The following is a 54,936-nucleotide window of genomic DNA, read 5'->3' as shown; positions in this document are numbered from 1 at the left end:
AAGTCCATCCTTGCCCGCCACCCGGCCACATTCCAGGCGCTTGAGGCGTGCGCGGCGCGCGGCGTGCAGCTGCACTTCCTCTGCGGCAACCACGACGCCGACCTGGCCCGGCCCTCGGTTGCCGCCTGCCTGTCAGCGCTGCTGTCACCCCTTGAGCCCACGCGGGTCAGGGTGCACCCGTGGATCCTGCACGTGCCCCACGTGCTCGTGGCCGAGCACGGGCACCAGCACTACGCGCTGCACCGGACACCGGAGGTGCTCCGCGTGGCGGTCAGCGACACCGATGAGCTGCACCTGCCACCTCTTGCCGCCTGGCATGCCCATCCGTCACGGTCGCGCCTGCGCCGTGCCGGAGCCGTTGCCCGAGCCTGCGTGGGATCCGAGCGGGCGGAACGCCGCATCCGGCAGCCCGCGTACGACGAGCTGTTGCAGACCGAGTCGCTGCGGCTCGCGCTCGACGGGGACACCGTCCGGGATCTGGCCCGCCTGTCCCGGTTCCGGACGGTGTCGGCGATCCCGGCCACCGCGATTCGCATGGTGCGCCGCGGCACCGGGCGTGCGGTCAGCGGTGAGGAGGCTCCCGCTGCAGCGGGCTCCATCACACGTACCCTTGCGGCGCACGGCTTCGGGGTGGCCTGGTACGTTTCGGGCCACACCCACCGGGCAATCGAGTCGACGGTCACGGCGTCCACCACCCGGTACGTCAACACCGGCACGTGGAGTTCGGACGTCCGCGGCCCCGGACCTGACCAGTCGGACCGTCGGGCGTTCCCGCACGCGGTGATCGATGTGGACCCCGACGGCGCCACCAGCGGCGGGCTGCGGTACTGGCGCCCGGACGGAGGCTGAGCCGTGCCGATACCAGCACCCATGGGAGGACCGAGGTGGTCTCGCTATGCTTGGGGCGAAAGCCCGACCTGCTGTTTGAATGTTCGCCTCCGGGAAGAATTCTAAGGGGTTATCGGATGCACTCGGCGCTCCTTCGTCTGACACCCCGCCGGTGGGTAGCCGCAGTCGTCGCCGCACTTCTGGCGGTCTCCACCGCGGGATGCACCAGTGAGCCCGAACCGCCCGAGGAGGTTGAGATTGCGGCTGTCGGCGACATGAACGGCGTCGGGACCTACGCAACTGACAGCCCGTCGGGGCGGAACGGTGCGGCGATCACCGACCTCGTGGAGAACGACGAGATCGACGCGTTCCTCGGGCTCGGGGATTTCCAGTACGACACCGCGTACTGCGAGGACTACGTGAAGTATTGGCAGACCCTGTGGGGTGGCACGAAGTCCAAGCTGTACTGGGTGTCCGCCCCCAACCACGACTGGGAACCGGGCCGCAATGAGGACCTCGACAACTTCATGAACGACCAATGCCCCGGGAGTATGGGGAAGTCCGCGATCAACCAGGAGAGGGGGTGGATCTTCAACGGGGAACCGTATTCGAAGGACTTCGGGAACTGGCATATCGCGTTCCTGTCGTCCGCGCCCTGGCGGTACGACATCCCGGAAGCCGAAAAGCTGACGGAGTGGCTGGACGAGGACCTCGCTGCTGCCAAAGAGGCGGGTAAACACCTGGCCGTGGTTCACCACGAACCGTACTTCACCTCGAACACCGAGGCACACGAGCGGGCGTATGAGCACAAGCCGTGGATTGACGTGATGTGGAAGCACCGGGTCCGTCTGACCCTCTCAGGGTCACAACACAACTATGAACGGTCGTGTCCGGTGAACAACGCCGACCAGTGCGTGCCGGACGGGATGACCGCATTCCAGGTATCCACTGGGGGAATCGGCCTGCGCCCCTTCACGAGCAACCCGTGGTACATCTCGAAGCGGTTCAGCGACACCCACGGGTTCCTCCGGCTGACCCTGCGGGAAAACGGGTCCTTCGACTGGAGATTCGTTCCAACCTCCGGGTTCGGCACGGACGTGGGCTGGCGCTCCGCACCGCAGTAGGAGCCCCGCCGCAGCCGATGGCCTGCACCGGCTAGCGCCGCTGCCTGGACCCTCGGCGTTCCCGTGAGGTCGCGGTGCGGCGTGCCTGTCCTCTGAGCTGCAACGCCGCACCGCCTTCCGGCGAGGTCAGCGCATGTTGACGAACTGAAGGTCCGCTTCGTCGAAGTTCTTCAGCAGTGCCATGGTGGCCTGCAGGTCGTCACGGGACTTGGAACTGACCCGCAGCTCGTCGCCCTGGATCTGGGATTTGACGCCCTTGGGTGCCTCGTCGCGGATCAGCTTGTTGATCTTCTTGGCGATGTCCTGGGCGATGCCCTCCTTGATGGAGGTCTCCAGCCGGAATTCCTTCCCGGAGGGGTAGGGCTCTCCGGTGTCCAGGGACTTGAGGGAGATTCCGCGCTTGATCATCTTTGACTGCAGGACGTCGAGGACGGCGAGCACGCGCTCCTCCGAGTTCGCCTTCATGAGGATCTTCTCACCGCTGAAGTCGACCTCCGCACCTACGCCCTTGAAGTCGTACCGCTGCGCAATCTCCTTCTGGGCCTGGTTCAGGGCGTTGGCCACCTCCTGCTTGTCCACTTTGCTTACGACGTCGAACGTGGATTCGCTAGCCACTGTGCCTCCTTAGAAGTTGGATTCTTTTCCTGCTTCCAGCCTACTGGCTTGCGGGCGGCGGCGCCCTGCCGGCGTCGTGCCGCTCCGCCTGCCCATCGAAGACGCAGATCCGACGCCTTGAGCACGGTATTACCCGTTTCTTCCGCATTGTCGATGCCGATTCGATTCTGGGGCCGATGTTCTGTAAAGTTGTCTTGCCCGCGCTTGCTGCGGGTTGTCTTCATCTGGAGACGTTCGGCAGATTACCCGAGCGGCCAAAGGGGGCTGACTGTAAATCAGCTGGCACAGCCTACGGGGGTTCGAATCCCTCATCTGCCACAGCAAGGAAAGGCCCGCTCCACCCGGCAAGCACGGGATGGAGCGGGCCTTTCGCATGTCCGGTCCGATTAGCTGCGGCGACGGCGCGGGGGCTTCCTCCGCCCCGGCCCGGTCGGCAGACCCGCCGTTCCGCGCCGGTCGTTTCGCGCCGAGGGATCAGCACATGGGAAGATAGGCGGCAACGGGAGCACGTCGTCATGCAGGACGCGGAGCATCACCCTGCAAGACGACGAAAGGATTCCCCGTGAGGGACGACCTTCTGGACCCCCCTGCTGTACCGGCAAGAACACCGGCACCATTTTCCCCAACTGCTACATCAGGGCCCCGCGGCCGCCGCCGGGCCACCGGCGGACGCCACTTCGCCGCCCCGCCGACGAGCCGCCGGACACCGGGCATCCGGCAGGGATTCCGCCCCGAGGTGCAGGGTCTGCGCGCTCTCGCAGTCCTCATGGTGGTCACGTACCACATCTGGTTTGACCGGGTGTCCGGCGGCGTGGACATCTTCCTGCTGATCTCGGCGTTCCTGATGACCCTCACCTTCGTCCGGAAGGCCGAGGCAGGCACCCCGTTCGGCCTGATTCGGCACTGGCTTCACCTGTTCAAGCGCCTGCTCCCCGCCGTCGCCGTCGTTCTTCTGGGAACCCTCGGCGCCGCGCTCGTGCTGCTTCCGCGGGCCCAATGGACCCTCGTACTTGAACATTCCTGGGCGTCGTTGTTCTACTTCCAGAACTGGCTGCTGGCTGCCGAGTCCGTTGACTACTACGCGGATACCAGCGTCGCCAGCCCGCTCCAGCATTTCTGGTCCCTTTCCATCCAGGGCCAGGTCTTCGTGCTGTGGCCGCTGCTCTTCCTCGGCGCAAGTCTGGCAGCGAAGGCTTTTCGCCTGCGGTTCAGGACCGTGACCGCGGTGCTGTTCGGCGTCGTCTTCGCGGTGTCGCTCGCTTTCTCCATCTACGAAACCAACACCAACCAGGCCTACGCGTACTTTGATACGCGGGCGCGGCTGTGGGAGTTCGCCCTGGGCACCCTGCTGGCGCTGGCGTTGCCCTACCTGAGGCTCCCCAGGGTCCTCGCTGTCGCCGCGGGCTGGCTGGGACTGGCCGGGATGCTCAGCGCCGGGTACGTGCTGGACGTCGAAGGGGAGTTCCCGGGGTTCGTCGCGCTGTGGCCGCTGCTGTCGGCGGCGCTGGTCATTTCGGCCGGCCAGACCGGCAGCCGGCTGGGCGCCGACCGGCTGCTCTCCTGGGGGCCGCTGGTGAAGATGGGCGATCTTTCCTACGCGCTCTACCTGTGGCACTGGCCCATCCTGGTCATTTACCTGGTGTACCGGGGGCGCGACGCCGTCGGGCCGGTCGGAGGCACCGGAATCATCGTGCTTTCCCTGATGCTCGCCTACGTCACGACGCGCCTCGTGGAACGCCCTCTGCGGAACCTTCCCAAGGTGGAGGCGAGCCGGGTGCGGACCCTGGTGGTGATCGCGGCCTGCCTTGGCCTCGTCGCGGTGCCGGTGGGCGCCGTGCAGCAGGTAATGCGCGTGCAGGCGGCGAACCTGATCGCCGAGGCCGACACCCAGAACCCAGGCGCGTACTCCCTGATGGCCGGGTTCGTCGACCGTTCAACGGGGGACACTCCGCCCATTCCCGACCTGGGCAGCCTGAAGGGGGAGTGGGGGGCGCTCGCCGGTGAGTGCGAAGGAGAACATGCTCCCGACGGCGACGCGACAGTGATCCGGGTGTGCGCCTTCAAGCCCGCCGAGGGCACACCAAGCAAGGAAATCCTCGTGATCGGGGACTCCCACGTCGAGCAGTGGGTGGAGCCCCTTGAGCTCCTGGCGGAACGCCACAACTACCAGTTGACCACCCTGCTTCTCGGCGGATGCAATTACGGCACGGCCAGCGAGACCCGGTCCGCCGGGTGCAACAACTTCAACGAGGCCGCCACGGCCTACGCCCTGAAGATGAGGCCGGACGCCGTGCTCACCATGGCGACACGGTCGGACAAGAAAACCAGCGCGGAGCGCGCCGTCGCGGGCCTGCCGGAGGTGGCTGCCGTCCTGGGGGAGGCCGGTATCCGTGTCGTCGGACTCCGCGACAACCCCCGGTTCACCTTCAACATGATCCGGTGCGTCGAGGAGCACGGCGCGGAATCCGACAAATGCACCTTCCCGCTCAGCGAGAAACTCGCGGCAACGCCGCCCGTGCCGCCCGCGGAGGCCTCCAACGGAGCGCTTCGGTTTGTCGATATGACCGACCTGATCTGCCCAGACGGCACCTGCAGTCCGGTGGTCGGCAACGTCTACGTCTATCTTGACGACAACCACCTGACGACTACCTACACCAAGACGACGCTGCCGGAGTTCGAGAAGCGCTTCCACGACGCTCTGCGCTGACGCGCAGGCCAAGTTTTCCCGCAGTTTTCACCCACCGACGCCCTACAGCCCGGCAGAGGGTGGGATGCTTATTCGAGTGCCTGTTGGAGGCACATTGTCTTTCAGGAATTGAGCATGAACATCAAGTCCGGGTTCCTGGCGCTGCTCGCCGCGGGCCTCCTCGTCACCGCAGTCGAGCCTGCCGCCGCGCCGGCCTCCGCCGCACCTGCTGCCGCATCAGCCGACGTCACCACGCTTCAGGAGGCAGCCCGGTCCCTTCCCGTGGCAGCAGAAGACAATCTCGGCTTCGACCGCGACCGCTACTTCGGCCACTGGGTCGACGCGGACGGCGATTGCCAGGACACCCGCGCCGAGGTGCTGGTCCAGGAGAGCAAGGGTTCGCCCAACTACACCTCGGCCCGGCGCTGCACGGTCGCGAACAGCCGGTGGGTGACCGGTTTCGACAACCGGACCCATAAGTCGGCCACCACCGTCCAGATCGACCATACGGTTCCGGCCCACGAGGCCTGGGGGTCGGGGGCACGCTCATGGACTCAGGACCGCCGGGTCGCCTTCTACAACGACCTGGGCTATCCGGGCTCGCTCAACGCCCAGCCGGGGACCCTGACCAAGGCCAAGCAAACGTCGGGCCCCGAGGGATGGGTTCCTCCGTCGAACCGCTGCGCCTACATCGCGCAGTGGATCACCGTGAAGACGCGCTGGGGCCTGACAGTCGACAGCACCGAGAAGGCCGCACTCGTCCGGTACGCCGACGCGTGCCCGCCGTCCAGGCTCAGTATCACCAAGATCTGACCGCAGGCGCTGCGCCGGCGGGTGTCCCGGCCCTCCCATTCGGGGGTGGCAAAGAGTATTCTGAGCGCCAAGGTCGCTGAAGCGGGAGGGCTGGCATGCGGGCTTCCAGGGAGAGCGGGCTCAATGGAGCTGCCCGCCGCACCGTCGTCGTCTTTATTGTTCTGCTGATGTGCCTGATCGGGGTGAGCCCGGCCCGCGCGGCCCCGGTTTCGGACCCGAACAACTACTGGGTGCTCGTCAACAAGACCCGGCCGCTGAACCCCCTGCGGTACGTCCCTCCGGACCGGGTCAACTGGGCCGGCACGGGCCACTGGATGCGGCGGGATGTCGCCTCGTCAGTCACCCAGCTCGTCAGCGGTGCCCGCTCTGCGGGTCACTCGCTCGGCGTCGTCAGCGCCTACCGCTCGTACGATGAGCAGGCGGCCCTGTACAACCACTACGTGCGGATCTACGGCCAGGCCGAGGCCGACCGGATTTCCGCCAAACCGGGCTACAGCGAACACCAGACCGGCCTCGCCGTCGACGTCGGCAACGCCGCGGGGCAGTGCGAGCTCGCCGGCTGCTTCGGAGACACCCCCGGCGGCCGCTGGGTGGCGGCCAACGCCCACCGGTACGGCTTCATCGTCCGGTACCCGAAGGGCTACACGCACATCACGGGCTACACCTATGAACCCTGGCACCTGCGCTATGTCGGCGTGCCGTTGGCGACCGACATGAAGAACCGCGGCATCCCGACGATGGAGCAGTACTTTTCGGTGCCGGCTAACCCCTCCATCCGCAGCGCCGCGGACGTTGCTGCCGCCGATTCCGCCGGGACGCTCTGGAACTATCCAGGAAACCTGCGGGGAGGATTCGCCCCCCGCACCAGGATCGGCTCCGGCTGGACCGGGCTGAAGTCCGGCTTCGTCGCCGACTGGAACTCCGACGGGGTCAATGACCTGGTGGGTCAGTGGAAGACGGGAAGGCTGACGGTCTACCTTGGCCGCGCCTCCGGCGGATTCCTCAGCCCCATGACGGTCGGAAACGCGGGATGGCAGTCGATGACCATCACCGTAGGCAAATGGCACAACGGGCATCGGTATCCAGGGGTGGTCGGATACGACTCGGCCGGTACGTTGTTCTACTACCCGAATCCCGCTGGCGGCGCCCTCGGAGCGCGTCAGGCGATCGGGAGCGGCTGGCAGGGCTTGAAACTGACGATGGCCGACTTCGACAATGACCGGCGGGAGGACATGCTGGCCACACGGGCGTCCGGAGCGCTGATCCTGTACCGCTCCGACGGTGCGGGCCGGTTCGCCTCCGAGCCGCGCCGCCAGGTTGCCTCGGGGTGGAACGCCATCGTCCAGTCGCACGCCGCCGCCGGCTTCGACGGCGCCGGAACCCGCGGGCTGATCGCCAAGGCGACCGACGGACGGTTGCTCTACCACGGACTCGGAACCAATAAGTTCCTGGGCAGCAGGCAGGTCGGGTCCGGGTGGGGTCCCCTCAGCGTCTTCCGCTGATGCTGTCCCGCGCCCGGGGACGCCGGGCCCGTCGCGGGCGCGCGGGATTCTCCGGGTGGGTACGCGATTCTACGGGAGGGTGCCCCGCAAATCCAGAAGAATGAGCCAAATGCGCCGCCGATGCCGCTGGTCTAGATTCAAGGAGACAGCGTCCATCAGCGAACGGAGCACCACGATGAAAAACAAGCTTGTTTTCGCCTCGGGCATGGCCGCCGGGTATGTTCTGGGCACGCGGGCCGGCCGGGAGAGCTACGAGAAGATCCGGACCAAGGCCAACCAGCTGTGGAACAACCCCAAGATCCAGAGCACCGTCTCGAGTGCCACCGACACGGTCAAGGACAAGGCCCCCGCCGTCCAGGGGAAGCTTACGAGCGTCCTGAAGAAGCGGGGCAACGGCTCGGACTCCAAGGACACACCCTACTCAGGCACCCCCGTCGCCGTCGTACCGCCGCCCGTGACCGATGAGGGCCTCTCCGGGACCGGGCTCGACGACCCCAACTCGCGTCCGCCGCTGAGCTGATCCGGGCACCCGGCAATACGGGTCCGGCGGGCACAGTGTGTGCCGGCCGGGCCCGTTTCAGTGTCCTTTGGAGCGCAGAATCTCCAGGTGCTCCCGCCGGGCGGCCGCATTCAGGGGGCCGATCAGTGCGAGGTACAGGCCCAGCGCTATGAAGAACGCCATCCAGAAGTCAACGAAGACCATCAGGACGGCGCCAAGCACGACGGCCGCGGCGAACCCGAGAGCAGCCCATTTTGTCAGGCGCTTCGCCATCGGCGGCAGCGAGTCATAGGCCTTCATCGGCGGTTCCTTCCTTCCCGACCATTCTAGTTTTCGGGTCCCCGGCCGTCGCGCTTTTCCGGGGGAACCCTCGGCAGGGCAACCCCTCGCCGGTGTCACCGCACAGGTCTACCCTGTTGGCATGGCACAGGCTTCGGGGTGGCACGGGATTCCGCCGGCCGCCGACCGGTACGGGCCGCCGCTGCAGTTGGAGCGGCCCGCCGTGGCGGTGACCGAGTCGGTGAAGGCCCCTGCCCTGTGGGCCCGGCTCACCTATGCCGACGGCACCGTCCGCACCGTTAAGGGCTTCGCCATGGCCTGGACCACCGACGCCGTGCGGGTCCAGTGGATCGAGCATTCTCGGGCGCGCGAAGCCTGGCTTCCGGCCGATCAGTGCACCCGCAGGGAACTGCCGGCCCCCGGGAGGTACGCCGCCTGATCACCAGGGACCGGCGCCTGACCGGGGCTGGCTCTCCCGCGTCAGCTCCGTCGTCAGCAGCTGGTCCTTGGCGGGCCCGGTGACGTCCCACTGGTACCTCAGCCGGTCCTGCGCCAGTGCGGTGTATTCCACCCGGTAGGTGTCGGGGGAGCACCAGTGCTCATCCCGCCAGGAGCCTGCGGTGAGGCCGAGGCGGTGGAAGGGCCTGCCGTCCTCGAACAGGACCTCCCACGGCGCCCCCTGCCCGCCGGGAACAAGAAGGTACTGCCGGTTTGCGGGGCCGGTGAAGAGCGGAACCGACCGGCCGGCGCAGAGACGGGCGCCGGGCAAGTGCACCGTCCCCTCCTCGCGCCAGGACAGCCCCGGGCCGTCGTCGGTCACCGGCTGGACGGTGAGGGTTCCTGTGAACGTGCCCTCCGTGGAATCGGCGCGGTTGAGCAGGCTGCGGCGGACTCGCCAGGTGCCGAGCAGGTAGGAGCGAAGATCGGGAACCGGGACATTCATGGCACTCAAGCCTAGTCCGGCGGAGGTTGGCGAGAAGCACCGGCAGCCGCCAGAAGGGCCGCCGTACGCTCCTGGACCTCCGTGCGTCCCCTACCGGTGAGGCGGACCTCGGCCGTGTCCCGGGGGGAGATGAGGCGCTCCTGCGCCGTGAGGAGGCCCTGCTTCTCAAGTCCTGCCGCCACGGCGGCCAGCTCGCCAGGGGGAAGGCCGACGGCGGCGCCCAGGCTGGACGGGGAAGCGCAGTGAACCCGCGTCAGGGCGGTGAGGAGGGTGAGGTGCCGGTCGCGCTGGGGAACCGGCGGGTCAACCGCGCGTGCATCGGAGCCCAGCACCACGGACCGAACGATGAGGAACAGGGCGCAGGCGACCAGCGGCAGGACCGCGGTGAAACCGGCGGACAACGCATCGGATATCCCGGGGGGCGCCCCGCGGAAGTGCTGCAGGTACGCCGCGCCAAGGAGCACCGACGCCACGATGGCCGCGGTTTCGATGACCGGAAAGTGCCGCGGGCGGATGGTGCGGTGCCGGCGCAGCAGGAACGGCAGGGCCACCCCGAGGATGGCAATTGCCACGAGGAGAACGGCGAGCGCGGTTCCTGTGAGCTGTGAGGCCCGCACGCCGAGGAAGGACGCCGCGAAGTAGCAGGCAATTCCCGCCGCCACCACTAGGAGGAGCAAGCCCTCGGGCGCAGTCGACGTACCGTGGAGACGCGCGGCCGCCGATGCGCCCGCTTCGAGCGTCCTGCGCGCCTGCACCGCATTTGGAGCGGCAGCATTTGCCGGAGAGTCGCTCATGATTGCCTAGGGCTGGAGTTGTATACCTGCCACGCTATGCCTGCGGCGGGCCCGGCGCAAACACGGGCATCCTCCATCGTGTCCGGCGGCAGCGGAGGTGTTCTGCCTGCGGCGACCCCCGCGGCGAGCCCGGCGGGAGGCTTCATCGACAGCGAACACGGGCGACACCGCCCGGTGGACTCGTTACGGTTGAACCATGGCAACCATCGACATCACCGAGGCAAGCTTCCCCGAGACCATCGAGAAGAACGACATCGTGTTCGTCGACTTCTGGGCCGACTGGTGTGCCCCGTGCACCCGGTTCGCCCCCGTCTACGACGCCGCCTCCCAGCAGCACGACGACGTCGTCTTCGCCAAGGTCGACACCGAGGCCGAGCAGTCCCTCGCCGCCGCCGCGGGGATCACGTCGATCCCGACGCTGATGGCGTTCCGCGAGCAGGTCCTCGTGTTTTCCCAGCCCGGCGCGCTGAACTCCTCGCAGTTCTCCGAGCTCGTCGACGCCGTCAAGGGCCTGGACATGAAGGCCGTCCACGAGCAGGTCGCCCAGCAGCAGGCCGCCGCCCAGGCGGATCCCGCCGACGGACAGTAAGGCAGGAACAGGCTCCACCCAAGACTCTGGTTCATGCCCCCACCTCCACTCGGAGGTGGGGGCATTGACGTTCCCCGGACGTACAGCTGCTCCGGAGGGCAGTGAATCAGAGCTGTGAATCAGGGCTGTGAGCCGGCGCCGACGGGGTCAGCGCCGGCGGTGGTCCTCGGGCCGAAGGCGCGGTCCGAAAGCCTGCTTGCGGAAGCCGCTGGCGTAGAGCATGCGCACCACCCGTTGACGGTTCCCCGCCCACGGGGCGAGCAGCTTGAGCATCCCGGCATCGTCGGTCCGCCGCCCGGTGAGGGCGGCCCCGACGAACGAGGCAAGGTGGTAGTCCCCGACCGAAATGGAGTCCGGGTCCCCGTGCGTGCGCTGCATGACCTCGGCCGAGGTCCAGACGCTGATCCCGGAAACCGAGGAGAGACCCCGGCTCACCAGCGGGCCGGCGGGCACCGCGGCGAGGCGCTCGAGCCCCGAGGCGACGAGCGACGCCCTGAGCAGCGTGGCCGAACGGCGGGGGTCGACGCCGGCTCGGTGCCACTCCCAGGAGGGGACCTTCCGCCACTGTTCGGCGGTGGGTGGCAGGCGCAGTTCGGGGGGAGCGGATCCGCCGGCGTCCGGGGCGGGATCCCCGTACCGTTCGAGCAGGTACCGCCACGAGCGCCTTGCCTCGAAGGTGGTAACCCGCTGCTCCAGCACGGCCCGGGCCGTGGCGTCGAGGACGCGCCCGGTGGAGGGCAGGCGGAGCCCGGGACTGAGGTAGCGGCCCTTCCTGGCGAGCTCGGGCAGCGTGGCCCGGAAGTCGGGGCTGTCGAACCCGCTCCAGTCGTCCTCGCTGCCGAGCATGCGCGGAAGCCCGTGGAGGGCTGCTTCGGCGCCGGGGCCCCAGGCTGTGGCTTCGATCCGGGACGAACGAAGAGTGCCGCGCTGCCGGAGGCGCAGGGTGGTGGCGCCGTCGGCGGTGCGGAAGGCGAGCCAGTGGGCGCTGCCGACGGTGCGGAAGGCCGGGTCGTACGCGCCGCACTGAAGCGGGCCGATCGTGCCGGCGAGGTGGTAGGGGCCGCCGGGCTCCCAGACCGTCGTGACGCCGGGGGAACCGACGACAACGGGGGAACTGCTCATTCCACCATGGTGCCACGGACCCGGGCGCCCCCGGCGTGCCCGCCGCGCGACACTCCGCCGGATGGCAGGACCGGTGTGCTCCATGACGTCGGGGCAGCCCCAAGACGTCCAGCGCACCCAAAAGCGACAAACGCGCGCGATTAATCCGGTGCGTCTGTCGCGAAGTGGTCCGTTCGTCGGAAAGGGGACCTGCGGGCACAAGTTTGGGTCCCTGTGTTTCAGGCCGCACTCCGGCCGGAGCGCCACCCGGTAGCTTTAGGACTATGAAGTATGCGAACTCGGTTGTTGACCTGATCGGCAACACCCCCCTGGTCAAGCTCAATAAGGTCACCGACGGCATCGCGGCGACGGTGCTGGCGAAGGTCGAGTACCTGAACCCCGGCGGGTCGGTCAAGGACCGCATCGCGGCGAAGATGCTCGACGCCGCGGAGGCCGAGGGCAAGCTGCGGCCCGGCGGCACCATCATTGAGCCGACCTCGGGCAACACCGGCGTCGGGCTGGCCCTGGTGGCCCAGCAGCGCGGCTACAAGTGCGTCTTCGTGGTGCCGGACAAGGTCGGCGAGGACAAGCGCAACGTCCTCGCCGCCTACGGCGCGGAGGTCGTGGTCACCCCCACGGCCGTGGAACCCGACAGCCCCGAGTCGTACTACGGGGTCTCCGACCGGCTCACCCGCGAGATCCCCGGTGCGTACAAGCCCGACCAGTTCTCCAACCCCAACGGACCGCTCAGCCACTACGAGACCACCGGGCCCGAGATCTGGAACGACACCGACGGGCGCATCACCCACTTCGTCACGGGCGTCGGCACCGGCGGCACCATCACCGGCACCGGACGCTACCTCAAGGAGGTCTCCGCGGACCGCGCCGGCGGGCCGGTCCGGGTCATCGGCGCCGACCCCGAGGGTTCGGTCTACTCCGGCGGCACCGGACGCCCCTATTTCGTCGAGGGCGTCGGCGAGGACATCTGGCCCGCCTCCTACGACCCCTCCGTGCCCGATGAGATCATCGCCGTCTCCGACGCCGAGAGCTTCGCCATGACCCGGCGGCTGGCCCGCGAAGAGGGCCTGCTGGTCGGCGGATCCTGCGGCATGGCGGTGGTCGCGGCGCTGCGTGCGGCCAAAGACCTGACCGCCGACGACGTCGTAGTCGTCCTGCTGCCCGACGGCGGGCGCGGCTACCTCGGAAAGATCTTCAGCGACGGCTGGATGGAGACGCACGGCTTCCTCGACGCCGGCGACGACGCGCCCGTGGCCGAGGTGCTCCACGCGAAGGCCGGCACCCTGCCCGACCTCGTCCACACCCGACCGGGCGACACCCTCCGCGACGTCATCGCCCTGATGACCCGGTACGGGCTCTCCAGCGTGCCGGTGCTCTCGCACGAGCCGCCCGTGGTGCTGGGCGAGGTGCTCGGATCGGTCGACGAGCGCTCGCTGACGGGGAAGATCTTCACCGGCCAGGCCAAACTCTCCGACAGCGTTTCGGCCCACATGGGCCCGAAACTGCCGTTGATCGGCTCACTGGAGTCCGTTGGCACGGCGCGGGAGCGCCTCGAGCACAGTGACACAGTCCTGGTCACCCTCGCCGGGGCGCCGGTGGGAATTTTGACCCGCCATGACCTGCTGACCTATATGAGCAGCTAACCCCTCGACCACCAGGAGCAGCGTGACGCACTCAAGCAATTCAGGCTTCAACACCCGCGCGATCCATGCGGGCCAGGTTCCCGACCCGACCACCGGGGCCGTGATCCCGCCCATCTACCAGACGACGACGTTCGCCCAGGACGGCATCGGCAAGCTGCGCAACGGCTATGAGTACGGCCGCGGCACGAACCCGACGCGCGACGCCCTGCAGTCCCAGCTGGCGGCGCTCGAGGGCGGAACGCATGCGTTCAGCTTCTCCTCGGGCCTGGCCGCTGAGGATTCGCTCATCCGGGCGGCGCTGCGGCCCGGAGACCACATCGTGCTCGGGAACGACGCCTACGGCGGTACCTACCGCCTGATCGACCGGGTGCTCTCCCAGTGGGGCATCACCAACAGCGCCGTCGATATGGCCGACCTCGACGCCGTGCGCGCCGCCGTCGCCGGCGGGCAGACCCGCATGGTGTGGGTTGAGACCCCCTCGAACCCGATGATGAAGATCACCGACATCGCCGCCGTCGCGGAAATCGCCCACGCGGCCGGTGCGCTGCTGGTCGTCGACAACACCTTCGCCTCCCCCTACCTGCAGCAGCCCCTGGGCTTCGGGGCCGACGTCGTCGTGCACTCGACCACCAAGTACATCGGCGGGCACTCCGACGCCAGCGGCGGGGCCGTCATCGTGAAGGATGCCGAGCTGGCCGAGAAGGTGGGCTTCATCCAGTTCGCCGTGGGTGCGGTGTCAGCGCCGATGGAGGCCTGGCTGACCACTCGGGGCCTGAAGACCCTGGGCGTGCGCATGGACCGGCACAGCTCGAACGCCGCGTCGATCGCCCGGTGGCTCACCGAGCAGGAGGGCGTGGAGCGGGTTTACTACCCGGGGCTGCCGGAGCACCCGGGCCACGACCTCGCCGCGGCGCAGATGAAGAGCTTCGGCGGCATGATCTCGGTGACCTTCACCGGTGGGGAGCCCGCAGCGCGGGCGGTTGCCGAATCGACGAAGGTCTTCACCCTCGCGGAGTCACTGGGCGGCATCGAGTCGCTCATGAACTACCCCTCGGCCATGACGCACGCCTCCGTGAAAGGCACCGATCTGGCGGTGCCGGAGAACCTCATCCGGCTCTCCGTGGGCATCGAGGACCTTGAGGACCTCATCGGCGACCTCGAGCAGGCCCTGGCCGCCCTCCGCGGCTAGCAGCCCCGTCAGCGGAAGGAAGGGCTGTCCGGTCAGGTACCGGGCAGCCCCCGCTTTTTCCTGGCCTTGGGGTCGGTCACCTGGAAATAGGCGCTGCTCTGCGGCAGCCACATCAGCACGACCGCGAGCAGCATCACGACGGCGATGACCGACAGGCCAGGCGTGCCGCGCACCAGCACCGGAAGCCCGGCGATGATTCCCACGGTGCTCAGCAGTTCACGGGCGCTGCGCCGGCCCCGGCGCAGGCGCAGCAGGAGCACGAGCTGCAGGACGGCCAGCGCGCCCAGCACGGCTGCGAGCCCGGTGAGCGCGGTGCTGTCCGAGCCGGGCAGAGCGGCCGAACCGGCGAACGAACCCGCCGCCACGAGGAGCAGCACCGCGGCCACCAGCCACAGCAGCGAGGCCGCCCGGAGCGTCCGCGGGTGGCGCGGGCGCGCCGGGTCCTGCCTTCCCGCGGCGGGGGCGCGCCTCATGCCCCGCGCGGGGTGACGACGCCGGCGCGCGCCTCCGTGTCGTAGGCGTAGACCTTCCGCCCGCCGATCCACACGCCCAGGGCCCGCTGCATCACATCGAGCGGGTCACCGCTCCAGAGCACGACGTCGGCGTCTTTCCCCACCGCGAGCGAGCCGAGCCGGTCGGCCAGTCCGAGCACCTTGGCCGGGTTGAGGGTGATCGAGCGCAGGGCCGTGGTGCGGTCGAGGCCTTCCTTCATGGCCAGGGTGGCCTGGTGCACCAGAAAGTTGATGGGAATGACGGGGTGGTCGGTGATGATCGAGATCTCGACGCCCGCCGCCGCGAGTTTGCCCGGGTTCGCCAACGACCGGCCCCGCAGCTCGACCTTGGACTTGGTGGTGAACAGGGGCCCGATCAGCACCGGCGTGCCGCGCTCGGCCAGCACGTCCGCCAGCAGGTGGGCCTCGGTGCCGTGGTCGAGCACCAGGTCGTAGCCGAACTCGTCGGCGAGCCTGAGGGCGGTGGCGATGTCGTCGGCCCGGTGGGCGTGCTGCCGCCAGGGGATCTCGCGGCGCAGGACCATGGCGAGGGCCTCGAGGTGCGGGTCGCGGGCGTTTTCGTCGTCCTTGCCCAGGTAGTTCTGGGCGTCCTTGAACGCCTTGCGGATGATCAGGGCGGTGCCGAGGCGGGTCGAGGGCGTCTTGTCCTTCCCGCCGTACACCCGCTTGGGGTTCTCGCCCAGGGCCGACTTCAGGCCGCTGGGGGAGCGGAGCAGCATCTCCTCGATGTACCGGCCGTGGGTGTGGATGGCGACGGCGAGCCCGCCGATCGGGTTGCCGGAGCCGGGGTTGACGTTCACGGTGGTGATTCCGCCGGCCAGGGCGTCGTCGAAGCCGGGATCGTACGGGTTGATGGCGTCGAGAACCCGCACCCCGGCCATCACCGGGTCGGTCATCTCGTTGGTGTCGTCGCCGGCCGAGCCCTCGCCCTCCTCGTGGGTGCCCAGGTGGACGTGGGCGTCGACGAAGCCCGGAAGCAGCCATTTACCGGCTGCGTCCAGGGTTTCCATCCCGGACGGTGCCTCGACGCCGGCGCCGAGGGCGGTGATCCTTCCGTCCTCGAGGACGACCGTCCCGTCGAAGGGCTCGCCGTCGATCGGGACGACATGGGCGTTAAGGATGGCCAGGGCCGGCGCGGGCGCTGCGCCGGAGGTTCGAGGGGTGGTCATGGGGGACCTTTCGCGCTCGTCGGTGGTTCACCCAACATACCCGGAGGGTGCCCCGCCCGTGGCGGACCTGCGGCGCGCGGACGCATAGGATGACCGCATGAGCCAAGGGAGAGTCCTCGCCGTCTGCCTCGTCCACGGGCTGCTGCCGACCCGCGACACCGTCGGCGTGAGCGCCATCGACAAGCGTGCCGTCGCCGGGCCGGTGAAGGTGCACCCGCTGGGGCTGACCGGTGACCTTCAGGCCGACCGCAAAAACCACGGCGGTCCCACCAAGGCCGTGTATGCCTACGCCCAGGAGGACGCCGACTACTGGTGCGGTGAGCTTGGCCGCGCGATTGAGCCGGGACTGTTCGGGGAGAACCTGAGGCTCGCGGGAATCGACGCCAGCAACGCGGTGATCGGTGAACGGTGGAGCATCAACGGCGTGGAGTTGGAGGTGACGATGCCGCGGATCCCCTGCGGCAACTTCGCCCGGCGCCTGGGCGAGTCCGGCTGGATCCGGCGCTTCACCGCCGCGAACCGCCCGGGAGCCTACCTTCGGGTGATGAAGGGCGGTTCGCTGCAGGCCGGGGAGGCGGTCGCCGTCACCTCGCGCCCGGCCCACGGAGTGACCATCGCCCAGGTGTTCGGCGGGCTCGACGCCGCCGCCGGTGAGCGCCTGCTGGAGGCCGGGGCGCAGGAGCTCACGCTCGCCCCGCAGGTCCGCAGGGCGGCGGTGCAGGCCCTCGCCGGTGCCTAACGTGCCCAACGTCACCCGACCATCCGGGCCCGAAGGGCAGGGGGCGGGGCCCGCATGCGGTAGGTTAGAAACATCCCCCACACCGGTATTCCCTTAATTTCCGCCCTTTTCAGGCGGATAGGTTGTGTTGGGGCTCGTCGAGATTTCCGCGAGCAGATTCATCAGGGAGCGCCGGCTAGAAGAAAACGTCACACATTTCAGCTCTTGGAGCAGGAAGCCCAGTTGTGACGGGAAGTCCTGCCGCGGGATTGAAACAGTGCCGGATTTCGTTGTAAGCACGGCACCAGTTGGCTCCCGCCTTCCGGGCCGTCCGGCATCTACCTGAAGGTCTTTCCTCCATGCCTGAAAATCTGTCCCCCGAAATCTCCGAGAACGTTGACGCCCCGGCTGCCGATGACGCCGGAGAGCTGCTGTTCACCGATCTCAACCTCGACCCCCGCGTCCTCGCTGCGCTGACCGACGTCGGCTACGAGAAGCCCTCACCCATCCAGGCCGCCACCATTCCGGCGCTCCTCGAGGGCCGCGACGTCGTCGGCCTGGCCCAGACCGGCACCGGAAAGACCGCAGCATTCGCGGTTCCCGCGCTGTCGAAGATGGCCGAACTGGCCGACATCAACGGTGTCAGCAAGAACACCCAGGTCCTGGTCCTCGCCCCGACCCGCGAGCTCGCGCTCCAGGTCGCCGAGGCGTTCACCTCCTATGCCCGCCACATGGACGGCTTCACCGTGCTGCCCGTCTACGGCGGATCCCCTTACGGACCCCAGCTTGCGGGCCTCCGCCGCGGCGCCCAGGTTGTCGTCGGCACCCCCGGCCGCGTCATCGACCACATCTCCAAGGGTTCCCTCGACCTGTCGGCCCTTGAGTACGTCGTGCTCGACGAGGCCGACGAGATGCTCCGCATGGGCTTCGCCGAGGACGTCGAGCAGATCCTCTCCTCGACCCCTGCCGAGAAGCAGGTGGCGCTGTTCTCCGCCACCATGCCCCCGGCCATCCGCCGGATCGCCAAGAAGTACCTGAACGATCCGGCCGAGATCGCGGTCAAGGGCAAGACGACCACCGGCACCAACACGCGTCAGCGCTACCTGCAGGTCATGGGCCCGCACAAGCTCGACGCGATGACCCGCATCCTCGAGGTTGAGGACTACGACGGCATCATTGCCTTCGTCCGTACCAAGATGGCGACCGAAGACCTGGCGGACAAGTTGCGTTCACGGGGCTTCTCGGCCGCGGCCATCAACGGAGACATTCCCCAGCAGCAGCGCGAGCGCACCGTCGAGGCCCTGCGTGAGGGCAAGATCGACATCCTCGTGGCGACAGACGTCGCCGCCCGCGGGCTCGACGTCGAGCGCATCTCGCTCGTGGTCAACTACGACATCCCGCACGACACCGAGTCCTACGTCCACCGCATCGGCCGCACCGGCCGGGCCGGGCGCTCGGGTGACGCCATCCTGTTCATGACCCCGCGCGAGAAGTACCTGCTGCGCTCCATCGAGAAGGCGACCCGCCAGCCGGTCGAGCAGATGCAGCTTCCCTCCTCGGCGACCATCAACGAGCTGCGCCTGAACAAGTTCGCCGAGAAGATCACCAAGACCCTCGCCAGCGAGGACGTCTCGGCGTTCCGTGACCTCATTGCGAGCTACGAGCAGGAGCACAACGTTCCGGCCGCCGAGATCGCCGCTGCGCTGGCCGTCATGGCCCAGAGCGGTAACCCCCTGCTGGTCAAGGACATCCCGGTGGCTCCCGCCGGGCAGCGCGAGCGCTCGGAGGGCCGCAAGGACGCCTTCGGCTCCCGCGGGCCGACGCGCACCCTCACCGAAGGCAATGCCACCTACCGGATCGCCGTCGGACGCCGCCAGCGCGTCATGCCCGGCTCCATCGTGGGGGCCATCGCCAATGAGGGCGGGCTCTCCTCCTCGCAGATCGGCGGCATCGACATCCGCGCCGACCACACCCTCGTTGAGCTCCCCGCGGATCTCTCCAAGGATCAGTGGCGCGCCCTGTCGAAGACCCGCATCGGCGGTGAGCTGATCCACCTCGAGCTCGACAAGGGCCGCAAGCCCAACCGCGAGCGTCCGGCCGGCGAGTTCAAGAAGCCCTTCAAGAAGGAATTCAGCAAGGACTCGAAGGACTTCAAGAAGCGCGATGGCGACACCCGGTTCTCCAGCGACAGCGCGCGCAAGCCGCGGTCGGGCAAGGCTGCCGGAGCCGGTCTCGGCCGCTCCAATGCGCAGTCCGACCAGTGGTGAAAATCACCTAGGCTAACCCCTTCGGATCCCCGCCACGGCGGGGATCCGAAGCGAAATCAGGGGTCCGCACGCCAAGGCGGTTGTTGATTTCGCACAGCGGCTCGGAACTGGTAAAGTTTCTTGTCGTTGCCCCCCTAGCTCAGTGGTAGAGCGCGTTCTTGGTAAGAACGAGGTCACCGGATCGATTCCGGTGGGGGGCTCGTAAATGAGGGGCCCGTGACGATCATCCGATCGGTGCGGGCAGACTCATTTAGGGCGGTGTAGCTCAGCTGGTTAGAGCGCACGACTCATAATCGTGAGGTCGTGGGATCGAGTCCCACCACCGCTACAAAAAGCAATCCCCGAGGCCCAAAGGCCTCGGGGATTTTTGTTTGGGGCCGGTTCGCAGCCCCGGTCCGGCTGCTGGGGCACGGGCCGCGGACCGTCGGGAGCGCCGGGGCCCGACCACGCAGCGTGGCCCGCCGCGTCCTGAACCCTCACGCGAGCCCCGCGCAACATAAGGAGCCATCTCTTTGCCTCAAGATCGCGAAGACGTACATTTATCCCTGTAAACCGCCAGCAGCGAACCGCTGTGCGGATCTGGCGATTTCATGCGATGGCCTGAACGTTGACCCCACCCGGTCGGAGCAGGCCCTCCTCAGAGACCTGCCGCGCGTAGTGTTGCCACCCAACCGCACCCGGCCAGGTGCTACTCCATCCGATGTCCGAACATCGCGGACCTGTACCGGGGTTCCCTGACAAGCCGGACGGTCTGCACCGGAAATACGAACCGCCGGGCGGCTCTTCGTCGACGATTCGATCGTCCGAGGGCATTTTCAGTCCTTTAGGTCAGGCTGCCGGCAGTGGAGACCATGCAGTCCGATCCGGACACACTGAGAGATCATTGAACGGAGTCAGCTATGCAGATTGCTCCGAGGTATGTCGAACGTCCCGTACACATGGTAGTGGCGCTACTCCTTGTGGTGAGCACTGCACTCGGCGCCCCAGTGTCTCCGGCCGTGGCCGGTACCCCTGACCCCCTCACCTGTGCGGGTTATCCCGAGAAGCGTCACTTCGTCGATGCCCAGTCCTGGTGGCTGCCCACCGAGGGGGCGACGCCCTCAGGCACAAACCATGGCCATATCCATGTGGGAGCCTGTGTTCCCGAACGCGAAACCGTGACCGGACCCTTCACGCTCGATATCCGGATGATTCTTCATGATCCCGGCCTCCAGAAGGTCAATACCGGCAAAACCTCGACGCCCTACGTGTCGGTTGTCATGAAGAGTTCGTCTGCCGAGAAGACGCAGTCCAAGCTCTACCAAACCGGTTGGACGTGCCCCACTCCAGGTACGTGCACCCGTTGGGGCAAAGTGAGGGTTGATCCGTCCGTATTCTCGACCGATGGTCTCAAAGAAGCGCGGCTGCGTTTCTTTTCTGATGTCGCAGACCCTGCTGCGGGCGGCACGACAGCCACAGCCCGCATGACCGCCTCCCTCAACTTTCAGTACACTGTCGATCTGTCGCCGACCCGCACCGTGAGGGATGTCTCCCGGGATCCCTATCTGCGCGGTAAGGGATGGTACTCAGCGCCCGGGAGCGATCTGGCGGAGGGCGGCTACTGTGAAGCCGCTCTCATGACTGTTCCGGTTCCAAATGCACCCGTCAGCGGCACGTGGTCTCCCGCCGTCAAGATGGTTTGGCACGGCGATGCGGAGGACCCGCCCGTTACGGCCCACGAAGTCCGCATCGACCCGGATCTCCATGCCAACGTTCCCGGTCTGATCCTCCGGCGAGCGGGCGGGGAGTATGACGGGCGAATCAGCATCGACACCACCCGGCTGACCAATGGCACGCACAGGCTGTTCCTGCGCGCCGACTGCAATGACCGGCACGGCCGCAACTCGACCACCTCGGGCATCCTGATCGTGCCTTTTGAAGTTAACAACGGCAAGTAGGAAATCCCCCCGCGACGCACGAGAAGGCTTTCCTGGCCGGGAGGGGCCGCAGCCGGAGCTGCTGCCCCGGCTCGGGCCCCTCCCGTCGAGGCGTGCGCCTGCGCCTGCGCCGGCGGCGTTACACCGGGCCCGCCGCAGGCGGCGCCGGTGCCCGGCTGGTGTTCAGCCGTCGGGCCTGGAGCACCGTGTCCCGGACCACCGCAGCGTGGCCTGCAGCGTCGTCGACCGCACGCGGCCGCGCCTCGGAGGCGCTGATGTCCCAGCCGCCGTCGAGCAGAGGGGTGAGGTCCTCCGCGGTGTAGAACAGCTCGGGCAGCGGCGGCCGCCGCGCCGCCGTCTGCAGGTCCGAGGGGTGGTGCCCGACAATGAGCAGCGTGCCGCCCGGAGCCACCGCGTCGGCGAGGCGGCCGAACAGCACCGAGCGCGCCGGTTCCGGCAGTTGCATGAACTGTGCCGAGACCAGGTCGAAGCCGCCCGGTGCCGGCGGTGCCTCAAGAAGGTCGGCGTGCACCCAGTCGACCCGGGCGGCCACCGCGGTGTCCTCGAGCCGGGCCTGCTCACGGGCCCGGCCGAGGGCGACCTCGGAGATATCGACGCCGGTCACCCGCCACCCGCTGCGGGCCAGCCACAGGGCGTCGGCGCCCTCGCCGCAGCCGACATCGAGTGCGCGCCCGGGAAGCAGCGCGGAGGCCGTTGTGACGAGGTGGGGATTCGGGTTCCCGCTCCAGATCCTGCGCTGCTCCGTGTATCTGCGGTCCCAGAATTCCTGGTCCATTTCGATGTGAAGATTCATGAGTGTGCGCCGCTCTTTTGACCGATGGACTCATTCTGCCCCGCAGTGGAGGCTCCGTCACGGCCAGACTCCCCGCCGGCTGCGCGGCGGGCGGCCACGGCGGCCGCCGCGTCCTCGGCGATGAGGTCCCCGTTGATCGCCGCACCGGCCCCCAGCCCGGCGGCGGACGAGGCCATCACCTGGGCCACCGGGTCCGCCACATTGCCGGCCGCCCACACCCCGGGAACGGAGGTGCGGCCCTGCGGGTCGACCTCGGCCGAGTAGCCGATGCCCATGGGGTGTTCGGAGATTCTTACGCCGAGGGACTCAAGCAGGGCCGACCGCGCGGCGAAGCGCGGCGCCACCACAAGGGCGTCAAGCGGAAAGCCTGAACCGTCCTCGAGTTGCACCCCCGACAGTGCTCCGGCGGGGCCCTGCACCGAAGCGACCCGGCCGTCGACGACCCGGACCGACAACGCGGCCAAAAGCTCCCACTCATCGTCGGTGAGCTCCGGTCCGGTGTGCAGGAACAGCGTGACGTCGTCGCTGAGCTGCCGGAACATCTGGACCTGGTGCATCGCCATCGGCCCGGTCGCCAGGACGCCGATGGCCTGACCGCGGGCCTCGTACCCGTGGCAGTAGGGGCAGTGGATGACGCCGGAACCCCAGTGCGCGGCGAGCCCCTCGACGTCGGGCAGTTCATCGGAGAGCCCTGTCGTCACGAGCAGGCGCCGGCCGGAGAGGCACCCGCCGTCCTGCAGGGTGACGGTGAACCCGGCCGGATCCTTCTCGACGCGCACCGCCTCCGCATCGATCAAGACCGATCCGTAGGACGCCGCCTCGGCGCGGCCTGACGCCACGAGCTCGAGCGGCGGCACGCCGTCCCGGGACAGGAAGTTGTGGACCCCGGCCGCGGGGGCGTTCCGCGGTGACCCGGAGTCGATCACGGCCGTGGTGCGCAGCGAGCGGCCGAGGGCCACCGCCGCGCTGAGCCCGGCGGCGCCGCCGCCGATGATCACGACGTCATAGCGCGAAGAGTCCTGCATGATGCTTCTCCTTTTCCTGGGCGCCTACGGTCGGCGCCCTCGTATCCACTGTCCCGCCGGGTGGAAGTGCTGGCAACCTTCCTTGCCGATATGGCAAGATGCGGAGATGGAAAGCGATCTTTCATCAGTTTTTGACGCCATGGGCCCCCGGCTGCGCGCGCTGCGCCAGCAGCGGGGGCTGACCCTCGGCGAGGTGTCCGAAGCCACCGGCGTTTCCGCGAGCACCCTGTCCCGCCTCGAGGGCGGCCAACGGCGCCCCAACCTCGAACTGCTGCTGCCTCTGGCCCGCCTGTTCCAGGTCCCGCTCGACGATCTCGTCGGTGCGCCGACCACCGGGGATCCGCGGATCCACCTGCGGCCCATCCGCCACAGCGGCATGACGGCCCTTCCCCTGACCCGCAGGCCCGGCGGGCTGCAGGCATACAAGATGGTGCTCGCCGCCGATGCGCGGAAGGGCGAACCCGAGCTCCGCGTGCACGAAGGATATGAGTGGCTGTACATCCTCAATGGGCGCCTGCGCCTCATGCTCGGCGATAAGGACTTCGTCCTCGGGCCCGGCGAAGCCGCCGAATTCGACACCCATACCCCTCACTGGTTTGCCTCCGCCGATGAATACCCGGTGGAGTTCCTTAGCCTGTTCGGCCATCAGGGGGAGAAAATGCACGTCCGGGCCCGGCCCAAGGCCTAGCAGCCGGCAGGGCTGCCCGGCCGCCGCAGGGGAAGGGGACGCCGCGCGGCGGAGGCGCCCGACGTGCGGGCACACCGCGTTACGCCGAAGAGTGGCTACGGCGGATCTCCGCGCGTTTCTCCGCGTAGACGGTGGTCTCCACCACGACGAGCAGTGCGCACAGTCCAAAGACAACGCCCAGCGCGGCCAGCGGCGCAAACCCGGAAGCGGCCGGGATCAGGGCCAGCAGGACGGCGGCGGTGCTGAGCCGCCATGTTTTCCAGTATCCGCCGACCCTGCGCCAGAACGCCGCGTGGGCGAGGAGGTACAGGGCCGTCCCGCCCAGCAGTGCGCTGGCCCCCAGCCAGCCGTAGCCCGATGGTTCCTCGACATGGGCGAGGGCATCCTCAACGCCGAGCGCCGACAGGACGACCCCGGCGATCAGCGGGAGGTGGAGGTAGGTGTAGGCATCGACCGCGAGAGCCGCCCGCGCCCGGCCGCGGAGCCGCGCCAGCACGTGCTCGGCCGCGATCGCCATGACGTCGAAGTACAGCCACCACAGGCAGATGGACAGTCCGACGCCGAAGACCGCGCCCAGGATCATCAGGGTGCTCACCGGGCGTTCCGAAGCGCCGACGCCGATGGCGATGATCGACTCGCCCAGGGCGAGGATCACGACGAGCCCGTACCGCTCGGCCCAGTGCGCGGCGGAATGGACCCGCCAGTTCCCGCCGGCGGAGGTGAGGTAGGTGAGGGTGATATCCGCGGCGAGGCCGGCCAGCCAGAACCAGGTCTGGGACGGCCCGCCGACGAGGGCTCCGGTGATGATGAGGGCGGAGCCGGTGAACATGGCGCTTGAGGTCTTGATCACCTGGCGCCGGAGCGGCACGTCGTCCCCGGCGGCGATAAGGTACAGCCCGATGTGAACCAGCCGCACGACGAAGTAGCCCAGCGCGAACACGAGGGGTCCGTTGAGGCCGCCCTCCATGTCGTGGAAGGCCTCGGGGATGGCCAGGGCCGCGATGAACATCGCCATCATGGCGACCGACATCCCGAGGCGCACGATGCCCTCGTCGACATGGGTCTGGTTGGCGAGCCAGGAATAACAGACCCAGGACCACCAGAGGATGCCGAGGATGATCATGCCCTGAAGCACGCCGAAGCCGGTGTGTTCGTGGGCCATGAAGGCGGTGACCTGGGTGAAGGCGAAAACGAAGACAAGGTCGAAGAAGAGTTCGAAAGTCGTCACCCGATGGGACTCGTCCGAAACCCGGACCTGACGCATGGACCGGAAAGCGGGAAACATACGGAAAGCATAGATTGCAGGCCGGGCGGAGTCGCCGATCCGCACCCTCTGTTACTCGCCTGCACCATCGACGATCAGGGTACTAATAGGATGGGCGAAGGCAATGACCGCTAAGCAGCCGCCCCGTCAGGTGTGCGGGGGGATGGACTTACATGACCGAACGTGACTCCGCGTGGAGTGCCGACAGCACGAACGACACCTTCCCCACGAGGGCCAGCCGGCGCCGCCAGTCCCTGCTCGAGGGGGAGCCGGAGGCCCGGTGGGAGACGCTGTCCGCCGGTGAGGAGCCCGATGGCACCCCAGTGGCGTACGGACCCGATGCGGAGCCGGACCACGCCCCCTCGATCGCCGCCCGGCTGACCGGGACGGTCCCCTACGGCACGGTTCCCTACGAGCCGGAGCCCTTCGGCCCAGAGCTCTCCGACGCCCGACCGTTCGAGTCCGGCTTCTCTGACACCCGACCGTTCGAGCCCGAGCCCGGACCCTTCGAGCCCGAGCCCGGACCCTTCGAGCCCGAGCCCGGACCCTTCGAGCCCGAGTCCGCCGGTGCCGGACCGATCGAGTCCCAGCCCACCGACACCGATCTGCCCGGCGCCGAACCGGGGGAGTCCCGGCCGCTTGAGCACGGCCGGCCGCCGCGCGGAGCGTTCGGGGCCGAGCCCGTGTCGGAGCTTCCCCCGCAGCCGGCCGACCCTCCGGCCACCCGCCAGCGCGCCTCCGCGGCGCGGACGGGCCGCCGCTCCTTCCTCACCCCCGACACGGCAGTGGTGCCCGCCGAGACCGGGCTGCGGGGAGCCCTGACCCGTATCGGCGTGCGGATTCCGCCGTCCGCCGCGGAACTGACGGTGCGCGCGCACACCCGCGCGGTAAGCCAGCACTGGCCGGGTCCGCGGACGATCGCCGTCGTAAACGGCAAGGGCGGGGCCAACAAGACCCCGACCACCGTGATGCTCGCGGCGGTGTTCGCCCGCAACGGGGGCGGGCCCGTCCTGGCCTGGGACAACAACGAAACCCGCGGCACCCTCGGGTGGCGGACCGAGCAGGGACCGCATGAGGCCACTGTGCTCGACCTGCTCCCGCAGACCGGTGCCCTGCTCGCCCCGTCCGCCCAGTCGGCGCTGCTCGCCCGCTACGTCCACCACCAGACCGAAGACAAGTACGACGTGCTGCGCTCCAAACCCGACGTGCTGGCCTCCGAGCAGAAGGTCACCTCGCGGGACTTCGACGCCCTGCACGAGGTCGCCTCAAAGTACTTCCGGCTCAATGTTGTGGATTCGGGCAACGACGAGACGGCCGAACGGTGGCTGCGCATGCTCCACCACACCCATCAGCTGGTCATCGCCACCACCACCCTCGAGGAGCACGCCGAGGCCGGTGCCCTCCTGCTTGAGGCCCTGCGGGCACGCGGAGGCGACTACGAGCAGCTCTCCCGCAACGCCGTGGTCATCGTCAGCCAGTCCGACAAGAACGGCACCGCGGCCCAGGCCCAGGCGATCGCCGCCGGCTTCACCGAACTGGCCCGCAGCGCCGTCACCATCCCCTTCGACCCCGCTCTGCTGAAGGGCAGGATCCGCTACGGCTCCCTGCGTCCTGCCACCCAGCGGGCCTGGCTCGCCGCGGCGGCGGCGGTGGCCGAGGGCCTCTGAGTCACCGGTCCACCGCCGACGCCCGGGAGGATGCGGGGCGTCGACGCGGCCGGTCGGGCTCCCGGATCGCACGGGTCCGGGGCGGCGCCGCGGGCCCGCCGGTGACCTAAGCTGAATTGGTGATTCCCGGCGGACGCTACCTGTGCAGCGGGGTGGCCTGGCACGGCGAGGTGCCGGCCCTGGTCCTTGCCGACCCGGACGGCGTCCGGACGGACCTGCCGCTGCGGCCCGGCTCCCGGCTCGGGTACCGCACGCTCGGCCCCGCCGGCGCCCGCTACTGCATGGGCTCCTACCGGGTCCGCGACGCCGAGACCCGCACGCACGTGCCCTGCCCGCGGCAGGCCGAGGCCGAGCGGGGCTACCAGTGCGGTCCCTGCTTCGCCCAGGACGACCTGCGCTTCATGCACGACTTCCACCGCTCGGGCATCGCTCCGGACGGTCTGAAACGCTACCTCGGCGAGCCGCACTGGCTGTATGTGGCGACCTTCGCCGACGGCGCCACGAAGGTCGGCACCGCCTCGGCCAAGCGCAAGCGCGGGCGGCTGGTGGAGCAGGGCGCCGTCACCGCCTCCTACGTGGCCCTCGCGGACAACGGGCGGGTGGTGCGCGTCCTCGAGGACGAGGTGACGCGCAGCGTGGGCCTGCCGCAAGCGGTGCGCTCGGCGGCGAAGGCCGAGGCACTCCGCCGGCCGCTGCCCCCGGAGCGGCTCGCCGGAATCAACACCGGCTTCGCCGAGTCGGCCCGGCTGCTGCTGCGGGAGGGGATGGAGCTCGAGGGCTTCACCGTCGTCACCGAGGAGTTCGACCCGCCGCCGTCCTGGCAGGAGGTGCTGACGGCCGGCGGGGTCCAGCCCTACCCGGGGGACCTCGAGAGCGGGGACCACGGGTTCGTCGTCGGCCCGCTGCTGGGCTCCTGCGCCCTCGTCAGCCTCGACGGTGCCCCGCTGCGCTTCCTCGCGGACCTGTCCCGCCTCAAGGGACGGCGGATCGCACCGGGGGACTACACGACCGCCGTGCCGGCCGTCCAGGAGTCCCTCTTCTAGGGCCACGGTAGGATAAAGGGATGCTCAACACACCCTGGGACACGGGATCGGTCCTCTACCGCAGGCTCCTGATCTCCGCGCTGATCCTCACCGGCGCCGGCATCGCGCTCGCCGTAGCAGGGGCCGCAGCCGACGCCGAGGCCGCGGTGTTCGCCGCGATGCCGGTGATCGGCGCCGGCCTGCTGTGCCACATCGCCGGAATGGTGGTGCGGACCCGCGACGCCCGGCGGCGCCGGAGCCCCGCAGCGCCCCGCTGAGCTCCGGCCGGCCACCGAGCCTGCCGCTCGATTACGCTTGATCCAGCCCGCCGCCCGCGAACTCCCGGAGGACCCCATGACCATCAACCCCGACCTGCAGGGACGCAGCTACCCCGCCGGTGAGGTGTACACCGTCGGGCGCGAAGCGATCCGCGACTTCGCCCGTGCGGTCAAGGCCACCCATCCCTCCCACTACGACGTCGAAGCGGCCCGGGCCCTCGGGTACGCCGACCTGGTGGCGCCTCCGACGTTCGCCATCATCGTGGCGCAGCGCGCGGACGCCCAGCTCATCACCGATCCGGGCGCCGGAATCGACTTCTCCCGGGTGGTCCACGCCGACCAGCGCTTCACCCACCACCGGCCCATCGTGGCCGGGGATGAACTGGTCGCTGCCCTCCACGTCGACCAGGTGCGGGCCATGGGCGGCGGGGCGATGATCACCACGCGCGCCGAAATCTCAACCGTGGACGGTGTGCGGACCGCCACGACAACGTCATCCCTGCTCGTCCGGGGAGAGGAGCAGCAGTGAGCATCCCAGCAGCCGAACTGACCGTCGGGCAGGAGATCGGGTCCGTGACGATTCCGGTGACCCGCCAGGACCTGGTGCGCTACGCCGGGGCCTCCGGGGACTTCAATCCCATCCACTGGAATTCCGACTTCGCGCAGGGCGTCGGCCTGCCCGGGGTGATCGCCCACGGCATGTTCACCATGGGCGCCGCCGTGCAGCTGGTCACCGACTGGACCGGCGATCCGGGCTCCGTCATCGACTACCAGACGCGCTTCACCAAGCCCGTCGTGGTCGCCGACACCACGGCGCAGCCCGGGGTCCCGGGAGCCGTCCTCGAGGTCCGGGGAACCATCGGGGCGCTGAACCCCGAGGAGGCAACGGCGCGGATCGACCTCACGGTGACCTTCGAGGGCCAGAAGGTCCTGGTGAAGGCCCAGGCCGTGGTGCGCCTGTCATGAGCCAGCAGCCGACGGGCACGCCGCTGGCGGACCTCACCACTGCAGGGGTCGGCGGGCCCGCCCGCACGCTCATCGAGGCACGCTCCGAACAGGAGATCATCGACGCCGTCCGCACCGCCGACGACGCGGGCGAGCCGCTGCTCATCCTGGCCGGCGGCTCAAACCTCGTCATCGCCGACGAAGGCTTCGAGGGCACGGTGGTCCGCATCGCCTCCGACGGCTTCACAGTAAACGACGACGACGCCACCTGCGGCGGGGTCATGGTTCGGGCGCAGGCCGGGCAGGACTGGGACGAACTGGTCGAGTACACGGTGAAGCACGCCCTCTCCGGCCTCGAGGCGCTCTCGGGCATCCCCGGCTCCACCGGGGCGACGCCGGTCCAGAACGTCGGCGCGTACGGCTCGGACGTGTCCCAGACGATCGCCACGGTGCGCACCTGGGACCGGCAGGCGTCGGCGGTGAAGAGCTTCACCAACTTTGAACTCCACTTCGGGTACCGGGACTCGCTGCTGAAGCAGACAACCGTCAACGGCTCGCCGCGCTATGTGGTCCTCGCCGTCGAGTTCCAGCTCGCCCTCGGCCGCATGAGCGCACCGGTGAAGTACGCCGAACTGGCCCGCGCCCTGGGCGTGGAGGCCGGCAAGCGGGCCTACGCCAACGACGTGCGCCGCGAGGTGCTCCGGCTGCGCGCGGCCAAGGGGATGGTCCTCGATGCGCAGGACCGGGACACCTTCAGCACCGGGTCCTTCTTCACCAATCCGATCATCGACGCCGCGGCCACGGCGGGCCTGCCGGAGGACGCGCCCCGGTACCCGGTCTCGGACCCGGACAAGGTGAAGCTCAGCGCCGCCTGGCTGATCGAGCGTGCCGGTTTCGCCAAGGGCTTCGGGCTGGCCGACGACGCCGGTTTCGCCGCGGCGGGCGGGCGGGCCTCCCTGTCGACGAAGCACACCCTGGCGCTGACCAACCGGGGCGGCGCCGCCGCCCGGGACCTGCTGGCCGTGGCCGGACTGGTGGCGGACGGGGTTGAGGCGAAGTTCGGCATCCGGCTGCAGCCCGAACCTCTGCTGATCGGGTGCGCGCTCCCGGCGCCCAGCACGCCCTAAGGGCCGCTACCCCGGTACGCCCAGGGCGCGGCTGCGCCGGCACTCTGCAAGCCCGGCACTCGGTAAGCCCGGCACTCGGTAAGCCCGGCACTCGGTAAGCCCGGCACTCGGTAAGCCCGGCACTCGGTAAGCCCGGCACTCGGTAAGCCCGGCACTCGGTAAGCCCGGCGCGCCGCTGAGAACCGCGCCTACGTGACCGAGGTCCGCCGCGCATGCTCGGCGGCGGCACGCGTCAGCAGGACGTCGCCCCACTGGGCCTTCCGGTCCACCAGCTGGCGGGTGCACAGCCACTGCGCCAGGCGGGAGGCGAGGCTGATCTGGGCCAGCCGGTCGTGGAAGTCCGCTGCCAGCCCGCGCACGCCCAAGAATCCCGGCAGGGCGTGGAGGAGCTCCGCGGCGCCCATCAGGCGCACGTACGCGGCGTCGGGGGAGAACTGGCGTTCAAGCTCAAGCAGCGCTGCCGCCTCAGGCGGCAGCGAACGCGCCCCCTCGCCCTCGAGGTAGGACCTCAGCCCGGCCTCCACGCGCCCGTACCGGATCACCGTTTCCGGATGCCGGCCGCGGGCGCTCGCTGCGAAGAAACCGGTCAGGATGCGGTCGACGTCGGTGTGTTCCATGCCGGTATTCTGCCTCCGCCCTCTGACAGTTCCACGCGCGGGTGCCGGCTACAGGTTCCCGGTACTGATGAGCAGCATCCGGCGCAACGGCTCGGCCGCCCCCCACAGCAGCTGGTCGCCCACCGTGAACGCGCTGATGTACTTCGGGCCCATCTCGAGCTTGCGGATGCGTCCCACGGGAATCTCCAGCGATCCCGTCGCGGCCACGGGGGTCAGTTCGGCCACGGAGGCCTCCTTGGTGTTGGGCACCACCTTCACCCACTCGTTGTCGGCCGCGATCAGGCGCTCGATCTCGGCCACCGGCAGGTCCTCGGTCAGCTTCAGGGTCAGCGCCTGCGAGTGCGAGCGCATGGCGCCGATCCGGATGCACAGCCCGTCGAAGGGGATCCGCCCGCCGTCGCCGGTGCCGAGGATCTTGTTGGTCTCCGCGCCGGCCTTCCATTCCTCCCGGGACTGTCCATTGCCGAGGTCGGCGTCAATCCACGGGATCACCGAGCCGGCCAGCGGCACCCCGAACTGCGAGGCGTCAAGCTCCGGGTTCCGCTGCTGGGCCAGCACGGCCCGGTCAATCTCGAGGATGGCCGAGGCCGGGTCGTCGAGGTGATTCAGTACGCTTGAGTGAAGGGCGCCGAACTGGCTGAGCAGTTCGCGCATGTGCCGGGCCCCGCCGCCCGAGGCGGCCTGATAGGTCATCGAGGTACCCCACTCCACCAGGCCGTTGCGGAACAGCCCGCCAAGGCCCATGAGCATGCACGAGACGGTGCAGTTGCCGCCGATGAAGTCCTTCACGCCGCGGGCCAGCCCGGCGTCGATGACCCCGCGGTTGACCGGGTCAAGCACGATGATCGACTCGGGCTCCATCCGCAGCGTGGAGGCGGCGTCGATCCACAGCCCGTCCCAGCCGGCGTCGCGCAGCTTGGGGTGCACCTCGGAGGTGTAGGCGCCGCCCTGGGCGGTGACGATGATCGGCAGCTTCGCCAGCGTTTCGACGTCATAGGCGTTCTCGAGCTTCCCGGCGCCCTCGGCGAAGGACGGCGCGGGTCCGCCGGCGTTGGAGGTGGAGAAGAACACGGGGTTGAACAGGCGGAAGTCGCCTTCGTCCTGGAGTCGCTGCATGAGGACGGAGCCGACCATGCCGCGCCAGCCGACGAAGCCGACGGAGGGCAGGGGGGAGGTGCTTGCTGCGGAGGTCATCCTCCAAGCTTAGGCGAGCCCGCCGCGGGGGACGGTGCTGATTACGTCACCCGCCGCCGGTCAGGCCTTAGGCTGTCGGGGAGCTGCGCGCCCACAGGCTCAACCGGTACCGGGTGCCGGCAGTGCTGTCCAGCCAGCCCCCGGCGGGGCTGACGCCCTTCAGCTCCCACTCCGGGCCAAGCACCGGCGCGTAGGTATCACCGTCGGTGTCGGTCTCGATGACGGTGACCACCGCGGCGTTGGCCTCGGCGACCGCTTCGGCGTACAGTTTCCCGCCGCCGATGATCCAGATCTGTTCCGCACCCGGTGCGTGCCGCGCCTCGGCGAGCGCGTCCGGAAGGGAACCGACGACGACGGCGCCCTCAAGCGGGCCGGAGGAGCTGACGACGATATTGGTGCGGTCCGGCAGCGGGCGGTACTTCCCGGGGAAGGACTCCCAGGTTCGCCGGCCCATGATGACCGGGTGGCCGGCTGTGATCCTGCGGAAGTGGGCCAGGTCCTCGGGGACATGCCAGGGCATGCCGCCGTCCTTGCCGATCACCCCGTCCTCGGTCTGCGCCCAGATCAGGCCGATCACCGGCTCGCCGTCAACGGCGCCGGCCACTGTGACATCTTCGAAGCTCATACGGCGATCGGCGCCTTGATCGTGGGGTGGTGCCGGTAGTCGAGCACCTCGAAGTCCCCGAGGGTGTAATCGGAGATGCTCTCCGGGGTGCGGGTGATCCTCAGCCGCGGGTAGGGGTGGGGTTCGCGGGAGAGCTGTTCGGTGACCTGCTCGACGTGGTTGTCGTAGATGTGCACGTCCCCGCCGGTCCAGATGAACTCCCCGGGCTCCAGCCCGGCCTGCTGGGCCACCATGAGGGTCAGCAGGGCGTAGGAGGCGATGTTGAACGGAACCCCGAGGAACGTGTCGGCCGACCGCTGGTACAGCTGGCAGGACAGGCGGCCCGGGCCCTCGGGGGAGGGCTCGACGTAGAACTGGAAGAACGCATGGCACGGGGGAAGGGCCATATTGGAGATCTCCGAGACGTTCCAGGCCGACACGATGTGCCGCCGTGAGTCGGGATTCGTCTTCAGGCCCTCGATGACGTTGGCGATCTGGTCGATGTGTCCGCCGTCCGGGGTGGGCCAGGAGCGCCACTGCACCCCGTAGACCGGCCCGAGTTCGCCGTCGGCGTCGGCCCACTCGTCCCAGATGGACACGCCCTGTTCCTGGAGCCAGCGGACGTTCGACTCCCCGCGCAGGAACCAAAGCAGTTCCAGGGCGACGGATTTGAAGTGCACCCGCTTGGTGGTGATCAGCGGGAAGGATTCGCGCAGGTCGAAGCGAAGCTGGCGCCCGAAGACGCTGCGGGTTCCGGTGCCGGTCCGGTCGGACTTGGCCGTGCCGTTGGCCATCACATCGCGCAGCAGGTCTTCATACGGGGTGTTCAGGGGTGTGCTCACCGTGCCAGTCTAGCGAGGACCGGCCGGGGCGCCCGCCGGCGCCCCGGCGTGTCAGTCGTCGTAGGCGCGGTACTGCTCCACGGAGACGATGCGCCCGTGGTTGACGGAACTGACCTGGCAGATGACCGCCTCACCCGGTGACAGGTACGGGTCGGCGACCGGCAGCAGTGCGGCCAGATGCGCCGCCATGTGCCCGCGCAGCACCCCGAAGACCAGGGGCAGGACCGGCCGGTGCGTGCAGATCGCCACCGGGTGGCGCTTGTCGAAGACCTTCTCCACGGCAACCCGGGCGCGCCCCGGTTTCCGGGCCGCGTCGTGCTCGGTGATGGCGTCGACGAGCTTCAGCTTTGCGTCGGCCTTCGCGACGTAGGGCGAGACCGTCTGGACGCACCGGACCCACGGGCTGCTGATGACCCGCTCGGGCCGCCAGGCCTGCAGCAGCCGGCTCACGGCCACCGCCTGGCGCCGGCCGGTGGCCGCGAGCGGACGTTCGCCCTCGGCCCGGCTCCAGGAGGAGCGTGGCTTGGCCTTGGCATGGCGGACGATGATCAGCGGCCAGGTCCCGAGGTCCCGGCGTTCGTGGGCCTCCTCAAGGGCATTCAACGGCTCCACATCGGAGGGGTTGGTCAGCAGGAGGCGTGCCTTGTCCGGGGTGCACCACAGGTACTCGTCAACCTCTTTGCCGTCCGGGACGGGCTTGAGGCGGTCCGCCTTCGCGGCCCAGTAGTGGACCACCTTGCGTCCGGAGGACACCTCGTAGTCGATGGACGGCAGCGGGATGCCGAGGTGGACCCTGAGGCCCACCTCCTCGTGCGTCTCGCGGACGGCGCACTCCGGGGTCGTCTCCCCGTCGTCGAGCTTGCCCTTGGGCCAGGACCAGTCGTCGTAGCGCGGACGGTGGATCAGCAGCACTTCGAGGTGCCCCTTTTCGGTCCGCCAGCACAGGGTGCCCGCGGCGGTGACAGCCACCTCGGTGGCCGACGGCGCGGCGCCGGCCGGACTTTGGACGTTGGCGGACATCAGCGGCGGATGGCTGCGCGCTGCCGGGCACGGGAGGCGAGCAGCCAGGACTGGATGTCGCCGAGGTCCTCGCCGTTCTCGTCCTTGGCGTGCCTGGTCCAGGCGCCGGTCTCGTCGAGATGCCAGCTGGAGGTGCGCGGGTCCATGTACCGGTCCATGAGCGTCATGAGGTACTCGATGTCGTCCGGGGCGCTCAGCTGCACCAGGGTCTCCACCCTGCGGTCGAGGTTGCGGTGCATCATGTCGGCGGAACCGATGAAGACCGCGGGGTCCCCGCCGTTGGCGAACGCGAACACGCGGGAGTGTTCGAGGAACCGGCCCAAGACCGAGCGCACGGTGACGTTCTCGCTGAGCCCGGGCACCCCGGGCCGCACCGAGCAGATGCCGCGGACGATGACGTCGACCTTCACCCCGGCCTGGGAGGCCCGGTAGAGGGCGTCGATGATGGCCTCGTCGACCATGGAGTTGACCTTGATGACCACGCGGGCGGCCCTGCCCGCGTTCTTGTTGGCGATTTCCCGTTCGATCCGGTCGATCAGGCCCGAGCGCACCGAGCGCGGCGCCACGAGCAGCCGCTTGAAGGTGGACCTGGGGGCGTAGCCGGAGAGCTGGTTGAACAGCCGGGACAGGTCCTCGCCCACCTGGTCGTTCGAGGTCAGCAGGCCAAGGTCCTCGTAGTAGCGGGCCGTGCGGGGGTGGTAGTTTCCGGTGCCGATGTGGCAGTAACGGCGCAGCCCGTCGATCTCCTGGCGCACGACCAGCGAGAGCTTGCAGTGGGTCTTCAGGCCCACGATGCCGTAGACCACGTGCACGCCGGCCTTCTCAAGCTTGCGCGCCCAGGAGATGTTGGCCTGCTCGTCGAAGCGGGCCTTGATCTCCACGAGGGCGAGCACCTGCTTGCCGGCCTCGGCCGCGTCGATCAGGGCGTCGACGATCGGGGAGTCGCCGGAGGTGCGGTACAGGGTCTGCTTGATGGCCTGCACCTTCGGATCGGCCGCGGCCTGCTCGAGGAAGGCCTGGACGGAGGTCGAGAAGGAGTCGTACGGGTGGTGCAGCAGGATGTCCCGGCGCCGCATGGCGGCGAACACGTTGGCGGCCTTCGAGGTCTCGCTCTCGTTGAGGTGCCTGCTGGTGTGCGGGACGTGCTTGGGATAGTGGAGCTCTCCGCGGTCGATCTGCCCAATGACGCTGAGTCCGCGGAGGTCAAGGGGCGCCGGGAGGGTGAAGACCTCGTCCTCCTCGATGCCCAGCTCGCGGGCGAGAAGCGCCCGGATGCTCGGGTTGATGTCGGTGGCCACCTCGAGGCGCACGGGCGGGCCGAACCGGCGGCGCAGCAGCTCCTTCTCGAGTGCCTGCAGCAGGTTCTCGGCGTCGTCCTCCTCCACCTCGAGGTCCTCATTGCGGGTGACCCGGAAGGTGTGGTGTTCGAGCACCTCCATGCCGGGGAAGAGCTGGTCGAGGTGGACGGCGATGACGTCCTCGAGCGCGATGAAGCGGGCAGTGCGCCCGGCGACGCTGCCGGCGCGGTGCCCGTCCACGGAGATCAGGCGGGGCAGCTGGTCGGGCACCTTGACGCGGGCGAAGAGCTCTTTCTCGCTGATCGGGTTGCGCACCACGACGGCGAGGTTCAGCGACAGCCCGGAGATGTAGGGGAAGGGGTGCGCCGGGTCCACCGCGAGCGGGGTGAGAATGGGGAAGACCTTCTCGGTGAACAGCTTGTTCAGCTCGTTCCGGGCCGGTTCGTCAAGTTCGTCCCAGGTGGTGAGGTGGATGTGCTCCTTGGCCAGGGCGGGGCGGATCTGCTCGGCGAAGACCGCGGCGTGGCGCTGCTGGAGGCGGTATCCGTCCTCCATGATCTTCTCGAGCTGCTCGATGGGGCTGAGCCCGGCCGCGGAGGGGATGGCGAGCCCGGTGGCGATGCGGCGCTTCAGGCCGGCGACGCGCACCATGAAGAACTCGTCGAGGTTGGACGCGAAGATCGAGAGGAACGCGACCCGCTCCAGCAGGTAGAGGTCCGGATCCTCGGCGAGCTCGAGCACCCGCGCGTTGAAGTCGAGCCAGCTGATCTCCCGGTCAAGGAACCGGTCCGGGCGGATGTCGCCGGTCGGCAGCAGGCTCGGGGCGAATTCGGGAATCTCGATCCGGTCCTGGGTGGCCCGGGCGGGTGAGGTCTCCGAGGAACCGTAACGGGATGGGACTCGGGCGGCTGTCTCAGATGCCATGGTGTCTCCTGCGGCGTTCAATGGTGTCTCGGGGCGCGCGTAGAAGCGGGCACTGTGCTGGAATCCAACCTTACAAGCTGGGCGTGTCTTCTCCACCTGCATACATGACATCGACGTCCCAGCGCGTGAAGCCCAGCCGACGGTAGAGTGCCACCGCTGCGGTGTTGTCCGCGTCGACGTAGAGCATGATGGCCTGCAGGCCGCGCCGGTGCAGGTACTCGATGCCGGCCACGGTGAGGGCCTTGCCCAGGCCGCGGCCCTGCGCCTCGGGGGTCACCCCGACGACGTACACCTCACCGAGGGGCGGGTGGGCGCCCGAGCCGGCGTGGACCTTGGTCCAGTGGAAGCCGAGCAGGCGGGAGGTTTCGGTGTCCTCGGCGAGGAAAAAGCCTTCGGGGTCGAACCAGTCCTCGGCTATGCGGGCCTGCAGGTCGGCGAGGGTCGTGGATCCCTGCTCGGGGTGGTGGGCGAACGCGGAGCGGTTGGCTTCCAGCCACAGCTGCTCGTCCCGTCCGGGAGCGAAGGTTCGAAGCCGGACCTTGTCGGGCAGGACGGGGGAAGGCGCCAGTTCGGCGGCAGCGGCCCGGGTCTGGCGCATGCGCCACAGCTCCCGGACGGGACGGAACCCGTGCCGGGCGGCGAGGGCGGCCGCGGCGGCATGGTTGCCGTGCGACCAGGCCCGGAGCCCGGGAACCTCCTCGGCGGCGACCGCCGCCGCCAGCGCGGATCCGGCCCCTTCGGCGCGGGCGTCAGGCGCCACGACCAGTTCGAGGACTGCGGCCTCCTGGCCTGCGCCCGGCGCCCCGTCCGCTGGCAGGCTGACGACGGCGACGCCGGCCAGCTCCGCATCGTCCCCGGCGTCCCCGCCGGAACCGGCCCGGGGCCGCGCGGTGAAAAGCAGGACCCTGGCCGCGTCGGGCGCGGAGGAACGCAGGTTCACCAGGGTCTGCTCGGACAGGGGAGGGTTGCCGTCGGCCTCGGCCGCACGCGCGGCAAGCTCGCGGATTTCCGCCAGCAGGGGGGCCTGCGGGGTGCCGGAGGTCCGGGTGATCGTCCAGGAGGGAAGCTGCGCATCGGCCGTCATGCGCCCAGCCTAGTGCCCCGGCACCCGCCGGGACCGGCCGCCGGCCAGGGTTCAGGCCGCCGGTTTGGCGGGACGCCCCGGGGTGGGGTAGCGTGGGAAACCGTTCAGGGGGGATGCACCACTGGGGTGCCCGCGATACGTTCGACCCGTATGTCCTCCACTTTGGGCCCCGCCCACGAAGAACCCCCATCCACAGGGATGGGGGTTCTTCGCGTTTAGGCCATTCCCCGCACGGCCCTTTCAGGCGCCGGCCCTTTCAGGCGCCGGCCCTTTCAGGCGCCGGCCCTTTCAGGCGCCGGCCCGAATCAGGCGCCGGCCCGAATCAGGCGCCGGCCCGAATCAGGCGCCGCTGTGGCCACGCGCCGATGTCATCACGCCGCTGTGGTCACACGCCGGTGTTGTTAAGCATCTTGGACGACGTCGGCTCCGGTCTCCTCGGGCATCCGCGTCAGCGTGAACCGGTAGCCGACGTTGCGCACCGTGGCGATCAGGTGTTCGTGGTCGGTGCCGAGCTTCGCCCGCAGCCGCCGCACATGCACATCGACGGTCCGGGTGCCCCCGTAGTAGTCGTAGCCCCACACCTCGTGCAGCAGCTGGTCGCGGGTGAAGACCCGTCCGGGATGCTGGGCCAGGTATTTGAGCAGTTCGAATTCCTTATAGGTGAGGTTCAGCGGAACCCCGCCGACCCGCGCGGTGTAGCTCGCCTCATCGATCACCACGCCCGAGGCCCGGATCTCGGAGCTGGTCTCCTCCCCGGCCGCCTGGGCCCGGGCGATGACCAGCCGCAGTCGCGCCTCGACCTCGGCGGGACCGGCCGACTCCAGCAGGACGTCATCGGCCAGCCAGGCGGCGGTCACCGCCGTCATGCCGCCCTCGGTCAGCACGAGCATCAACGGCGCACTGAGCCCGGTGGCCTTCAGGAGCTGGGTGAGGGAGCGCGCCCCTACGAGGTCGCGCCGGGCGTCGACCAGGACGACGTCGCAGGGTTCGGTTTCCAGCAGGGCGGTGGGTTCGGCGGGGAGGATATGCACCTTGTGGCTGAGCAGTTCAAGGGCCGGGAGGATCTCCACTGAGGATCCCGCACTGTTCGTGAGCAGCAGGATGTGCGGCATGTGTCCTCCACGGGTCGGGACGCGCATCATCGGGCGGGCGGGCCGGAGCTGAACCGGGAGAACCGGAAGCCGCCGGCGGTACAGATTTGGACAAGTATAACCGCAGGGCGGGCAACGCGCCCGATGCCTCAGCGCCGCCCTGTCCCCGCCCTGTGCAGACCGCTGGCCCGGAGTTTCCCAGACCTTGGAGCCATAGGGCAGTATTGCTCGGGTGAGATTCTGGATAGTGGCCGCGGCAGCCGCCGCCTCGGTGGCGGGCCTGGTCGGCGCATCCTTCGTCTCACCCCTGGCCGTCGCCGCCGTCACCGCGTTCCTGTGCGCCGTTGCCGCCGTCGGCTGGCCCCATCTGCTGGGCGTCCCCGCCCGCAAGAGCCAGTCCACGGCCATCGGACTCAGCGCGATCGCCGCCACCGCCGCAGCCGCCTTCACCCCGGGCCCGGGCTACATGGTCTGGTTCCCCGGTGCGGTCGCCCTCGGCGTGAGTGCCGTATTCCTGATCCAGCTGCTCCGGGGGACCGGCCAGAGCCACCGCCTCGAATCGACCCTCGGGGCCAGCTCGGGCGTCTTCGCCGTCGCCCTGGGCTCCGGGTGGGCTGCCGCCGACCGGCTCCCGGTCAACGCCGCCGGGACGTCGATGATGCTCGTAACCGGGATCAGCGTCCTCGCCGGTCTCGCTGGCCTGCTCCCGCGGTGGCCCGACCGGGTGGCCGCACCGCTGGGCCTGGTCCTCGCCGCTGCCGCCGGATGGGCCGGCGCACTCCTGCTCCCCGGCGTCCCGGTCCTGCCCGCCGTGCTCGTCGGCCTCGTCAGCGGCGCGGTGCTCGTAAGCGGCCGCCGTCTGCTCACCTCCCGGGAGGCACCGCTGAACGCCGCGGCGGCGCTCGCCGTCGGCATTACCCCGGTCCTCGCCATCGGCGCCCTCGTCTACTTCCTGGACACCCTGCTGCTGTCCTGAACGGGTTGCCCTCGGGGCACAGGGTCCGTCGGGCCGCCCACGCCGCCTGCCGATTGGCCTGGTGCTCCAGCGGTTCACGGACACGCCGGCGGCCGCCCGGAAGCACGCCCGCGATGGTGTACTGCGGGCCGGAAGGGCGCGTTAGGATGGAAATATGTCGATCCTCGCACTGGAAATCTTCTTCATCTGCCTGCTCGTTGTCGCCGGCCTCGCCATGGCGGGCTTCGCGGCGCTCGTGGTCGCCCGCCTGTACAAGGGCCAGAAGTAGCGGTAGGGCAACCCGGCAATGTCAATCGAACTTCCCACCGACCTCACCCCTGAGCTGGTTCCGCTCTCCTGGCTGCTCGGCACCTGGGAAGGGACCGGGCGCCTCGGTGAGGGTGACGCCGACTCGGAGCACTTCGGGCAGCGGATGACGTTCGAACACCACGGGCTGCCCTACCTGCAGTACACCGCCGAGAGCTGGCTCACCGATGAACAGGGCTCCCGGCTGCGGCCGCTGTCGGTCGAAACCGGGTTCTGGGCGCTTGACCGCAAGCTCAACGACGCCGACGTCGGGCCGGGGCTCTCCCCGGCGGACATCGTGCCGGCGCTGAAGACCGCGGACGAGGTGGAGCACTTCCGCAACGAAGCGGGCGGGTTCGACATCACCGCCACCATCGTCCACCCCGGCAGCATCGCCGAGCTCTACTACGGCACTATTAAGGGTCCGCAGATCCAGCTCTCCACCGACGTTGTGATGCGCGGGCAGCACTCCAAGGAGTACGCGGCCGCGACCCGCCTGTTCGGGCTGGTCGGCGGCGACCTGTACTGGCGCTGGGATGTCGCCGCGTCCGGAAACGCGTTGCAGGCCCACGCCTCGGCGATCCTCAAAAAGCTTTCCTGACTCCGGTCCGGCCCCGTCCCGCAGATCGGACGGGGGAATAGCACCGCCTGAAAGGCGTTACATCCACATGACCTACATCAGCCCGCTCCTCAGCCTGCCCGGAGCCGTCCCGGGCGGTGGCCCCGATGAGGCCGTCGCTGCCCACTATGGGGATCCCTTCCGCGAGCAGCGCCTCCTCTCCGGAGGACAGGCCGTCGTCGACCTCTCCCACCGGGGCGTCGTGACCGTCACCGGGCCCGACCGGCTGAGCTGGCTCAATACCCTCTCCTCCCAGCTGCTGCTCAACCTGCAGCCTGGCGAGGCCTCGGAGACCCTGCTGCTGAGCGTCCAGGGGCGCATCGACTTCAGCGCGCGTGTCGTCGATGACGGCGCCACCGCCTGGCTGATCGTCGAGGGCGCCGAGGCGCCCGGGCTCGCCGAGTGGCTCCAGCGGATGAAGTTCATGCTGCGCGTGGAGATCGCCGATGTCTCGGCGGACTGGGCCGTGGTGGGCTCGGTGGCCCGAATCGACGCCTTTGAAGGTCACACCGTCTGGGCCGATCCGTGGCCGGGCGTCGGCGCCGGAGGGTTCGCCTACTCCGCGGTGGAATCCCATCCGGGCCTGGAGCGGCCCTGGTTCGACTACCTCATCCCGCAGGCCTCGCTCCTCGACATGGTCAACGGGCTTGAGGGCTATACGCCGGCGGGGATGATGGCGGCAGAGGCGCTGCGCATAGCCGCCTGGCGCCCGCGTGTCGGGTTCGAGACCGACGACAAGACCATCCCGCACGAACTGGACCTGATCCGCACCGCCGTGCACCTGGCCAAGGGCTGCTACAAGGGCCAGGAAACCGTGGCGCGGGTCCACAACCTTGGACACCCGCCGCGCCGGCTGGTCTTCCTCCACCTCGACGGCAGCCAGCACACGCTTCCCGCGCGCGGCAGCGGCATCGTTGCCGAGGGCCGCACCGTCGGGCGGATCACCTCCGTGGCTCACCACTGGGAGATGGGTCCCATCGCCCTCGCGGTGGTGAAGCGCTCGGTCGACCCGTCCGCCCGGCTTCTGGTGCAGGACGCCGACGAGCAGTACGCGGCCGCCCAGGAAATCATCGTTCCCCCCGATGCCGGGCAGGTCGTGGGCCGGGCCACCGGTTTCCTGAAGGGCCCCCGGTGACCGGCCGGGAGACCGGCTCAGAGTCCGGCGCGGAATCCGGCGCGGAGTCCGGCGCCGAGGCGGCGTTCGCCCTCGCCGGCCGGCTGTTCGACGCGGCCCGCCACGGCGACGCCGCGACCCTGGTCCGCTACCTCGACGCCGGGGTCCCGCCGGACCTGACCAATTCGGCGGGGGACTCCCTGCTGATGCTCGCCTCCTACAACGGCCACCCGGCCATCGTGAGGGACCTCGTGGGGCGCGGAGCCGACGTCGATAAGGCCAATGACCGCGGCCAGACCCCGCTGGCCGGTGCGGTGTTCAAGGGCCACACCTCGACCGCGCGGCTGCTGCATGAGGCAGGGGCAGACCCCGACGCGGGCACCCCGAGTGCGCGCGATGCCGCGAGGATGTTCGAGCGGACGGACCTGACCGAGCTGTTCGGCTGACCGCCGCGCCCCGGGGCACGGACTTCAGCCGAGGGCCACGCTGGTCTGCGTGCCGCCGAAGGCGAATCCGGCCCGGCGAGCGGCCCGCTGGGAGGCAGTATTGTCGACGCGGGCGCGCCACTGGGGCACGAACCCCGCGGCCATGGCTTCCTCGACCGCGACGGCGGCGATCCGGCCGCCCAGGCCCCGGCCGCGGTGCTGGGGGGCGGTCAGCACGCTGAGGTGGGCGAGGATTCCGGCCCAGGGCTCGTAGCCGGCTCCCGCCAGCGGGGCCGGATCCTCGGGGTGCCGGTCATCGACCAGGATGAACCGGTGGTCGAGGCTGCCCAGCCCGGCCTCGGACACATCGTCCGGCGGGCACATCCGCTCCAGCCCGTCGACGAACTCCTGGTCGCTCGACACGGCGGTGTCTCGAAGGGCCTCAAGGTTCGGCAGGGTATCGCTGAAGTACAGCTGGGCCTCGCCCAGGGACCTGCCTCCGTGTTTCCGGCTCAGCTCCACCAGGGTGCCCTGCTGCCGCAGCTGGGCACCCGGGAGACGCCGGGCGGCCTCAACCGCCCACTCGGGGCCCACCAGCGCCTCCTTGCCGAAGAGGGTCACGAAGGTGAGCCGGCCCGAGGCCTCATCGGCCCTCACGATCCGTTCGGCGGGGTCGCCGGCCAACGCCGCGTCCTCGAGCCGGAGCAGCCTCGACCAGGCCAGCTGGATGATGGCCACGGTTCCCGGATCTAGTTCCATGACGGCAAACTAACACGGACGGACGCCGCGCCCGGCCCGGTTCGGCGCCGGCGGGATGAAGATCACCCGAACAGGATGGCGGCCTCGTCATAGCGGTGCTGGGGGACCTGCTTGAGCTTGCCCAGGGCGTCCTCGAACCCGACGTGGGCGATCTCCGTCCCGTGCAGCGAGACCATGGTGCCCCAGAGCCCGTCGGCCACCGAGTCGACCGCCGCCATGCCCAGACGGGTGGCCAGGACCCGGTCAAAGGAGGAGGGGACGCCGCCGCGCTGGATGTGCCCGAGGATCGTAGCCCGGGTCTCGATTCCGGTGCGGGCCTCGATCTCCGGGGCGAGCTGGTCGGCGATCCCACCCAGCCGGGGACGGCCGAAGGTGTCCAGGCCGCGCTCGGAGTGGGCCTGCTCCATGTGGGAGGGGACAAAGCCCTCGGCCACCACCACCAGGGGGGCGCGTCCGCGGGCGTTGGCCTCGGAAACCCACCGGGCGATCTGTTCGATGCTTGTCTGCTGTTCCGGGATCAGGATCGCGTGGGCGCCCGACGCCATCCCGGCGTGCAGGGCGATCCAGCCGACGTGGCGGCCCATCACCTCGGCGATCATGCACCGGCTGTGGGATTCCCCGGTGGTGCGCAGCCGGTCGATCGCCTCGGTGGCGATCTGCACTGCGGTGTCGAAGCCGAAGGTGTAGTCGGTGGCGTCAAGGTCGTTGTCGACGGTCTTGGGGACGCCGACGATCTTCAGGCCGGCGTCAGTCAGGCGTTTCGCGGCGGCGAGGGTGCCCTCACCGCCGATAGCGACCATCGCGTCGATGCCGAGGCGGTCCATTTGCGCCTTGATGGCGTCGGGCCCCCCGTTGCCCTCGAAGGGATTGGTGCGGGAGGTGCCGAGGATCGTGCCGCCCTGCTTGGAGATGCCGCGCACGTCGTGGCGCTGCAGGTCCATCACATCGCCCTCGACCACGCCGCGCCAGCCGTCGCGGAAACCGATGAATTCCTGGCCATGGACCTTGATGCCCTTGAGCACCGCCCCCCGGATCACAGCATTCAGGCCGGGGCAGTCGCCGCCGCTCGTGAGTATTCCGATTTTCATAGGGGTGTGTTCCTTCAGCTGGGTTGACGGTTCATCGCAGAGCGCGCCGTCGAGCTCAACTATGATTCTAGACACACGGGAACGGACGCCGGCGCACTCTTCGGCCGTGGTGGGCCCGTAGTGTTGGGGAAGCGCCCGGGCCAGCGCGGCCGCATGCACGGCCGGGCGGAGTCCGGCCCGGCGGTTTCAGCCCGAATTCGAGCCAAGGAGGACCCGCGTGCCCCGATCAGGGTTGCTCGCCGCACCATCCCGGATGATTGCCATCTCGCGGCCCGTGCTGTGGATCAACACGCTGGGCACCGGCGCGGTGGGCATGTGGCTCGCCGGCGAGCTGTGGAATCCGGCGGCCCTGGCCCTGCTGATCTGGCTGACCCTGCCCTTCAACCTGCTGATCTACGGCGTCAACGACATCTTCGACCAGGACACCGATGCGCTGAACCCGCGGAAGGGATCGCTCGAGGGCGCGCGCATCCGGGCCGCGGAGGTCCGCTCCATCTGGACCTGGGTGGCCGCCACGAACCTCCCGTTCCTCGCCTGGTTCCTGGCGACCCTGCCGTGGCCGGCCCTTGCCTGGATCGGCCTGTACGCGGCGGTGTTCATCGCCTATTCCGCCCCGCCGCCGCGCTTCAAGGCCCGCCCATACCTCGATTCGCTCAGCAACGCCGCCTACGCCTTTCCCCTGGTCTTCGTCCCGCTCGCGCTCGGCGCCGCGCCCCTGTGGCCCGCCGCCGTCGGCCTGATGGCCTGGAGCGCCGCCAAACACACCTTCGACGCCGTCCAGGACATCGAGGAGGACCGTGCGGCCGGGATTACGACGACGGCGGTGCGCCTGGGCGCGCGCGGGGTCGTCGGCTGGAGCGGGTTCTGGTGGGCCCTGTCCACGGTCTGCTTCGCCCTGGTGAGCCTGCCCGTGGCCATCGTGAGCGGCGGGATCGCCGGCTGGCTGCTCGTCTCACTGCTGCGCTCGCCGTCCCCGGCAACCGGGCACCGGCTCTACCGGTACTCCATCGCCTTCCCGTACCTCGCGGGCACCGTGGCGGGGGTGCAGCTCACCGGGTCGCTGCTGCTGGGGATCTACCGGTGAGCCGGATCGTCGTCGTGGGCGGAAGCATCGGGTCCCTGGCGGCCGCCGCCCTCCTGGGCGCCGCCGGGCACGCGGTGACCGTGCTGGAGGGTGGGGCCACCCTGGGCGGGAAGAGCCGGCGCGTCGAGCTTGCCGGGCAGCGCGTGGACACCGGACCCTCGCTGTTCACCTTCCCGGGAGTCTGGGAAGAACTGCTCCGCCGCATCGACGCCCTCACCGGCAGGGCTCCCGGCAGCGCCGCCGGCACCGCCGGGCTCGAACTCGTTCGGCTCACCGAGGTGGGAACGTATTCCTTCCGGGGGGAGGCCTGCAGCCTTCCGGTGCCGCCCGGCCATCCCTGGCATGCCGCGTGGGAACGGTTCGCGGCGCTGCACGGAGGCCTCGGGCCGGAGGTCACCACGCTGCTGACAACCGCTCCGCTCGAACGCGCCGCGTATCCCGCGCTCACCCGGCTCGCCAGGCTGTACGGGGGCCGCCTCACCACCCGCAGCTACCTGGACAGCCTGCCCTGGCTCCCGGAGGGGCTCCGGGAGGTTATCGCGATCCACACCCTTAACGCCGGGGTCAGTCCCACCCGGACGCCCGCGCTGTACGCGAGCATGCCTGCGGTCATGGCCCACGACGGTGTCTGGGTGCCGCGCGGCGGGGTGTATGAGCTGGTGCTGGCACTGGAGCGGCTGGCGGCGGCCGCCGGGGTGGAAATCGCCACGGGGGAGCCGGTGGAGCGGATCCGGAGGGGCAGCGTGCGCACGGCCCGCGGGACCTATCCGGCGGACGCCGTCGTCGCCGGCGTCGATGCGCAGCGGGCGGCCGGGCTGCTCACCGGCAGGCCGCCGCGGACGCCGCGGAGGCTTTCCTGCTCGGCCGTGGGTCTGTACGCGGTGCTGGACCGGCCGCTGCCCGAGGGCACCCCCCGGCACAGCGTGATCCTGCCCGATTCCCCGGGGGAGCTGTACGCCGCGCTGGAGGCCGGAGCGGAACCGGGGCAGACCATGGCCTTCGCAAACTACTATCCGGCGGGCGAGGTGTACCCGAATGCGGCTCCGACGCTTGCCCTGCTGCTCACCAGCCCGGCGAACGGCCGAACCTACTCCCTGAACGACCGGTTCATCGCCGGGGAGGTCGACCGGGTCTCGCGGGCCCTCGGGCTGCCTGAGCCCCTGGCCGGCTACCTGGGCGAACACCTCGTCCTCGACCCGGCGTATTTCAGCGAGGCGGGGTCGGCCGGCGGGGCACTCTACGGGGCCGTCCACCCCGCGTGGCTCAGCGGGCCGTTCCATGTTCCCGCCCAGTGGAGCCCCCGCCGGCCCTGGCTGTGGCGGGTGGGTGCCTCGGTGCATCCCGGCGGTGGGCTGCCGGCGGTCCTGGGCGGGGCAATGATGTCCTCGGAACGGCTGCTGCGGTCACTTCCACGGCGCCGGCAGTCCTGACCGACCCGCCGGATCAGCCCTGCCGGCCGGCCGGAGCAGGCGCGGGGGCGGCGGCGAGCGCAATGCGGCGCCGCACCACGAACGCGAGGAGCGCCGCCGCCAGCAGGGCGGGGAAAACCAGTGCGGAGAAGATCGACACGCCGAGCCAGAAACTGAGCGAGAGCAGCAGGCTGTCGAGCAGCCCGGGCCGGACAGGGCGGCCGGTGAGCCTCCGTCCACCCAGCAGGCTCAGGAGCGCCGCGGCGCACAGCCCGGACAGCAGCCAGCCGGCGTAGTTGCTCAGCGGCACCCCATAGTAGGGTCCGCCGTCGGCCCAGATCCAGAACCGCAGCGAGACAGCGCCCGGGTCAAGGACTCCGTCGACAAGGACCAGCAGCACCGCGGAGGCGGCGATGGTCCGCAGGACCGTCGACCGTCCCGCGAAGACCGCGACGGTTCCAATCACCAGCGGAACATAGGACAGCGGCAGCAGGAACGGCACCAGGCCGAAGGCCTTCGGCCCGAGGGGATCGCCGTAGGAGAAGTCGCCGTAGGGGAAACCGGTGGCCACGCCGACGCCCTCGATCAGGTAGCCGAAGACCGACACGGCGGCCAGTGCGGCCGCGGCCCGGGCCGCCCCCAGCTGACGGGCCAGGGCGATGAACGCGGGAAGCGCGATGAGGAGGTTGAAGAAGTAGGAGGCGGTCTCGGCCCCCGGGGTGTCCGGGAACCGGACGACGAAATACCCGGACACCAGCAGGAACAGGCAGGCGGCGGCGAGCAGGGGCGGGAAGCGGCGGGTTCTGGCAGGGTGCGGCACCTGCCTATCTTTGCAGGTCGGCCCGCCGTGGCTGTGCCGATGCGTGGCGGTGCCGTTGCGTGGCGGTGCCGTTAACGGCAGCGGCCGGCACGCTCGATGCGTGCCGGCCGCTGCGGGTGCCCGATCAGCCCTGGCGGGCCTTGATCCGGGGGTTCTTCTTATTGATGACCATGGTGCGCCCGCGGCGGCGGACGATCTGGCCGCCGGGGATGGCCTTCAGGGCCCTGAGCGAATTGCGAACCTTCATGATGTACTCCCTGCTGCTGGCGTGGACGGATGGTGTTGGGTGCCGGGGTCGGCTCAGCCCTCGCACTCGGAGCAGTACATCGCTCCGTTGTGCTCGCGGGCCAGCTGGCTCCGGTGGCGGACCAGGAAGCAGTTCATACAGGTGAATTCGTCCTGCTGCTGGGGGACGACCTGGATCTGCAGCTCCTCGTGGGAGAGGTCCGCTCCGGGCAGTTCAAAGCCGTCCGCCAGGTCGCTTTCCTCGACGTCTATGACCGCCGTCTGCGAGTTGGCGCTGTGCTTGGCCTTAATCGCCTCAAGCGACTCGTTGACGGGCTGGTCCTCTTGGGCGACGCGTGGGGCGTCGTAATCGGTTGCCATAAAGTGCTTCTTCTCCTTCGCACGAGACCAGGATTGACCTAACTCGTGCTCTCGATAACAGGCCGCGGCCTGGGTCTATTCCCGGGCGGCGGCCGCACCGGAGGGCTCGAGGATGCGCTGGTAGAGCCGGTGGTCCTGCCACCGTCCGGCGATCCTGAGGTACGCCCGGGCCAGTCCGATCTCCTCGAACCCCGCCCGGTCAAGCACCCGCTGGGAAGCGGCGTTGAGCGGCAGGGTCGCGGCCTGCAGGCGGTGCAGCCCCAGGACATCCCGCGCTGCCTCCACTGCGAAGGCGACGGCGGCCGAGCCGATCCCGCGCCCGGTCAGCTCCGAATCCACCCAGTACCCCAGATGGCCGTTGAGGAACGGGCCGCGCACGATCCCGGTGATGGTGACCGTCCCGACAACCTGCCCGCTCTGGAGCAGGACCCACGGCACCTCCGAGCCGGCCTCGACGAGGGCGGCTTTCGCGTCGATGACCTCCCGCTGACCCGCGGGGGTGAAGAACCGGTCGGAGCGGGCGGGCTCCCAGGGCGCCAGATGGTCGCGGTTACGGCTGTACGCGGCGGCAAGGCGCTCGGCGTCCGAGCTGCGCAGCGGGGCCACCTCGACACCGCCGGTCAGGCAGGCGGGCTCCGGGGGCCTCACGCGGCAGGAGCGGTCTGGAGTCCAAGCAGGGAGAGGCTGTTCTGCCAGAGGGCATCGAGCTGGCCCGGATCGTTGAACAGTTTTGCGAAGAGAACCATCCCTTCGATCTGCGCAACGATCGCCTTGGCCGTCCACCGGGGATCGGCCAAGGCGAATTCACCCGCAGCAGTGCCCTCCCGGAGAGCGGCGTCGATGAGTTCGATCTGCTCCTCGAAGATCTGCTGCAGGCGTTCCCGGACCGGGTCATCCTGCGCGCTGACCTCAAGGGCGAGATTGCCGAAAAGGCATCCCGTGACCGTGCCCGTTCCCTTCAGCGCCGTCGTCTGCACCTCCGCCGTTGCGAGGAACAGCTTCCGCAGGCGGTCGAGAACGGAATCCGGGGAGGTGAGGATGCCCCTCCACTGGGCGCCCTGCTTGATCCAGTGCGCATTGATCACTTCGAGGGCGAGCGACTGCTTGGACGGGAAGAAGTGGTAGAAGCTTCCCTTGGGGACACCGGCCGCTGCGCAGATCTCGGCAACGCCGATCGAAGCGTAGGCGCGCTGCTGGAAGAGCGCCGTGCCGGCCTCAAGGATTCTCTGTCGTGCGTCTGATTTTCGTCCCATATTGCAATTATAAGACCAGTCGGCTATAACTGTGTACTCGGTAGTTGACCGATCGTCTAAAGGAAGCAGCACGCTATGGAAATTCGCAAAGTCGCCGTCGTCACCGGAGGATCGCAGGGAATCGGAAAAGGGCTCGCCGCAGCCCTCCGCAACCTCGGCTACGCCGTCGTCGCAAACTCCCGCTCCATCGCCCCCGCCGATGAGTCCGACTTCGTGACCGTCGCCGGTGACATCTCGGATCCCGCTGTCGCGGAGAAGGTCGTCGCCACGGCGGTCGAGAAGTTCGGCCGCATCGACACCCTCGTGAACAATGCCGGCATCTTCGTCGGCAAGCCCTTCACCGAGTACACGAAGGAGGATTACGACCGGGTGGTGCAGGTGAACCTTGGCGGGTTCTTCTACGTAACCCAGCAGGCGATTTCCCGGATGCTCGAGCAGGGCTCCGGACACGTGGTGAATGTGACCACAACCCTGGTCGAATACGCGAACTCGGGCCTTCCCTCCGCCCTGGCCAACCTCACCAAGGGCGGCGTCTCCTCGGTCACCAAGTCGCTCGCGGTCGAATATGCCGGCCGCGGAATCCGCGTCAACGCCGTCTCCCCTGGGCACATCAAGACCCCGCTGCACGCGGGACACAACCATGACGAGCTTGCCGGCCAGCACCCGATCGGCCGGATGGGCACCGTTGAGGACATCGCCAAGGGCGTCCTCTACCTCGAGCAGGCACCCTTCGTCACCGGCGAGGTCCTCCATGTCGACGGCGGCCAGAGCGCCGGCAGCTAGGTTCCCCGGAGCGGGCCGCGCTCCCGCTCCTGCACCGACAGGGACACCGGAGGTGTCCGCACTCCAATTGAAGGACAAGACATGGAAGCGTCTGGAATCGAAGCACCCGCTTCAACCACGTCGGACACCGGCACCCTCGGTATCGTCAGTGCGGTCTTCACCGCCTGGGCGAACGGGATCCGGGACCACCGGCCGGAGGAGGTGGCCTCCCAGTTCACTGAGGACGCACTCTTCCAAGGCCTTGACAGGAGCCACGGCATCGGCCGCCCTGCCGTCATCGCCTACTACGACAAGCAGCCGGCCGGGCTGCAGGCCGACTTCCGGATCCTCGAGCACCGCCGGCTGTCGGTCGACGTCCTCGTGGCCTACGCCGACGTCGACTTCTCGTTCCTCGACGGCAGGGTGATTCCGGTCCACCTGACGGTGGTGCTGCAGCGGACCGGCGGAAGCTGGCTCATCAGCCACTACCACGTCTCGAAGATCCAGTAGGGTCCGGCCCCGCCGTCAGTCGTACGCCCCGGCAAGCGAGGCGAAGATTTCGGCGGCGGGGCCCAGCCGGGCCAGGGGAGCCGACTGCCCGGCCCAGAAACTGGCGAGATCGGCCCGCCCCTTCTCCTCTGCGGCCCTGCGGAAGGGCGAGGTCATCGCGCCAAGGGCCGGATACGGAACATGGGTGTCCCACCCGGATGCCTCCCGGGTCACCCGGTTGACCAGACCCCGGGCCAGGCGCCCGGTGAAGGCGCCGGTCAGGACCGTGCTGCGGCCGGCCGGCCCGGTGACCGCCTCCTTGTGGACCGCCGAGGCGGCCGACTCGTCCGACACGAGGAACGCTGTTCCAACCTGCACACCCTCAGCCCCCAGTTCGTGCGCCGCCCGGACCTGGGAGGTCGTGGCGATGCCGCCGGCGGCAACGACCGGAGTAGAGACAGCGGCCACCACCTGGGGCACCAGCGAGAACGTCCCGACCAGAGATTCCTCCGCCGGGGCGAGGAATGCACCGCGGTGCCCGCCGGCGTCGCTGCCCGAGGCGACGATCACGTCCACGCCGGCCTCCTCAAGGGCGGCCGCCTCGTCGACCGTCGTTGCTGTCCCCACCAGGCGGATTCCGGCGCGCCGCGCGCGGTCCACGGTGTCGGCAGCAGGCACGCCGAACACAAAACTGATGACCGGTGGTGCCGCGGCCAGGAGTGCGTCCACCTGGGCATCGAAGTCAATGGGTGCACCCACCGTCGGCTCCGGCGGGTCGATGCCCAACTCCTCGAAATACGGGGCCAGCAACGCCGCCTGTGCCACCAGTTGGTCGACGCCGGCCGCTGATTCACCACCCAGCGGTATCCAGAGGTTGACCGCGAAGGGCCGGGCCGTCGCACCCCTGAGCCGGCCCACCAGCGCCGTGATCTCCTCGGGAGGGAGGTGGTGGGCGCCGAAGGAGCCAAGCCCGCCGGCCTCCGATACCGCGGCGACAAGGGGCTCGGAGGAGAGGCCACCGCCGAACGGTCCCTGGACGATGGGAAAATCCAGGCCGAGCTGTTGGGCCACCCCGGTGTGCCTATGCAGCGGAGTCATGTCGACAAGCCTTTCATTTCATGATCATTCGTGATTTGCCTTCCCGTCCTTGATATGATAGTGGGCGCTCACCCACAACCAATGCCCCATAGTAGACTGAACATCTAGAAAGGCGATTCCCCATGTCTGCAGACCCGGAAGCTCGCTGGAAGCCGTTCAGCTTTACCGACGCCGCGGCGTCGCTGCGATTGGTCCCCACCGCTCCCGTTCCCAAGGCTGCCCGCGGGCCGAAGGTTCCGGATGAGGGGTATTACGTCGAGGAGCTCGCCGATGGGATGTTCCTGTTGAGCGACGGCTCCTATCAGATGATGTTCGTCGTCACCGATGACGGAGTCGTTGCCGTCGATGCACCACCGACCCTGGGCCGCAACATCCTTCGGGCGATCAAGGGCGTCACGTCGAAGCCCATTACCCAGATCGTCTACAGCCACCAGCATGCCGACCATGTCGGGGCAATGTCGCTCTACCCCCAGGATGTGCCCCGGTATGCCCAGCGGATCACTGCCGAGCGGCTGCGGAAGCTCGGGGATCCGAACCGCCCCCTTCCCACGGTCGAGTTCGACGACGGCTATACGCTGCGGTCGGGCGATCACACCCTGCAGCTTGACTATCAGGGTCCCAACCACGCCGAAGGGAACATTTTCATCCACGAGCCCAAGCGCAAGGTGCTGATGCTCGTGGACGTCATCTTCCCGGGGTGGGTGCCGTTCTCGAACCTTGCCGTGTCCGCCAATGTCCCCGGCTATGTCACTGCCGTCGACCAGACACTGGGGTACTCCTTCGAGAAGCTGGTCTCCGGACACGTAACCCGCACCGGCACCCGCAAGGACGTCGAGGTGCAGGCCGAGTATCTAAGGGACCTGCACAATACGACGGAGGCGGCGCTGTCCTCGGTCGATCTTGGCAGGATTATGGCCCCGGTCGATATGTCGAACGTCTGGGCGGTCTTCCGGGCCTACCTCGATGCGGTCGCGGCGAAGTCGGCCGACGAACTGATTCCACGCTGGGTGGACCGGCTGGGCGGAGCGGACGTCTTCACCCTGCCCAACGCCTGGGCCATGATGGAGGCCCTGCGCCTCGACTACGGAAGCCTCGGCCCGTTCGGCATCGCCGACTAGGGTCCGTTTTCCCGTGCTGCGGCCGTAGGTGCCGATCGGCACCGGCGCCGGGGGTCTCCCATGTGCTCAACCGCACTCCCTTCGGGCCGCCGCCGCTGCCGGATGCCCGCTGGTCCACCCTGCAAACTCCTGCCCCCCCGTTCGACAGCCCGTCGGGGCGCCTGCGGAACAACCGCAGCCAGGGGTTCGGCGGCAGGGGAATTATTTTCCCCGCCCAGTAGTTGATACGCATACGCGATCAACTACTCCTAATCTAGGAGCAGTACGATTCTCCGGATAGGCAGCGCGCAGGCCCACCGTCGAGCAATACAAATTCAACAGCTGGCCGGGGTTGTTCTACCGGCTCTCCCCGGAATAACACTCACCATTTCCGTCTTTACGGGAGCCGGGATAGTGCACGGGAACCCGGTGCTGCGGCACCAACCACCATCAACCACCACCACTCACCAGGAAGAGGATCGTTATGGAATTCAAACTTGAGGTTGTCGCTGTTCCCGTCACGGACGTGGACCGCGCGAAGGCTTTCTACAACTCGCTGGGCTGGCGCTTCGACGCCGACTTCACCGTTGACGAGGACCTGCGGGTCGTGCAGTTCACCCCTCCGGGCTCGGGTGCCTCGATCATGATCGGCAAGGGCATCACCGCCGGCGCACCCGGCTCCCTGCAGGGCCTGTACCTGATCGTCGATGACATCATCGCCGCCCGCGAGGACATTGCCGCCCGCGGCATCGAGATCTCCGAGGTCTGGCACGACGCCAAGGGCATCTGGCACCACGAAGGCGGGAAGGACCGCGTCGCCGGGCCCGACCCCGAGCGCAAGACCTACGCCTCCTACGCCTCCTTCACCGACCCGGACGGCAACGGCTGGTTCCTCCAGGAAATCACCACCCGCCTGCCCGGCCGCAGCTGACCCCTCCAAATCGCCCCGGCCGCGGCGTCGGCACCCCGGGACGCCGCGGCGGTTCCAACCAGCAGGACCGTGCCGGTAAAGCAGCACCGGAACGTGGAAGACATCAACGCAGAAGAGATCTAAGGCAGAACCGAAACTTTGAGGGAAGACACGACGATGGAAAAAACTGAGTACGACCTGATTGTTCTGGGCGGAGGTGCAGTTGGCGAGAATGTGGCCGACCGTGCCGTCCAGGGCGGATTGACCGCAGTGGTCGTTGAGGCCGAGCTGGTCGGAGGCGAGTGCTCGTATTGGGCGTGCATGCCCTCGAAGGCGCTGCTGCGCTCAGCCCAGGTGCTGCGTGCGGCTCGGCACATGCCCGGCGCCGCCGAGGCGGTCACCGGCGAGCTGAACGTTGACGCGGTGCTGGCCCGGCGGAATGCCTTCACCAGCAACTGGGACGACGCCGGCCAGGTGGGCTGGCTCGAAGGCGCCGGAATCGACCTGGTGCGCGGCCATGGCCGGATCAGCGGCACCAAGGAGGTCACTGTGACCGCCTCCGACGGTACCGTCACCGTGCTCACCGCACGCCACGCGGTGGCCGTGACCACCGGCTCCGATGCCGTGCTTCCCCCCATCGAAGGCCTGGCCGAGGCCCGCCCCTGGACGTCCCGGGAGGCAACCAGCATCAAGTCCGTGCCCGAGAGCGTTGCCATCATTGGCGGCGGTGTCGTGGCAACGGAGATGGCCACCGCCTTCGCCGGCTTTGGCACGAAGGTCACCATGATCGCACGCAGCGGCCTGCTCACCGAGATGGAGCCCTTCGCGGGAGAGATGGTCGGCGCATCCCTGCGCGAGCTGGGCGCCACGGTGCTCACCGACACCAAGACCACGAAGGTCACGCGGGACGGGGATACCGTCACCATCGAGACTTCCGACGGCGGCACGATCACCGCCGGAGAGGTCATCGTGGCCACCGGGCGCAGCCCGCGCAGCTCCGACATCGGTCTGGAGACCGTGGGACTCACGGCCGGTGCCTGGCTGGAAACGGATGACACGATGCAGGTGCCCGGCTACGACTGGCTCTACGCAGCCGGCGATGTGACCGGGCGGGTGCTGCTGACCCACCAGGGCAAGTACCAGGCGCGCGCGGCAGGCGACGTGATTGCGGCCCGGGCCACCGGCGCCGTGGTCTCGGACGGCCCGTGGGGCACGCATGTGGCCACCGCCGATCACGAGGCGGTTCCGCAGGTGACCTTCACCGACCCCGAGGTTGCCTCGGTGGGCCTGACCGCCGCGGCTGCATGCCGCGCCGGTTATGAGATCCGGGTGGTGGATTACGAGCTCGGCTGGACTGCCGGTGCCTCGGTCCACGCCGATGGGTACACCGGCAAGGCCCGCATGATTGTCGACGAAAAGCGCAAGGTCGTCCT

56 protein-coding genes, 3 tRNA genes and 1 pseudogene (2 of these 60 cut by a window edge) are annotated in these 54,936 nt (G+C 69.1%); 34 read left to right on the top strand and 26 right to left on the bottom strand.

Going from position 1 to position 54,936, the window contains the following annotated elements:
* On the top strand, window positions 1-849 hold the 3' portion of the coding sequence (locus tag GVV77_RS08855; RefSeq protein ID WP_159617741.1) for a metallophosphoesterase family protein. 204 nt of this gene lie to the left of the window's left edge; only the last 849 of its 1,053 coding nucleotides appear in the window; its start codon lies off the left edge, out of view; the stop codon is at window positions 847-849.
* 116 nt (window positions 850-965) lie between these two features.
* Window positions 966-1,952 (top strand): metallophosphoesterase family protein, encoded by a 987-nt coding sequence (locus tag GVV77_RS08850; RefSeq protein WP_159617740.1) that lies wholly within the window; start codon window positions 966-968, stop codon window positions 1,950-1,952.
* A gap of 126 nt (window positions 1,953-2,078) precedes the next feature.
* Here the strand turns inward: GVV77_RS08850 and GVV77_RS08845 are convergent, their stop codons facing one another.
* On the bottom strand, window positions 2,079-2,567 hold the full coding sequence (locus GVV77_RS08845) for a YajQ family cyclic di-GMP-binding protein (RefSeq protein ID WP_120164599.1): 489 nt from the start codon (window positions 2,565-2,567) through the stop codon (window positions 2,079-2,081).
* A gap of 236 nt (window positions 2,568-2,803) precedes the next feature.
* Between GVV77_RS08845 and GVV77_RS08840 the strand changes: the two genes are divergently transcribed.
* From GVV77_RS08840 to GVV77_RS08820, 5 genes and pseudogenes are all read left to right on the top strand, one after another.
* Window positions 2,804-2,885, top strand: a tRNA-Tyr gene (locus GVV77_RS08840).
* A 244-nt stretch (window positions 2,886-3,129) separates the two neighbouring features.
* Entirely contained in the window at window positions 3,130-5,274 is a 2,145-nt protein-coding gene (locus GVV77_RS08835) for an acyltransferase family protein (RefSeq protein WP_159617739.1), read from the top strand.
* A 114-nt stretch (window positions 5,275-5,388) separates the two neighbouring features.
* Window positions 5,389-6,066 carry an HNH endonuclease family protein gene (locus tag GVV77_RS08830; RefSeq protein ID WP_246199711.1) on the top strand — a complete coding sequence of 226 codons (678 nt, stop codon included), beginning with the start codon at window positions 5,389-5,391 and terminating at the stop codon, window positions 6,064-6,066.
* A gap of 95 nt (window positions 6,067-6,161) precedes the next feature.
* Window positions 6,162-6,767: pseudogene (locus GVV77_RS18560) on the top strand (M15 family metallopeptidase); the annotation flags it as partial.
* Window positions 6,768-7,743: 976 nt separating this feature from the next.
* Window positions 7,744-8,088 (top strand): YtxH domain-containing protein, encoded by a 345-nt coding sequence (locus GVV77_RS08820; RefSeq protein WP_159617737.1) that lies wholly within the window; start codon window positions 7,744-7,746, stop codon window positions 8,086-8,088.
* Window positions 8,089-8,145: 57 nt separating this feature from the next.
* Here the strand turns inward: GVV77_RS08820 and GVV77_RS08815 are convergent, their stop codons facing one another.
* A complete protein-coding gene (locus tag GVV77_RS08815) occupies window positions 8,146-8,367 on the bottom strand; it encodes a hypothetical protein (protein ID WP_159617736.1) in 222 nt (73 codons plus the stop codon).
* A 121-nt stretch (window positions 8,368-8,488) separates the two neighbouring features.
* Between GVV77_RS08815 and GVV77_RS08810 the strand changes: the two genes are divergently transcribed.
* On the top strand, window positions 8,489-8,785 hold the full coding sequence (locus GVV77_RS08810; RefSeq protein WP_159617735.1) for a hypothetical protein: 297 nt from the start codon (window positions 8,489-8,491) through the stop codon (window positions 8,783-8,785).
* On the opposite strand, the gene GVV77_RS08805 is transcribed toward GVV77_RS08810, so the two are convergent.
* A complete protein-coding gene (locus GVV77_RS08805) occupies window positions 8,786-9,289 on the bottom strand; it encodes a DUF6314 family protein (RefSeq protein WP_159617734.1) in 504 nt (167 codons plus the stop codon).
* 11 nt (window positions 9,290-9,300) lie between these two features.
* Window positions 9,301-10,083 carry a hypothetical protein gene (locus tag GVV77_RS08800; protein ID WP_159617733.1) on the bottom strand — a complete coding sequence of 261 codons (783 nt, stop codon included), beginning with the start codon at window positions 10,081-10,083 and terminating at the stop codon, window positions 9,301-9,303.
* Between the two features lie 196 nt (window positions 10,084-10,279).
* Between GVV77_RS08800 and GVV77_RS08795 the strand changes: the two genes are divergently transcribed.
* Window positions 10,280-10,672 (top strand): thioredoxin family protein, encoded by a 393-nt coding sequence (locus tag GVV77_RS08795; protein ID WP_159617732.1) that lies wholly within the window; start codon window positions 10,280-10,282, stop codon window positions 10,670-10,672.
* A 147-nt stretch (window positions 10,673-10,819) separates the two neighbouring features.
* On the opposite strand, the gene GVV77_RS08790 is transcribed toward GVV77_RS08795, so the two are convergent.
* Window positions 10,820-11,794 (bottom strand): DNA-3-methyladenine glycosylase family protein, encoded by a 975-nt coding sequence (locus GVV77_RS08790; protein WP_159617731.1) that lies wholly within the window; start codon window positions 11,792-11,794, stop codon window positions 10,820-10,822.
* A gap of 263 nt (window positions 11,795-12,057) precedes the next feature.
* Here GVV77_RS08790 and GVV77_RS08785 point away from each other — a divergent pair, with 263 nt between their 5' ends.
* Complete coding sequence (locus GVV77_RS08785; protein WP_159617730.1) at window positions 12,058-13,434, top strand: cystathionine beta-synthase; 1,377 nt, start codon at window positions 12,058-12,060, stop codon at window positions 13,432-13,434.
* Window positions 13,435-13,456: 22 nt separating this feature from the next.
* Window positions 13,457-14,623, top strand: coding sequence for a cystathionine gamma-synthase (locus GVV77_RS08780; protein WP_159617729.1), 1,167 nt, complete (start codon window positions 13,457-13,459; stop codon window positions 14,621-14,623).
* A 32-nt stretch (window positions 14,624-14,655) separates the two neighbouring features.
* Here the strand turns inward: GVV77_RS08780 and GVV77_RS08775 are convergent, their stop codons facing one another.
* Together GVV77_RS08775 and GVV77_RS08770 are read right to left on the bottom strand one after the other, a co-directional pair.
* Complete coding sequence (locus GVV77_RS08775; RefSeq protein WP_159617728.1) at window positions 14,656-15,096, bottom strand: hypothetical protein; 441 nt, start codon at window positions 15,094-15,096, stop codon at window positions 14,656-14,658.
* Window positions 15,093-16,304 carry an amidohydrolase gene (locus GVV77_RS08770; protein ID WP_159617727.1) on the bottom strand — a complete coding sequence of 404 codons (1,212 nt, stop codon included), beginning with the start codon at window positions 16,302-16,304 and terminating at the stop codon, window positions 15,093-15,095. The genes GVV77_RS08775 and GVV77_RS08770 overlap by 4 nt, the downstream gene beginning before the upstream one ends.
* A gap of 97 nt (window positions 16,305-16,401) precedes the next feature.
* Here GVV77_RS08770 and GVV77_RS08765 point away from each other — a divergent pair, with 97 nt between their 5' ends.
* The 5 genes from GVV77_RS08765 (at window position 16,402) to GVV77_RS08745 (ending at window position 21,226) form a co-directional block, all read left to right on the top strand.
* Complete coding sequence (locus GVV77_RS08765) at window positions 16,402-17,043, top strand: MOSC domain-containing protein (RefSeq protein ID WP_159617726.1); 642 nt, start codon at window positions 16,402-16,404, stop codon at window positions 17,041-17,043.
* A 338-nt stretch (window positions 17,044-17,381) separates the two neighbouring features.
* Window positions 17,382-19,289 (top strand): DEAD/DEAH box helicase, encoded by a 1,908-nt coding sequence (locus tag GVV77_RS08760; protein ID WP_159617725.1) that lies wholly within the window; start codon window positions 17,382-17,384, stop codon window positions 19,287-19,289.
* Window positions 19,290-19,417: 128 nt separating this feature from the next.
* Window positions 19,418-19,489: transfer RNA gene (locus GVV77_RS08755), tRNA-Thr, on the top strand.
* A 54-nt stretch (window positions 19,490-19,543) separates the two neighbouring features.
* Window positions 19,544-19,617 (top strand) — tRNA-Met (locus tag GVV77_RS08750).
* A 634-nt stretch (window positions 19,618-20,251) separates the two neighbouring features.
* Window positions 20,252-21,226 (top strand): hypothetical protein, encoded by a 975-nt coding sequence (locus GVV77_RS08745; protein ID WP_159617724.1) that lies wholly within the window; start codon window positions 20,252-20,254, stop codon window positions 21,224-21,226.
* A gap of 118 nt (window positions 21,227-21,344) precedes the next feature.
* Here the strand turns inward: GVV77_RS08745 and GVV77_RS08740 are convergent, their stop codons facing one another.
* The gene (locus tag GVV77_RS08740; RefSeq protein WP_159617723.1) at window positions 21,345-22,019 is read right to left on the bottom strand and encodes a class I SAM-dependent methyltransferase; all 675 of its coding nucleotides are present in this window, start codon (window positions 22,017-22,019) and stop codon (window positions 21,345-21,347) included.
* Window positions 22,016-23,044 carry an NAD(P)/FAD-dependent oxidoreductase gene (locus tag GVV77_RS08735; protein WP_159617722.1) on the bottom strand — a complete coding sequence of 343 codons (1,029 nt, stop codon included), beginning with the start codon at window positions 23,042-23,044 and terminating at the stop codon, window positions 22,016-22,018. The genes GVV77_RS08740 and GVV77_RS08735 overlap by 4 nt, the downstream gene beginning before the upstream one ends.
* 106 nt (window positions 23,045-23,150) lie before the next feature.
* On the opposite strand from GVV77_RS08735, the gene GVV77_RS08730 reads away from it, so the two are divergent.
* A complete protein-coding gene (locus GVV77_RS08730; RefSeq protein WP_159617721.1) occupies window positions 23,151-23,732 on the top strand; it encodes a helix-turn-helix domain-containing protein in 582 nt (193 codons plus the stop codon).
* Window positions 23,733-23,811: 79 nt separating this feature from the next.
* On the opposite strand, the gene GVV77_RS08725 is transcribed toward GVV77_RS08730, so the two are convergent.
* Entirely contained in the window at window positions 23,812-24,960 is a 1,149-nt protein-coding gene (locus tag GVV77_RS08725) for a low temperature requirement protein A (protein WP_159617720.1), read from the bottom strand.
* Window positions 24,961-25,169: 209 nt separating this feature from the next.
* Between GVV77_RS08725 and GVV77_RS08720 the strand changes: the two genes are divergently transcribed.
* The 6 genes from GVV77_RS08720 (at window position 25,170) to GVV77_RS08695 (ending at window position 30,035) form a co-directional block, all read left to right on the top strand.
* Window positions 25,170-26,663 (top strand): ATPase, encoded by a 1,494-nt coding sequence (locus tag GVV77_RS08720; RefSeq protein ID WP_201293198.1) that lies wholly within the window; start codon window positions 25,170-25,172, stop codon window positions 26,661-26,663.
* 119 nt (window positions 26,664-26,782) lie between these two features.
* Window positions 26,783-27,706, top strand: coding sequence for a DUF2797 domain-containing protein (locus GVV77_RS08715; RefSeq protein ID WP_246199710.1), 924 nt, complete (start codon window positions 26,783-26,785; stop codon window positions 27,704-27,706).
* Between the two features lie 20 nt (window positions 27,707-27,726).
* Window positions 27,727-27,963: a hypothetical protein gene (locus GVV77_RS08710; RefSeq protein WP_159617719.1), complete on the top strand. Its 237-nt coding sequence runs from the start codon at window positions 27,727-27,729 to the stop codon at window positions 27,961-27,963.
* 76 nt (window positions 27,964-28,039) lie between these two features.
* On the top strand, window positions 28,040-28,492 hold the full coding sequence (locus GVV77_RS08705) for a MaoC family dehydratase N-terminal domain-containing protein (protein WP_159617718.1): 453 nt from the start codon (window positions 28,040-28,042) through the stop codon (window positions 28,490-28,492).
* A complete protein-coding gene (locus GVV77_RS08700; RefSeq protein ID WP_159617717.1) occupies window positions 28,489-28,929 on the top strand; it encodes a MaoC family dehydratase in 441 nt (146 codons plus the stop codon). The genes GVV77_RS08705 and GVV77_RS08700 overlap by 4 nt, the downstream gene beginning before the upstream one ends.
* Entirely contained in the window at window positions 28,926-30,035 is a 1,110-nt protein-coding gene (locus GVV77_RS08695; protein ID WP_159617716.1) for a UDP-N-acetylmuramate dehydrogenase, read from the top strand. Before GVV77_RS08700 ends, GVV77_RS08695 begins: the two co-directional genes overlap by 4 nt.
* Before the next feature lie 188 nt (window positions 30,036-30,223).
* Here the strand turns inward: GVV77_RS08695 and GVV77_RS08690 are convergent, their stop codons facing one another.
* The 8 genes from GVV77_RS08690 to GVV77_RS08655 form a co-directional block, all read right to left on the bottom strand.
* Window positions 30,224-30,652, bottom strand: coding sequence for a hypothetical protein (locus GVV77_RS08690; protein ID WP_159617715.1), 429 nt, complete (start codon window positions 30,650-30,652; stop codon window positions 30,224-30,226).
* A 48-nt stretch (window positions 30,653-30,700) separates the two neighbouring features.
* Window positions 30,701-31,846 (bottom strand): aspartate-semialdehyde dehydrogenase, encoded by a 1,146-nt coding sequence (gene asd / locus GVV77_RS08685; RefSeq protein ID WP_159617714.1) that lies wholly within the window; start codon window positions 31,844-31,846, stop codon window positions 30,701-30,703.
* A gap of 67 nt (window positions 31,847-31,913) precedes the next feature.
* A complete protein-coding gene (locus GVV77_RS08680; protein WP_159617713.1) occupies window positions 31,914-32,471 on the bottom strand; it encodes a dihydrofolate reductase in 558 nt (185 codons plus the stop codon).
* Window positions 32,468-33,244 (bottom strand): thymidylate synthase, encoded by a 777-nt coding sequence (locus GVV77_RS08675; RefSeq protein ID WP_246199734.1) that lies wholly within the window; start codon window positions 33,242-33,244, stop codon window positions 32,468-32,470. Before GVV77_RS08675 ends, GVV77_RS08680 begins: the two co-directional genes overlap by 4 nt.
* A 99-nt stretch (window positions 33,245-33,343) precedes the next feature.
* A complete protein-coding gene (locus GVV77_RS08670; protein WP_159617711.1) occupies window positions 33,344-34,312 on the bottom strand; it encodes an NUDIX hydrolase in 969 nt (322 codons plus the stop codon).
* Window positions 34,312-36,534 (bottom strand): RNA degradosome polyphosphate kinase, encoded by a 2,223-nt coding sequence (locus tag GVV77_RS08665; protein ID WP_159617710.1) that lies wholly within the window; start codon window positions 36,532-36,534, stop codon window positions 34,312-34,314. Before GVV77_RS08665 ends, GVV77_RS08670 begins: the two co-directional genes overlap by 1 nt.
* A gap of 70 nt (window positions 36,535-36,604) precedes the next feature.
* Complete coding sequence (gene mshD / locus GVV77_RS08660) at window positions 36,605-37,618, bottom strand: mycothiol synthase (RefSeq protein WP_159617709.1); 1,014 nt, start codon at window positions 37,616-37,618, stop codon at window positions 36,605-36,607.
* Window positions 37,619-38,019: 401 nt separating this feature from the next.
* A complete protein-coding gene (locus GVV77_RS08655; protein WP_159617708.1) occupies window positions 38,020-38,730 on the bottom strand; it encodes a winged helix-turn-helix transcriptional regulator in 711 nt (236 codons plus the stop codon).
* A gap of 211 nt (window positions 38,731-38,941) precedes the next feature.
* Here GVV77_RS08655 and GVV77_RS08650 point away from each other — a divergent pair, with 211 nt between their 5' ends.
* The 4 genes from GVV77_RS08650 to GVV77_RS08635 all read left to right on the top strand — a co-directional run bounded on the left by GVV77_RS08650 (window position 38,942) and on the right by GVV77_RS08635 (window position 42,149).
* Entirely contained in the window at window positions 38,942-39,685 is a 744-nt protein-coding gene (locus tag GVV77_RS08650; protein WP_246199709.1) for a hypothetical protein, read from the top strand.
* A 286-nt stretch (window positions 39,686-39,971) separates the two neighbouring features.
* Window positions 39,972-40,571, top strand: coding sequence for a nitrobindin family protein (locus GVV77_RS08645; protein WP_159617707.1), 600 nt, complete (start codon window positions 39,972-39,974; stop codon window positions 40,569-40,571).
* 67 nt (window positions 40,572-40,638) lie between these two features.
* The gene (ygfZ, locus tag GVV77_RS08640) at window positions 40,639-41,724 is read left to right on the top strand and encodes a CAF17-like 4Fe-4S cluster assembly/insertion protein YgfZ (RefSeq protein WP_159617706.1); all 1,086 of its coding nucleotides are present in this window, start codon (window positions 40,639-40,641) and stop codon (window positions 41,722-41,724) included.
* A complete protein-coding gene (locus tag GVV77_RS08635) occupies window positions 41,721-42,149 on the top strand; it encodes an ankyrin repeat domain-containing protein (protein ID WP_159617705.1) in 429 nt (142 codons plus the stop codon). Before ygfZ ends, GVV77_RS08635 begins: the two co-directional genes overlap by 4 nt.
* 24 nt (window positions 42,150-42,173) lie before the next feature.
* On the opposite strand, the gene GVV77_RS08630 is transcribed toward GVV77_RS08635, so the two are convergent.
* Window positions 42,174-42,887, bottom strand: coding sequence for a GNAT family N-acetyltransferase (locus tag GVV77_RS08630; protein WP_159617704.1), 714 nt, complete (start codon window positions 42,885-42,887; stop codon window positions 42,174-42,176).
* 62 nt (window positions 42,888-42,949) lie between these two features.
* Entirely contained in the window at window positions 42,950-43,975 is a 1,026-nt protein-coding gene (locus GVV77_RS08625) for a 6-phosphofructokinase (RefSeq protein ID WP_159617703.1), read from the bottom strand.
* 217 nt (window positions 43,976-44,192) lie between these two features.
* Here GVV77_RS08625 and GVV77_RS08620 point away from each other — a divergent pair, with 217 nt between their 5' ends.
* Together GVV77_RS08620 and GVV77_RS08615 are read left to right on the top strand one after the other, a co-directional pair.
* Window positions 44,193-45,059 carry a UbiA family prenyltransferase gene (locus tag GVV77_RS08620; protein ID WP_159617702.1) on the top strand — a complete coding sequence of 289 codons (867 nt, stop codon included), beginning with the start codon at window positions 44,193-44,195 and terminating at the stop codon, window positions 45,057-45,059.
* Complete coding sequence (locus GVV77_RS08615; protein WP_159617701.1) at window positions 45,056-46,489, top strand: phytoene desaturase family protein; 1,434 nt, start codon at window positions 45,056-45,058, stop codon at window positions 46,487-46,489. The genes GVV77_RS08620 and GVV77_RS08615 overlap by 4 nt, the downstream gene beginning before the upstream one ends.
* A gap of 13 nt (window positions 46,490-46,502) precedes the next feature.
* Here the strand turns inward: GVV77_RS08615 and GVV77_RS08610 are convergent, their stop codons facing one another.
* The 5 genes from GVV77_RS08610 to GVV77_RS08590 all read right to left on the bottom strand — a co-directional run bounded on the left by GVV77_RS08610 (window position 46,503) and on the right by GVV77_RS08590 (window position 49,147).
* Window positions 46,503-47,288, bottom strand: a complete 786-nt coding sequence (locus tag GVV77_RS08610; RefSeq protein ID WP_159617700.1) for a carotenoid biosynthesis protein — start codon at window positions 47,286-47,288, stop codon at window positions 46,503-46,505.
* A 124-nt stretch (window positions 47,289-47,412) separates the two neighbouring features.
* The gene (locus GVV77_RS08605) at window positions 47,413-47,535 is read right to left on the bottom strand and encodes a ribosomal protein bL36 (RefSeq protein WP_120164674.1); all 123 of its coding nucleotides are present in this window, start codon (window positions 47,533-47,535) and stop codon (window positions 47,413-47,415) included.
* Window positions 47,536-47,588: 53 nt separating this feature from the next.
* A complete protein-coding gene (locus GVV77_RS08600) occupies window positions 47,589-47,894 on the bottom strand; it encodes a DUF4193 domain-containing protein (RefSeq protein WP_159617699.1) in 306 nt (101 codons plus the stop codon).
* A gap of 75 nt (window positions 47,895-47,969) precedes the next feature.
* Complete coding sequence (locus GVV77_RS08595) at window positions 47,970-48,542, bottom strand: GNAT family N-acetyltransferase (protein WP_246199708.1); 573 nt, start codon at window positions 48,540-48,542, stop codon at window positions 47,970-47,972.
* A complete protein-coding gene (locus GVV77_RS08590) occupies window positions 48,539-49,147 on the bottom strand; it encodes a TetR/AcrR family transcriptional regulator (protein ID WP_159617698.1) in 609 nt (202 codons plus the stop codon). Before GVV77_RS08590 ends, GVV77_RS08595 begins: the two co-directional genes overlap by 4 nt.
* Window positions 49,148-49,222: 75 nt before the next feature.
* Here GVV77_RS08590 and GVV77_RS08585 point away from each other — a divergent pair, with 75 nt between their 5' ends.
* Together GVV77_RS08585 and GVV77_RS08580 are read left to right on the top strand one after the other, a co-directional pair.
* Complete coding sequence (locus tag GVV77_RS08585; protein ID WP_159617697.1) at window positions 49,223-49,930, top strand: SDR family NAD(P)-dependent oxidoreductase; 708 nt, start codon at window positions 49,223-49,225, stop codon at window positions 49,928-49,930.
* Window positions 49,931-50,011: 81 nt separating this feature from the next.
* Entirely contained in the window at window positions 50,012-50,419 is a 408-nt protein-coding gene (locus GVV77_RS08580) for a nuclear transport factor 2 family protein (protein ID WP_159617696.1), read from the top strand.
* 15 nt (window positions 50,420-50,434) lie between these two features.
* On the opposite strand, the gene GVV77_RS08575 is transcribed toward GVV77_RS08580, so the two are convergent.
* Complete coding sequence (locus GVV77_RS08575) at window positions 50,435-51,496, bottom strand: NAD(P)H-dependent flavin oxidoreductase (RefSeq protein ID WP_159617695.1); 1,062 nt, start codon at window positions 51,494-51,496, stop codon at window positions 50,435-50,437.
* A gap of 122 nt (window positions 51,497-51,618) precedes the next feature.
* On the opposite strand from GVV77_RS08575, the gene GVV77_RS08570 reads away from it, so the two are divergent.
* The 3 genes from GVV77_RS08570 to GVV77_RS08560 all read left to right on the top strand — a co-directional run.
* Window positions 51,619-52,614, top strand: coding sequence for an MBL fold metallo-hydrolase (locus tag GVV77_RS08570; RefSeq protein ID WP_159617694.1), 996 nt, complete (start codon window positions 51,619-51,621; stop codon window positions 52,612-52,614).
* 463 nt (window positions 52,615-53,077) lie between these two features.
* Window positions 53,078-53,524 (top strand): VOC family protein, encoded by a 447-nt coding sequence (locus GVV77_RS08565; protein WP_159617693.1) that lies wholly within the window; start codon window positions 53,078-53,080, stop codon window positions 53,522-53,524.
* A gap of 156 nt (window positions 53,525-53,680) precedes the next feature.
* On the top strand, window positions 53,681-54,936 hold the 5' portion of the coding sequence (locus GVV77_RS08560; protein ID WP_159617692.1) for a dihydrolipoyl dehydrogenase family protein. It continues 181 nt past the right edge of the window; 1,256 of the gene's 1,437 nt are visible here — the first part of the coding sequence; its start codon is at window positions 53,681-53,683; its stop codon lies beyond the right edge, outside the window.

The organism is Arthrobacter zhaoguopingii (genome assembly GCF_009828605.1).
GTDB lineage: Bacteria > Actinomycetota > Actinomycetes > Actinomycetales > Micrococcaceae > Arthrobacter_D > Arthrobacter_D zhaoguopingii.
Note: the sequence above shows the minus strand (reverse complement) of the source record. Positions and strands in the feature narration are given on the sequence as shown.

What these genes read in the sequence shown, in the direction of transcription:
- GVV77_RS08815 (WP_159617736.1), bottom strand. Translation starts at nt 8,367, where the DNA reads ATGAAGGCCTATGACTCGCTGCCGCCGATGGCGAAGCGCCTGACAAAA.
- GVV77_RS08795 (WP_159617732.1), top strand. Translation starts at nt 10,280, where the DNA reads ATGGCAACCATCGACATCACCGAGGCAAGCTTCCCCGAGACCATCGAG.
- GVV77_RS08820 (WP_159617737.1), top strand. Translation starts at nt 7,744, where the DNA reads ATGAAAAACAAGCTTGTTTTCGCCTCGGGCATGGCCGCCGGGTATGTT.
- GVV77_RS08590 (WP_159617698.1), bottom strand. Translation starts at nt 49,147, where the DNA reads ATGGGACGAAAATCAGACGCACGACAGAGAATCCTTGAGGCCGGCACG.
- GVV77_RS08695 (WP_159617716.1), top strand. Translation starts at nt 28,926, where the DNA reads ATGAGCCAGCAGCCGACGGGCACGCCGCTGGCGGACCTCACCACTGCA.
- mshD (WP_159617709.1), bottom strand. Translation starts at nt 37,618, where the DNA reads ATGACGGCCGATGCGCAGCTTCCCTCCTGGACGATCACCCGGACCTCC.
- GVV77_RS08710 (WP_159617719.1), top strand. Translation starts at nt 27,727, where the DNA reads ATGCTCAACACACCCTGGGACACGGGATCGGTCCTCTACCGCAGGCTC.
- GVV77_RS08585 (WP_159617697.1), top strand. Translation starts at nt 49,223, where the DNA reads ATGGAAATTCGCAAAGTCGCCGTCGTCACCGGAGGATCGCAGGGAATC.
- GVV77_RS08630 (WP_159617704.1), bottom strand. Translation starts at nt 42,887, where the DNA reads ATGGAACTAGATCCGGGAACCGTGGCCATCATCCAGCTGGCCTGGTCG.
- GVV77_RS08580 (WP_159617696.1), top strand. Translation starts at nt 50,012, where the DNA reads ATGGAAGCGTCTGGAATCGAAGCACCCGCTTCAACCACGTCGGACACC.
- GVV77_RS08805 (WP_159617734.1), bottom strand. Translation starts at nt 9,289, where the DNA reads ATGAATGTCCCGGTTCCCGATCTTCGCTCCTACCTGCTCGGCACCTGG.
- GVV77_RS08570 (WP_159617694.1), top strand. Translation starts at nt 51,619, where the DNA reads ATGTCTGCAGACCCGGAAGCTCGCTGGAAGCCGTTCAGCTTTACCGAC.
- GVV77_RS08730 (WP_159617721.1), top strand. Translation starts at nt 23,151, where the DNA reads ATGGAAAGCGATCTTTCATCAGTTTTTGACGCCATGGGCCCCCGGCTG.
- GVV77_RS08680 (WP_159617713.1), bottom strand. Translation starts at nt 32,471, where the DNA reads ATGAGCTTCGAAGATGTCACAGTGGCCGGCGCCGTTGACGGCGAGCCG.
- GVV77_RS08850 (WP_159617740.1), top strand. Translation starts at nt 966, where the DNA reads ATGCACTCGGCGCTCCTTCGTCTGACACCCCGCCGGTGGGTAGCCGCA.
- GVV77_RS08775 (WP_159617728.1), bottom strand. Translation starts at nt 15,096, where the DNA reads ATGAGGCGCGCCCCCGCCGCGGGAAGGCAGGACCCGGCGCGCCCGCGC.
- GVV77_RS08575 (WP_159617695.1), bottom strand. Translation starts at nt 51,496, where the DNA reads ATGACTCCGCTGCATAGGCACACCGGGGTGGCCCAACAGCTCGGCCTG.
- GVV77_RS08565 (WP_159617693.1), top strand. Translation starts at nt 53,078, where the DNA reads ATGGAATTCAAACTTGAGGTTGTCGCTGTTCCCGTCACGGACGTGGAC.
- GVV77_RS08800 (WP_159617733.1), bottom strand. Translation starts at nt 10,083, where the DNA reads ATGAGCGACTCTCCGGCAAATGCTGCCGCTCCAAATGCGGTGCAGGCG.
- GVV77_RS08720 (WP_201293198.1), top strand. Translation starts at nt 25,170, where the DNA reads ATGACCGAACGTGACTCCGCGTGGAGTGCCGACAGCACGAACGACACC.
- GVV77_RS08665 (WP_159617710.1), bottom strand. Translation starts at nt 36,534, where the DNA reads ATGGCATCTGAGACAGCCGCCCGAGTCCCATCCCGTTACGGTTCCTCG.
- GVV77_RS08625 (WP_159617703.1), bottom strand. Translation starts at nt 43,975, where the DNA reads ATGAAAATCGGAATACTCACGAGCGGCGGCGACTGCCCCGGCCTGAAT.
- ygfZ (WP_159617706.1), top strand. Translation starts at nt 40,639, where the DNA reads ATGACCTACATCAGCCCGCTCCTCAGCCTGCCCGGAGCCGTCCCGGGC.
- GVV77_RS08645 (WP_159617707.1), top strand. Translation starts at nt 39,972, where the DNA reads ATGTCAATCGAACTTCCCACCGACCTCACCCCTGAGCTGGTTCCGCTC.
- GVV77_RS08690 (WP_159617715.1), bottom strand. Translation starts at nt 30,652, where the DNA reads ATGGAACACACCGACGTCGACCGCATCCTGACCGGTTTCTTCGCAGCG.
- GVV77_RS08705 (WP_159617718.1), top strand. Translation starts at nt 28,040, where the DNA reads ATGACCATCAACCCCGACCTGCAGGGACGCAGCTACCCCGCCGGTGAG.
- GVV77_RS08675 (WP_246199734.1), bottom strand. Translation starts at nt 33,244, where the DNA reads ATGGCCAACGGCACGGCCAAGTCCGACCGGACCGGCACCGGAACCCGC.
- GVV77_RS08770 (WP_159617727.1), bottom strand. Translation starts at nt 16,304, where the DNA reads ATGACCACCCCTCGAACCTCCGGCGCAGCGCCCGCGCCGGCCCTGGCC.
- GVV77_RS08810 (WP_159617735.1), top strand. Translation starts at nt 8,489, where the DNA reads ATGGCACAGGCTTCGGGGTGGCACGGGATTCCGCCGGCCGCCGACCGG.
- GVV77_RS08670 (WP_159617711.1), bottom strand. Translation starts at nt 34,312, where the DNA reads ATGTCCGCCAACGTCCAAAGTCCGGCCGGCGCCGCGCCGTCGGCCACC.
- GVV77_RS08735 (WP_159617722.1), bottom strand. Translation starts at nt 23,044, where the DNA reads ATGCAGGACTCTTCGCGCTATGACGTCGTGATCATCGGCGGCGGCGCC.
- GVV77_RS08740 (WP_159617723.1), bottom strand. Translation starts at nt 22,019, where the DNA reads ATGAATCTTCACATCGAAATGGACCAGGAATTCTGGGACCGCAGATAC.
- GVV77_RS08790 (WP_159617731.1), bottom strand. Translation starts at nt 11,794, where the DNA reads ATGAGCAGTTCCCCCGTTGTCGTCGGTTCCCCCGGCGTCACGACGGTC.
- GVV77_RS08785 (WP_159617730.1), top strand. Translation starts at nt 12,058, where the DNA reads ATGAAGTATGCGAACTCGGTTGTTGACCTGATCGGCAACACCCCCCTG.
- GVV77_RS08605 (WP_120164674.1), bottom strand. Translation starts at nt 47,535, where the DNA reads ATGAAGGTTCGCAATTCGCTCAGGGCCCTGAAGGCCATCCCCGGCGGC.
- GVV77_RS08600 (WP_159617699.1), bottom strand. Translation starts at nt 47,894, where the DNA reads ATGGCAACCGATTACGACGCCCCACGCGTCGCCCAAGAGGACCAGCCC.
- GVV77_RS08655 (WP_159617708.1), bottom strand. Translation starts at nt 38,730, where the DNA reads ATGCCGCACATCCTGCTGCTCACGAACAGTGCGGGATCCTCAGTGGAG.
- GVV77_RS08765 (WP_159617726.1), top strand. Translation starts at nt 16,402, where the DNA reads ATGAGCCAAGGGAGAGTCCTCGCCGTCTGCCTCGTCCACGGGCTGCTG.
- asd (WP_159617714.1), bottom strand. Translation starts at nt 31,846, where the DNA reads ATGACCTCCGCAGCAAGCACCTCCCCCCTGCCCTCCGTCGGCTTCGTC.
- GVV77_RS08830 (WP_246199711.1), top strand. Translation starts at nt 5,389, where the DNA reads ATGAACATCAAGTCCGGGTTCCTGGCGCTGCTCGCCGCGGGCCTCCTC.
- GVV77_RS08760 (WP_159617725.1), top strand. Translation starts at nt 17,382, where the DNA reads ATGCCTGAAAATCTGTCCCCCGAAATCTCCGAGAACGTTGACGCCCCG.